At 60.2% G+C, this 45,610-nt stretch carries 39 protein-coding genes and 1 pseudogene; 22 read left to right on the top strand and 18 right to left on the bottom strand.

Features of this window, described 5'->3' with window-relative positions:
* Window positions 1–55: 55 nt before the first annotated feature.
* On the bottom strand, window positions 56–922 hold the full coding sequence (gene hexR, locus HU811_RS06405; RefSeq protein ID WP_003187110.1) for a transcriptional regulator HexR: 867 nt from the start codon (window positions 920–922) through the stop codon (window positions 56–58).
* 140 nt (window positions 923–1,062) lie between these two features.
* Entirely contained in the window at window positions 1,063–3,936 is a 2,874-nt protein-coding gene (locus tag HU811_RS06410) for a putative bifunctional diguanylate cyclase/phosphodiesterase (RefSeq protein WP_186654733.1), read from the bottom strand.
* Window positions 3,937–4,197: 261 nt separating this feature from the next.
* On the opposite strand from HU811_RS06410, the gene uvrD reads away from it, so the two are divergent.
* The 3 genes from uvrD (at window position 4,198) to HU811_RS06425 (ending at window position 8,115) form a co-directional block, all read left to right on the top strand.
* On the top strand, window positions 4,198–6,381 hold the full coding sequence (gene uvrD, locus HU811_RS06415; protein ID WP_186654735.1) for a DNA helicase II: 2,184 nt from the start codon (window positions 4,198–4,200) through the stop codon (window positions 6,379–6,381).
* Window positions 6,382–6,693: 312 nt separating this feature from the next.
* Window positions 6,694–7,569: a Tim44 domain-containing protein gene (locus tag HU811_RS06420; RefSeq protein ID WP_092399531.1), complete on the top strand. Its 876-nt coding sequence runs from the start codon at window positions 6,694–6,696 to the stop codon at window positions 7,567–7,569.
* A 138-nt stretch (window positions 7,570–7,707) separates the two neighbouring features.
* On the top strand, window positions 7,708–8,115 hold the full coding sequence (locus HU811_RS06425; protein ID WP_003187120.1) for an SMI1/KNR4 family protein: 408 nt from the start codon (window positions 7,708–7,710) through the stop codon (window positions 8,113–8,115).
* 22 nt (window positions 8,116–8,137) lie between these two features.
* On the opposite strand, the gene HU811_RS06430 is transcribed toward HU811_RS06425, so the two are convergent.
* Window positions 8,138–9,901: a cation:proton antiporter gene (locus HU811_RS06430; RefSeq protein ID WP_092399533.1), complete on the bottom strand. Its 1,764-nt coding sequence runs from the start codon at window positions 9,899–9,901 to the stop codon at window positions 8,138–8,140.
* 255 nt (window positions 9,902–10,156) lie between these two features.
* Here HU811_RS06430 and HU811_RS06435 point away from each other — a divergent pair, with 255 nt between their 5' ends.
* Window positions 10,157–10,642, top strand: coding sequence for an acyl-CoA thioesterase (locus HU811_RS06435; RefSeq protein ID WP_047226692.1), 486 nt, complete (start codon window positions 10,157–10,159; stop codon window positions 10,640–10,642).
* A gap of 39 nt (window positions 10,643–10,681) precedes the next feature.
* Here HU811_RS06435 and pdxY read toward each other — a convergent pair whose 3' ends face one another.
* Complete coding sequence (gene pdxY, locus HU811_RS06440) at window positions 10,682–11,554, bottom strand: pyridoxal kinase PdxY (RefSeq protein ID WP_092399535.1); 873 nt, start codon at window positions 11,552–11,554, stop codon at window positions 10,682–10,684.
* A gap of 119 nt (window positions 11,555–11,673) precedes the next feature.
* Between pdxY and HU811_RS06445 the strand changes: the two genes are divergently transcribed.
* The gene (locus HU811_RS06445; protein ID WP_047226690.1) at window positions 11,674–12,096 is read left to right on the top strand and encodes a DUF3301 domain-containing protein; all 423 of its coding nucleotides are present in this window, start codon (window positions 11,674–11,676) and stop codon (window positions 12,094–12,096) included.
* Between the two features lie 12 nt (window positions 12,097–12,108).
* Here HU811_RS06445 and HU811_RS06450 read toward each other — a convergent pair whose 3' ends face one another.
* A complete protein-coding gene (locus tag HU811_RS06450) occupies window positions 12,109–13,074 on the bottom strand; it encodes a CobW family GTP-binding protein (RefSeq protein WP_186654737.1) in 966 nt (321 codons plus the stop codon).
* Window positions 13,075–13,101: 27 nt separating this feature from the next.
* Here HU811_RS06450 and HU811_RS06455 point away from each other — a divergent pair, with 27 nt between their 5' ends.
* Window positions 13,102–13,455, top strand: coding sequence for an NADH:ubiquinone oxidoreductase (locus HU811_RS06455; protein WP_092399539.1), 354 nt, complete (start codon window positions 13,102–13,104; stop codon window positions 13,453–13,455).
* On the opposite strand, the gene HU811_RS06460 is transcribed toward HU811_RS06455, so the two are convergent.
* Window positions 13,452–14,102, bottom strand: coding sequence for a DUF1826 domain-containing protein (locus HU811_RS06460; RefSeq protein WP_186654786.1), 651 nt, complete (start codon window positions 14,100–14,102; stop codon window positions 13,452–13,454). The genes HU811_RS06455 and HU811_RS06460 overlap by 4 nt on opposite strands.
* On the bottom strand, window positions 14,102–15,310 hold the full coding sequence (zigA, locus tag HU811_RS06465) for a zinc metallochaperone GTPase ZigA (RefSeq protein ID WP_186654740.1): 1,209 nt from the start codon (window positions 15,308–15,310) through the stop codon (window positions 14,102–14,104). Before zigA ends, HU811_RS06460 begins: the two co-directional genes overlap by 1 nt.
* 161 nt (window positions 15,311–15,471) lie before the next feature.
* Between zigA and HU811_RS27355 the strand changes: the two genes are divergently transcribed.
* From HU811_RS27355 to HU811_RS06485, 5 genes are all read left to right on the top strand, one after another.
* The gene (locus HU811_RS27355; protein WP_092457791.1) at window positions 15,472–15,864 is read left to right on the top strand and encodes a glutamine synthetase; all 393 of its coding nucleotides are present in this window, start codon (window positions 15,472–15,474) and stop codon (window positions 15,862–15,864) included.
* Between the two features lie 125 nt (window positions 15,865–15,989).
* On the top strand, window positions 15,990–16,886 hold the full coding sequence (folE2, locus tag HU811_RS06470) for a GTP cyclohydrolase FolE2 (protein ID WP_186654788.1): 897 nt from the start codon (window positions 15,990–15,992) through the stop codon (window positions 16,884–16,886).
* Window positions 16,883–17,551, top strand: coding sequence for a metal ABC transporter ATP-binding protein (locus HU811_RS06475; protein ID WP_186654742.1), 669 nt, complete (start codon window positions 16,883–16,885; stop codon window positions 17,549–17,551). The genes folE2 and HU811_RS06475 overlap by 4 nt, the downstream gene beginning before the upstream one ends.
* Window positions 17,551–18,417, top strand: coding sequence for a metal ABC transporter permease (locus HU811_RS06480; RefSeq protein ID WP_186654745.1), 867 nt, complete (start codon window positions 17,551–17,553; stop codon window positions 18,415–18,417). The genes HU811_RS06475 and HU811_RS06480 overlap by 1 nt, the downstream gene beginning before the upstream one ends.
* Window positions 18,418–18,428: 11 nt before the next feature.
* On the top strand, window positions 18,429–19,304 hold the full coding sequence (locus tag HU811_RS06485) for a metal ABC transporter substrate-binding protein (protein ID WP_186654747.1): 876 nt from the start codon (window positions 18,429–18,431) through the stop codon (window positions 19,302–19,304).
* 105 nt (window positions 19,305–19,409) lie between these two features.
* Here the strand turns inward: HU811_RS06485 and HU811_RS06490 are convergent, their stop codons facing one another.
* Window positions 19,410–19,931 carry a DUF3617 domain-containing protein gene (locus HU811_RS06490; RefSeq protein WP_092399555.1) on the bottom strand — a complete coding sequence of 174 codons (522 nt, stop codon included), beginning with the start codon at window positions 19,929–19,931 and terminating at the stop codon, window positions 19,410–19,412.
* Window positions 19,932–20,072: 141 nt separating this feature from the next.
* Here HU811_RS06490 and cls point away from each other — a divergent pair, with 141 nt between their 5' ends.
* Window positions 20,073–21,512 (top strand): cardiolipin synthase, encoded by a 1,440-nt coding sequence (gene cls, locus HU811_RS06495; RefSeq protein WP_186654749.1) that lies wholly within the window; start codon window positions 20,073–20,075, stop codon window positions 21,510–21,512.
* Window positions 21,513–21,527: 15 nt separating this feature from the next.
* Here the strand turns inward: cls and cfaB are convergent, their stop codons facing one another.
* Window positions 21,528–22,715, bottom strand: a complete 1,188-nt coding sequence (gene cfaB / locus HU811_RS06500) for a C17 cyclopropane fatty acid synthase CfaB (RefSeq protein ID WP_092399559.1) — start codon at window positions 22,713–22,715, stop codon at window positions 21,528–21,530.
* A 310-nt stretch (window positions 22,716–23,025) separates the two neighbouring features.
* Between cfaB and lpdA the strand changes: the two genes are divergently transcribed.
* Window positions 23,026–24,426: a dihydrolipoyl dehydrogenase gene (gene lpdA / locus HU811_RS06505; RefSeq protein WP_186654752.1), complete on the top strand. Its 1,401-nt coding sequence runs from the start codon at window positions 23,026–23,028 to the stop codon at window positions 24,424–24,426.
* A 70-nt stretch (window positions 24,427–24,496) separates the two neighbouring features.
* On the opposite strand, the gene HU811_RS06510 is transcribed toward lpdA, so the two are convergent.
* The 7 genes from HU811_RS06510 to HU811_RS06540 form a co-directional block, all read right to left on the bottom strand.
* Window positions 24,497–26,647, bottom strand: coding sequence for a hypothetical protein (locus tag HU811_RS06510; protein WP_186654754.1), 2,151 nt, complete (start codon window positions 26,645–26,647; stop codon window positions 24,497–24,499).
* Complete coding sequence (locus HU811_RS06515) at window positions 26,634–27,827, bottom strand: DUF3142 domain-containing protein (protein ID WP_186654756.1); 1,194 nt, start codon at window positions 27,825–27,827, stop codon at window positions 26,634–26,636. Before HU811_RS06515 ends, HU811_RS06510 begins: the two co-directional genes overlap by 14 nt.
* Before the next feature lie 79 nt (window positions 27,828–27,906).
* Window positions 27,907–28,722 carry a class I SAM-dependent methyltransferase gene (locus HU811_RS06520; protein WP_092457819.1) on the bottom strand — a complete coding sequence of 272 codons (816 nt, stop codon included), beginning with the start codon at window positions 28,720–28,722 and terminating at the stop codon, window positions 27,907–27,909.
* Window positions 28,716–29,870 carry an acyltransferase family protein gene (locus tag HU811_RS06525; protein WP_186654759.1) on the bottom strand — a complete coding sequence of 385 codons (1,155 nt, stop codon included), beginning with the start codon at window positions 29,868–29,870 and terminating at the stop codon, window positions 28,716–28,718. Before HU811_RS06525 ends, HU811_RS06520 begins: the two co-directional genes overlap by 7 nt.
* Window positions 29,867–30,742: a class I SAM-dependent methyltransferase gene (locus HU811_RS06530; protein ID WP_186654761.1), complete on the bottom strand. Its 876-nt coding sequence runs from the start codon at window positions 30,740–30,742 to the stop codon at window positions 29,867–29,869. The genes HU811_RS06525 and HU811_RS06530 overlap by 4 nt, the downstream gene beginning before the upstream one ends.
* A complete protein-coding gene (locus tag HU811_RS06535; RefSeq protein ID WP_186654764.1) occupies window positions 30,739–32,031 on the bottom strand; it encodes a glycosyltransferase in 1,293 nt (430 codons plus the stop codon). The genes HU811_RS06530 and HU811_RS06535 overlap by 4 nt, the downstream gene beginning before the upstream one ends.
* The gene (locus tag HU811_RS06540; protein ID WP_186654766.1) at window positions 32,025–33,635 is read right to left on the bottom strand and encodes a glycosyltransferase; all 1,611 of its coding nucleotides are present in this window, start codon (window positions 33,633–33,635) and stop codon (window positions 32,025–32,027) included. Before HU811_RS06540 ends, HU811_RS06535 begins: the two co-directional genes overlap by 7 nt.
* Window positions 33,636–34,061: 426 nt before the next feature.
* Between HU811_RS06540 and HU811_RS06545 the strand changes: the two genes are divergently transcribed.
* From HU811_RS06545 to HU811_RS06580, 8 genes are read left to right on the top strand one after another with little or no spacing between them, the layout of a single operon-like run.
* Window positions 34,062–34,976: a GDP-mannose 4,6-dehydratase gene (locus HU811_RS06545; protein WP_186654769.1), complete on the top strand. Its 915-nt coding sequence runs from the start codon at window positions 34,062–34,064 to the stop codon at window positions 34,974–34,976.
* Window positions 34,973–35,941: a GDP-mannose 4,6-dehydratase gene (gene gmd / locus HU811_RS06550; protein ID WP_186654770.1), complete on the top strand. Its 969-nt coding sequence runs from the start codon at window positions 34,973–34,975 to the stop codon at window positions 35,939–35,941. Before HU811_RS06545 ends, gmd begins: the two co-directional genes overlap by 4 nt.
* 3 nt (window positions 35,942–35,944) lie before the next feature.
* The gene (locus tag HU811_RS06555; protein WP_186654771.1) at window positions 35,945–37,387 is read left to right on the top strand and encodes a mannose-1-phosphate guanylyltransferase/mannose-6-phosphate isomerase; all 1,443 of its coding nucleotides are present in this window, start codon (window positions 35,945–35,947) and stop codon (window positions 37,385–37,387) included.
* On the top strand, window positions 37,387–38,184 hold the full coding sequence (locus HU811_RS06560; RefSeq protein WP_186654773.1) for an ABC transporter permease: 798 nt from the start codon (window positions 37,387–37,389) through the stop codon (window positions 38,182–38,184). The genes HU811_RS06555 and HU811_RS06560 overlap by 1 nt, the downstream gene beginning before the upstream one ends.
* Window positions 38,184–39,449: an ABC transporter ATP-binding protein gene (locus HU811_RS06565; RefSeq protein ID WP_186654775.1), complete on the top strand. Its 1,266-nt coding sequence runs from the start codon at window positions 38,184–38,186 to the stop codon at window positions 39,447–39,449. Before HU811_RS06560 ends, HU811_RS06565 begins: the two co-directional genes overlap by 1 nt.
* Window positions 39,446–40,813, top strand: a complete 1,368-nt coding sequence (locus HU811_RS06570; RefSeq protein ID WP_186654777.1) for a glycosyltransferase family 4 protein — start codon at window positions 39,446–39,448, stop codon at window positions 40,811–40,813. The genes HU811_RS06565 and HU811_RS06570 overlap by 4 nt, the downstream gene beginning before the upstream one ends.
* Entirely contained in the window at window positions 40,804–41,934 is a 1,131-nt protein-coding gene (locus HU811_RS06575) for a glycosyltransferase family 4 protein (RefSeq protein WP_186654779.1), read from the top strand. The genes HU811_RS06570 and HU811_RS06575 overlap by 10 nt, the downstream gene beginning before the upstream one ends.
* On the top strand, window positions 41,935–43,065 hold the full coding sequence (locus tag HU811_RS06580) for a glycosyltransferase family 4 protein (protein ID WP_186654780.1): 1,131 nt from the start codon (window positions 41,935–41,937) through the stop codon (window positions 43,063–43,065). It abuts the gene before it with no gap.
* A 58-nt stretch (window positions 43,066–43,123) separates the two neighbouring features.
* Here HU811_RS06580 and HU811_RS06585 read toward each other — a convergent pair whose 3' ends face one another.
* Window positions 43,124–43,750, bottom strand: coding sequence for a glutathione S-transferase family protein (locus HU811_RS06585; protein WP_186654782.1), 627 nt, complete (start codon window positions 43,748–43,750; stop codon window positions 43,124–43,126).
* Between the two features lie 125 nt (window positions 43,751–43,875).
* Window positions 43,876–44,778 (bottom strand): LysR family transcriptional regulator, encoded by a 903-nt coding sequence (locus HU811_RS06590; RefSeq protein WP_186654784.1) that lies wholly within the window; start codon window positions 44,776–44,778, stop codon window positions 43,876–43,878.
* Between the two features lie 280 nt (window positions 44,779–45,058).
* On the opposite strand from HU811_RS06590, the pseudogene HU811_RS06595 reads away from it, so the two are divergent.
* Window positions 45,059–45,610: pseudogene (locus HU811_RS06595) on the top strand (LTA synthase family protein); the annotation flags it as partial.

The raw sequence follows: 45,610 nt of genomic DNA on the forward strand, positions 1-45,610 counted from the left end.
GGGATAAATCCCCTCGCCACAAAAGCCTCCTCGACAAAGAATCGGAGAGACCCAATTAGTCATCCAGCGCCTTCACCGACTTGGGCGACAGCCGCAGGCTGCGAAGGCTGCGCTTCACGCTCTTGAGATGGTTGACCAGGCTCGGGCCGCGCGCCATGGCAACGCCCATCGCCAGCACGTCGATCACCACCAGGTGGGCAATGCGCGAGGTCAACGGCGTGTAGATCTCGGTGTCTTCATGCACATCGATGGCCAGGTTCACCGTCGAGAGCTCCGCCAGTGGCGTCTGGCTCGGGCACAAGGTGATCAGCGAGGCACCGCTTTCGCGCACCAGATTGGCAGTGATCAACAAGTCTTTGGAGCGCCCCGACTGGGAAATGCAGATCGCCACATCGGTGGGTTTCAACGTGACCGCCGACATCGCCTGCATGTGCGGGTCGGAATAAGCCGCTGCCGTCAGCAGTAGCCGGAAGAACTTGTGCTGGGCATCGGCCGCCACCGCACCCGAAGCACCGAAACCATAAAACTCGACACGCTGGGCCTGGGACATGGCTGTGACGGCTTTTTGCAAGGCCACCGGATCGAGTTTCTCGCGAACCTCCATCAGGGTATGCAGCGTGGTGTCGAAGATTTTCAGGCTGTAGTCGGCGACCGAATCGTCTTCGTGGATGGCAAACTGACCGAAGCTCGCACCCGCAGCCAAGCTTTGCGCCAGCTTGAGCTTCAGGTCCTGAAAACCCGAACAACCGATGGCTCGGCAGAAACGCACAATGGTCGGTTCGCTGATGCCGACGCTGTGGGCAAGATCGGCCATGGAGCTGTGCATCACGGCCGCAGGATCAAGCAATACGTGATCGGCGACTTTCAGCTCCGACTTGCGCAGCAGATGGCGTGACTGGGCGATGTGTTGCAACAGGTTCAAGGGACTGGACTCTTGTTATTGGCAGAAGCCGGGATGTAGCAAGCTTGTAGTTATACTACAAGAATCGGCTTTTTGCCCGCCCAATCCGTAACTCAATCTCCCGGTTTCATGCCGCATGCGCGCCATGTAGCAGCGGCGGGCTAGCAATCATCCCGGTTGGCCCATAACAGCGCGGCCAGCCCTTGGGCTTCAACCGGCCGGCTGATGAGATAGCCCTGAACCTCATCACAGTGTTCGGCTTTCAGAAATTCGAGTTGCTCTGGCCGCTCGACGCCTTCGGCCACCACTTTGAGCGACAACCCATGGGCCATTGCAATGATTGCCCGGGTAATGGCCGCGTCTTCGCTCCCCTCCGTCAACCCACGAATGAACGCCTGATCGATTTTCACGTAATCCACAGGGATGCGTTTGAGATAACTCAGAGACGAATAGCCGGTACCAAAGTCATCGATCGCCAGCTTGACGCCGAGGTCGCGCAGTTGCTGGAACGTCGCGATGATGTGCTCAACACTGTCGAGCAATTGGCTTTCAGTCAGCTCCAGTTCCAGGTATTGCGGCGCCAGACCGGTTTCCTCCAGCACTTGCCGAACCAGGCTGACCAGCTTGCCCTGGCGCAACTGATGCACCGACAGGTTGACCGACACCCTGATCGGCGCCAGGCCCTCACGCTGCCATTGGCACGCCTGCCAACAGGCCTGGCGCAACACGAACTCGCCGATCGGCCCGATCAGCCCGGTCTCTTCGGCCAGGCTGATGAAGTCTCCCGGCGGGACTCGGCCCATGAGCGGATGATCCCAGCGCACCAATGCCTCGGCGGCGTTCAGGCGGCCTGTCGCCAGGCACAATTTGGGTTGATAAAAAACCTTCAACTGCTGCTCTTCCAGGGCTTTACGCAGCTGGTTCTCCAGTTGCAGCCGCTCCAGCGTGCTGGCCTGAAGGCTGTCGGTATAGAACTGGAAATTGTTGCCGCCCAAATGCTTGGCATGTTGCATGGCCATGTTCGCCTGACTGACCAGCGTGGAAATCTCCCGCGCGTTGTCGGGCAACATGCTGATGCCGATCGAGGCACTGACCACCAGTTCATGGCCCTCGATGGTCAGCGGCAGGCGCAGCTTGGCGGACAGGCGGGTCGCCACCCGCGCCAGGCTGGAAAGGTTGCCGTAGGCATCGAACAGCACCCCGAACTCATCGCCGGATAAGCGGGCGATGGTGTCCGCTTCGGGCAATGCATTGATCAGGCGGCGGGCCATCTTCTGCAACAGCTGGTCAGCAACATCATGGCCGAGGCTATCGTTGAGGAGCTTGAAACGGTCCAGGTCGATATGCAGCAATGCCAGGCTGCGTCGTCCGCCCTGGCGCACCCGTTGGTGGGCTTCGTGCAGGCGCTCGCGAAACAGCGAGCGGTTCGCCAGCCCAGTGAGTTCGTCGTAATGGGTCAGGTAGCGCATTCGCTCTTCGGACTCACGCCTGGCTGAAAGATCGGCGAAGAAGCCCACGATATGGCTGACATTTCCCCGAGCATCGCGCACCACGTTCAGTTGCAGCCACTGCGGATACAGTTCGCCATTGGCCCGGGCCTCCACCAGCTCACCTTGCCAGGTGCCGTGCTGCTTGAGCGCCTGGCGAATGACCGGATAGTGCCGACGGGCATCACGACTGCATGGCAGATCGACCACATTGCGCCCGAGCATGTCATCGATATTAAAACCTGTGACCCGCGTGAAGGCCTGGTTGGCGGCCAGCAGCGCGTAATGCGGGTCAAAAATCACAATGCCTTCGCTGGCGGCCTCGAAAACCGTGGCTGCCAACTGGCGCTGTTGCTCAAGCTCTTTACGGGTGCTGATGTCTCGCCGGGTGCCGACCATGCGCAGCACTCGGCCACTCGGGCTGCGCTCCACGGCCCGACCGCGGTCTTCGATCCAGACCCAATGGCCGTCGCCGTGACGTACGCGGTATTCGATCTGGTAGTCCTCGCTACGGCCTTTGAGGTGCTCAATGAGGGCGCGTTTGAGGGCCGGCACGTCTTGAGGATGCAGGCGCGGGGTCAGGTGGCTGAGCATCGCTGTGATGTACTCGGGCTCCAAGCCGAACAGTTCCTTGAGCTGGGTGTGATGGACTTCGTCGGTTTGCAGGTTCCAGTCCCACAGCCCCAACTCACTGGCTTTGAGCGCCAGGTCAAGACGCGCTTCGCTCTTGCTCAGGGCCTGGCTGGTCGCCTCCAGCTCGAGACTGCGCTGTACCACGCGCGCCTCCAGTCCTACCTGGGCCGACCGCAGTTTTTCCTCGGCGCAGCGGCGTTGTTCGACTTCCCGACCGAGCGCCTCGTTGAGCTGTGCGCTACGGGCTTGCGCCTGCTGCAAATGCTCGATCAGCGCCTGGTTCTGGAACCTTCGCAGCATGCCACTTTGTATCAACCGGTTGACCTGCCAGGCAACCACGCTGAGCGAGACCAGCACGACCAGCCCGAGCCAGCCCCATCCGCGCTGCTGTTCATCACCGCCCCAAAATAGATAACCGATGGCCGGCAATAGGCACGGCAAGGTAAAGGACAAAAATGCCGGAAGGCTCACGGCATAGGCAACGCTGGCCGACAGGGTAGCTGCGCCTATCAGGCCGAATACCCAGGCTTGTTGCTGGAAACTGTCGGCCGGTACCAGTGCTATACCCGCTCCGGCCAATGTCAGCCCGGTCATTGCCGAGCCGAGCAAAAACATCCGCAACCAGACCGGGTGCGCCTGGCGGCTGGGTATCGCCGAATCGAAGGCCGCCACCTGGATGACCCGCAGCGCTACCAGCGAGAGCAACCAGACCAGCCAGACGCTGACCTGAAAATGACGCGAAGGCCCCCACAACAACGCGGCGCAAACCAGACCGTTGACCAGCATGAACAGCGTGGGCAGCAGCGAACCCTGATACAACAGCCTTGTGCGTTCGACCGCCATTTCCGTGGCGTACTGCTTGCAGATGATCCGTGGTTCCACACAGGGGCCCGCCAGATCGGAATTTAGGGTCATAGGCACTTGTTCTTGTTCTTATTCAGCGGAGCATGGAGAACCCGAAACATTCAGCGAGCATACACAAGGCAGCGGCCATCCCACACTGTCCAAGCTCATAAAAATGCTGAAAAAGTCGCTATTTCATTGGGTCGCGGGCCCTTCAAGCGAGTCCCGCCAATGCTTGTGGCCCATGACCAACCGGTCATCACCGACCGGTCTTTTATCGGCTGGCGCAAAGCTCGGTTTGCCCGGGCTGCTGCCGCACCCTAGAATGCCCCGATGCGCGATGATCTCTCCCTTCTGCTGAACTCCCTCAACGATGCCCAACGCCAGGCCGTAGCGGCCTCCGTGGGTCGTCAGTTAGTCCTGGCCGGTGCCGGCTCCGGTAAAACCCGGGTGCTGGTGCACCGTATCGCCTGGTTGATCCAGGTCGAGAACGCCTCGCCCCATTCGATCCTGTCGGTGACGTTCACCAACAAGGCCGCTGCCGAGATGCGCCATCGCATCGAGCAACTGATGGGCATCAACCCGGCCGGCATGTGGGTCGGCACCTTCCACGGCCTGGCGCACCGCTTGTTGCGGGCGCATTGGCAGGAAGCCGGCCTGAGCCAGACGTTCCAGATTCTCGACAGCGACGACCAGCAGCGGCTGGTCAAGCGGGTGATCCGTGAGCTGGGCCTGGATGAACAGCGCTGGCCGGCTCGTCAGGCCCAGTGGTTCATCAACGGCCAGAAAGACGAAGGCCTGCGCCCGCAACACATCCAGGCCAGCGGCGATCTGTTCCTGGCGACCATGCGCAGCATCTATGAAGCCTACGAGGCGGCGTGCCAGCGCGCTGGTGTGATCGACTTCTCCGAACTGCTTCTGCGCGCACTGGACCTGTGGCGCGATCACCCAGGCCTGCTGGCGCACTATCAGAAGCGCTTCCGGCATGTGTTGGTGGACGAGTTCCAGGACACCAACGCCGTGCAGTACGCGTGGTTGCGCCTGCTGGCCAAGGGCGGCGACAGCCTGATGGTGGTGGGTGATGACGATCAGTCGATCTACGGCTGGCGCGGCGCCAAAATCGAGAATATTCATCAATACTCGGCGGACTTTCCTGACGCCCAAGTGATCCGCCTGGAACAGAACTACCGCTCCACCGCCGGCATCCTCAAGGCCGCCAACGCCTTGATCGCCAACAATACCGGACGCCTGGGTAAAGAGCTGTGGACCGACGGTGGCGAAGGCGAAGCGATCAACCTCTATGCCGCCTTCAACGAACACGATGAAGCCCGCTACGTGGTGGAAACCATTGAGAGCGCGCTGAAAACCGGCCTGGCCCGCAGCGACATCGCCATCCTGTATCGCTCCAACGCCCAGTCCCGGGTATTGGAAGAAGCCTTGTTGCGCGAACGTATCCCGTACCGCATCTATGGTGGCCAGCGCTTCTTCGAACGCGCCGAAATCAAGAACGCCATGGCCTATCTGCGCCTGCTCGAAGGACGCGGCAATGACGCGGCCCTGGAGCGGGTGATCAACGTCCCGACCCGGGGCATTGGCGAGAAAACCGTCGAAGCGATTCGCGACCACGCGCGCCACAGCCATGTGTCCATGTGGGAAGCCATGCGCCAGCTGGTTACCAACAGAGGCATGACCGGTCGCGCCGCCGGTGCGCTGAAGGCCTTCATGGACCTGATCGAAGATCTGGCCACCAAGTGCACGGACATGCCGCTGCATTTGATGACCCAGACCGTTATCGAGCAGTCCGGCCTGATCGCCTACCACGAAGCGGAAAAGGGTGAGAAAGGCCAGGCCCGGGTGGAAAACCTTGAGGAGCTGGTCAGCGCCGCCCGAAACTTCGAGAACACCGAGGAAGACGAGGAGCTATCGCCACTGTCTGCCTTCCTGGGCCATGCCTCTCTGGAGGCCGGCGACACCCAGGCCGACGAGCATGAAGACAGCATCCAGTTGATGACCCTGCACAGTGCCAAGGGCCTGGAATTCCCCTACGTTTTCCTGGTGGGCATGGAAGAGGGCCTGTTCCCGCACAAGATGAGCCTGGAAGAGCCGGGACGCCTGGAAGAAGAGCGGCGCCTGGCCTACGTTGGCATTACCCGCGCCATGCAGAATCTGGTGCTGACGTACGCCGAGACCCGGCGCCTGTATGGCAGCGAAACCTACAACAAAGTGTCGCGCTTCGTACGTGAAGTGCCCAAAGGCCTGATTCAGGAGGTGCGGCTGTCCAACAGTGTCAGCCGTCCGTTCGGCGGCGGCCAGCAGCAAAGCACCAGCAGCCTGTTTGGCGGCAGCGACATCCCGGAAACCGGCTTCAGTCTCGGCCAGACCGTGCGTCATTCGGTGTTCGGCGATGGCGTGATCCTCAACTTCGAAGGCGCCGGCGCCCAGGCCCGGGTTCAGGTGAACTTCAGCGAAGGCAGCAAGTGGCTGATGCTGGGGTATGCCAAGTTGGAAGCGATCTAGAGATTTCGTAAGAAGCACCCTGCTGTGGGAGCAAGGCTTGCCCGCGAGGCGGTGGCACATTCGACACAGATGCGTCAGACCGATCGCTATCGCGGGCACGCCTTGCTCCCACAGGTATCTCTCCCCCTCCCACATTAGCTTCCGACCGAACTTATTTCCTTTTCCTACAGCCCAAAGCGAACAGACCCTCTTGCGCGACTGAAGCGGAACCTCACCTGTCACGCAAAAGCCCGAAACACTCTGCCGCTAGCCAGCAACAGTTCACCTGTGCAACATGGCGCGCGTGCTATCCACAAATGGGAATGCCCTTATATGAAACGTTTTCTTAGCATCGCCATGGCGTTGTGCATCGGCCTGACGATGGCCATCGACGCCAATGCCGCCAAGCGCTTTGGCGGTGGTAAAAGCTCGGGCGCTGCCCCGACCCACCAGACCAGCCAGATGGCGCCGTCCTCTGCGGCCGGCTCTACCGCGGCTACTGCGGGCGCGGCCGGTGCGGCTGGCGCCGCCACCAAGGCCAGCGGTGCTTCGCGCTGGCTCGGCCCCCTGGCCGGCATCGCCGCCGGTGGCCTGCTCGCCTCCATGTTCATGGGCGACGGCTTCCAGGGCATGCAGATCTTCGACATCCTGATCATGGCGGTCATCGCCTTCCTGGTCTTCCGCTTCATTGCCGCACGTCGTCGCAAGCAGCAGGAGCAACTGGCTCCGGCCGGTCATGCGCCGATGCAACGTGAGGTGTTCAACCAGCAACCGGCCAGTGGTTCGATCTTCGGTGGTTCGGCAGCACCCGTGGCTGCTCGTCCGGTGATCAACGCGCCAGCCTGGTTCAACGAAGAGCGCTTCATCGAAGCTGCGCGTAACCATTTCATGTCCCTGCAGCAACACTGGGATGCGAACGAAATGGACAAGATCTCTGAGTTCGTGACCCCGCAACTGCTGGAATTCCTCAAGCGCGAGCGAGCCGAACTGGGCGATGGCTTCCAGTCGACCTACATCGACAATCTGCAAGTACAGCTGGACGGTGTTGATGATCGCGCCGACAAGACCATCGCCACCCTGACCTTCAGCGGTGTGTCGAAGGACTCGCGCTTCGACAAGGGCGAAGCGTTCAGCGAAAGCTGGAACATGGAACGTGCCCTGGGCGATGACCAGCCTTGGCTGGTGGCCGGTATTCGCCAGAACGGTTGAACCTCTGCGCGTTTTGCATGTTGAAATAAAAGAACCCCGGCTCAGGCCGGGGTTTTCTATTTCACGGTTGCATCTATAGCGAGCTACTGTATAAACCGCTCCATATAAACCGCGCCATCGAGAAAGAGGATCCCGGACGTGGAAGAAATCATCGAACAATTGCGTGAAGCCAACGAACCCGTACCGGTTCCACTGGAGTTGCCTGACGAAGACTTGCTGGTGGAGATCGAAGAGCAGCTGTTCATCGATATTCCGTTCGTATTCAGAGAATTTTTGCTGACGGTCAGCGATGTTGTCTACGGCAGCCTGGAACCGGTGACCGTCACCGACCCACAGTCCCATACCTATCTGCCAGATGTGGCCGCCAATGCCTGGGATGCCGGTGTCGACCGTAGCCTGATCCCGATCTGCCAGGACGGCGACGACTATTACTGCGTCGAAGAAGACGGGACCGTGGTGCTGTGGCAGGCCGAAGAAGAGCTGATTGCCGAAGAAACCTGGGAATCCGTCTGGCACTGGGCCCGGGACGTCTGGCTGGAAAGCTGATCCGCCGCACACCCGCCGTCGGTCAATGCCCGGACGATTCCTTGTGATTGTCCAGGGTCTCCAGCAAGGCCACCTGCATCCGCGTATGCAGGCGGACGAACCAGCGCCAGAGCAATGCCGCCACGGCCGTGGCCACCACCGCGATCAGTACCAGCAACTTGTTGGTCGGTAGAATACTGGCCGACAAGGCTGCCAAGAGCAGGAAAATCATCAGCAGCGAGAGGATCGGGATCACTTCTGCGATCACTCGACGCACGCGCTGGGTGTGACGGCCGGCCATCTCCGGCTTCACGCCCATTTCCGCCAGCAGCATCGACAACGCCTTGAGCTTGCGATACGCGGCAATCAAAAACGGCAGCGACAACAACAACGCCCCGCCCCAGATCAGCGCTTTCTGCCAACTCGGGTCGCTGATCCAGGCTTGCAGATAGGCCGACATTTGTTCGGCAAAGTAGCCACCGGCGATAAAAATCGCGATGACCAGCGCCAGGTTGATGCCCACCTGCAGCAAAATCCGCCGGATCATGGCGGCTAACAGCGCGCCCTCCCCTTGGGGTTGAATGCTGCGAAGCCACTCGCCATACATTCCCAGTACCCTCGACAGCCGTTGTGGCATAACGGCAGCCAGCCTGACCGATAAAGGGTCGGCGGCCCGGATCAGGTAAGGCGTCAGCAGAGTGGTCAGTACCGAAACCGCGACCGCTACCGGATAAAGGAAATCGCTGGTGACCTGCAAGGTCATCCCCAGCGATGCGATGATGAAAGAAAATTCGCCGATCTGCGAAAGGCCCATCCCGACTCGCAGCGAGGTCCGCCCGTCGTTGCCGGCAATAAAAGCACCGAGGCCGCAGGACAGCACCTTGCCCAACACCACTGCGCCAGTGATTACGGCAATCGGCCAAGCGTATTGGAGCAATATGACCGGATCGAGCATCAGCCCGATGGCGACGAAGAAAATCGCGCTGAACAGGTCGCGCACCGGCTCCACCAGTCGCTCGATTTTCAGCAACTGCCGCGACTCGGCCATGATCGCGCCGATCAGAAACGCTCCCAGCACCATGCTGTATTCCAGCTTTACCACCAGTAGGCAAAAGCCGAAACACAGGCCCAGCACGGTGATCAGCAACATCTCGTCGCTGTCGAACTTCGCCACGTAAGCCAGCAGCCTGGGCACCAGCAAAATGCCGATCACCAGGGCGACGATCATGAATAACGACAATTTGCCGACCGTGGAGAACACTTCGCCGGAGCTGACCGTCCCGCTGACAGCGATGCTCGACAGCAAGGCGATAATGCCGATGCCCAGGATGTCTTCGACGATCAGGACCCCGAAGATCAACTGCGCAAAGCGCTCGTTCTTCATCTTCAGGTCATTGAGGGCTTTGACGATGATGGTGGTCGAAGAGATGGCCAGGATTGCCCCGAGGAACAACGAGTCCATGGTGTTCCATTCGAACCAGCGCCCGATTTCGTAGCCGATCCAGATCATCAACACAATTTCGAGGAACGCCGCGATGAACGCCGTGGCACCCACCTTGAACAGCTTGCGCAGGCTGAACTCCAGGCCCAGATAAAACATGAGGAAGATGACCCCCAATTCGGCCAGGGTCTTGATCGTCTCTTCGTCGTGAATAAAACCGAAAGGCGGGGTATGCGGACCAATGATGAAGCCAGCAACGATGTAACCCAGCACCACCGGTTGTTTGAAACGATGAAAGAGTACGGTGACCAGCCCCGCTGCCATCATGATGATCGCCAGGTCTTGAATAAAGCTGATGGCATGCATGGTGGGGCTCCCTGTTCAGATGACCTATCACAGAGCTGGATAAGGCCGTTTCCATTGTAGGAAATACCCTCGCAAGGGGCTTTTGAAGGGTACCACCGCGACTTCCGACAAAAAGACAGTGCAATATATGGAAACAGATCCACCGGGGCGTGACGGCTGCCACAGGCGCAGCGTCCCGATACTGGTAGTTTGAAAACCTTCCAGCACCCGCAGAGGTGCACTCCCGAAATTGCTGCCTTGAACCGTGAGTACGTTATGGAACCCGGAAACGCCCAGCTGTCGATGACGGTGCTGATGACCCCCGATATGGCCAACTTCTCTGGCAATGTCCATGGCGGCACCCTGCTCAAGTACCTCGACGAAGTCGCCTACGCCTGCGCCAGCCGCTACGCCGGGCGCTATGTAGTGACGCTGTCGGTTGACCAGGTGATTTTCCGCGAGCCGATTCATGTCGGCGAATTGGTGACGTTTCTGGCGTCGGTGAATTACACCGGGAACACCTCGATGGAAGTGGGCATCAAAGTCGTGACCGAAAACATTCGTGAACGCTCGGTGCGCCACACCAACAGCTGCTTCTTCACCATGGTCGCGGTGGACGACCAGCGCAAACCCGCCGCCGTCCCGCCATTGCAACCGCAGAACAGCGAAGAAAAACGCCGTTACGAACAAGCCCAGCAGCGTCGGCAGATTCGCCAGGAGCTGGAGAGGCGGTATCAGGAAATCAAGGCCGACGGGCCTTAACAGATCCGCCCGGCTCGCGCCCACAGGGATTGGCGTTGATCAGAGGCTGATCGGTACAGCTTCGAACCTTACCCTCGGATGGGTGATCCGGTCCTGGGCGCGTACCAGTTCCAACTCGTAACTGGCGCACGCCTGGGTTTCCAGCAGGACTTCGTGCACGGCTGCGGCCGTAAATTCGAGCGCCGCCACCAGGCTGTCACCCAGCAACACCCGCGCCAGGAACAGTCCCGAGGTCAAGTCACCCACCCCCACCGGCTGGCGAGGGAAAGCCAACAAAGGACGGCGCAGATGCCAGCTTCCATCAGCGGTCACGAGCAACATTTCGAAGCTGTCCTCGGGCTTACCCGGATAGGCCAGATGTTTGACGAGTATCGCTTTGGGTCCGCGGGCCAGGAGCACGCGAGCCATAGCCACGCAGTCCAGCAGCGACTGCGCCTTGCGTCCCGAAAAGCTGTCCAGCTCCAGCTGGTTTGGGCACATGATGTCCGCCACACTGGCAGCTTGCTCCAGAAGAAAATCGCTCACCTCGGGCGCCACGATGCAACCCTTCTCCGGATGCCCCATGACCGGATCACACAAATAAATTACCTTGGGATTGCACGCCTTGATTCGCGTCACGCCCGCCAGAATCGCCTGTCCTTGGGCGGCGCTGCCCAGGTAACCGGACAACACCGCGTCACAATTGCCCAGCTCGCCGATCGCCGCGATCCCCTCTACCAATGCCGGTATCTGATCAGAGGCAAGCACGTCGCCGGTCCACTGTCCGTACTGAGTGTGATTGGAAAATTGCACGGTGTTGAGCGGCCAGACATTCACCCCAACCCGCTGCATAGGAAAGACTGAAGCGCTGTTACCGGCGTGGCCGAAGACCACGTGAGACTGGATGGCAAGCAGATGAGGGGTACGTTTCATGCGGGATGTTTCCGTAAAACGAATGAAATTCAAGCCGCGCAGTATGCGACTAAACGCAGCCTGTACGACAGACCGGGGACACAGTTAAGCTGACAGCAACTTGTAGGAGCACTTCGTTCATGCTGACCCTTGGAAATATTTTCGTGCTGATGCTGCTGGCTACCGCCGGCGCCTGGCTGTGGCACAACCATGGTTTGCGCGAACGAGCGTTGGCGAGGGTCATGCAACATTGCGCCAACCTCAAGATCGAGCTGCTGGACGGCAACGTGGCGCTGAAAAAGATTGGGTTCGTCAAAGACGCCAGCGGACGCCGGCGCCTGGCCCGTATCTATAACTTCGAATTCACCGTCACGGGTGAATCGCGCCATTCGGGCACTATTACCCAGTTCGGGGCCCACAGCGCGCAAATCGAGCTGGCGCCCTACCCAATGCCGTTCGAAGAGTCAGCGCCGACACCGATCGAACCGGTCCAGACCAGACCCAGGGCCGAAGTCATCGAGTTGAGTCAGTGGCGCCAGGAACACAACAAGTGGAAGCCTTGAGGCAAGGCTGACTCACGGGCACCGACAGTTCGCCAGACCGGCTTGCAGCGCCGCCACGTCTTGAGGTCCATCAAAAATCAATTCGATTCGTGAGTCCTGGCGCCACTCGCTCGCCTGCCACCGCAGCGTCGCGCCCTCCAGCGCATTGGCTGAAACCCAGCCATCGGCGCTGTGGATAACCATCTTCGCCCGTTTCCAGCCGCGACCTTGCAGCCAGCGCGTCAGCGTCGCCGTGTCCAGTCGCTGACTCGGATGCCAACGCCAGCCAATACTCCAGCCGCCTTCCTGTTGCTGATACAGGCAGATGGGCGATGTCGGGTTGGTCCAGACGGCCGGCATCTGTCCCACCTCCTTGGGCAGACTCACGTTATCCACAGCCCCGCTTCCCTGAGCTGCAAGACCTGGTAGTCGATCGATCGGCATCACAGCCTGTTGGGTCCAGTACAAGGCAATCGCCGGCAGTTGCGCAGTGATGCCCAGGCGTTCGGTTTCGCTCAGGTGCTCGGATTTGTTCAGCACCACCAACCCTGCATCGGCCAGAGTTTGCCGTTGGGCGTCGAGCAACGGCGTGCCATCCGCCATCGCTCGGGCATCAAGCACCAACACGCAAGGCTGAACCGCCAGCACGCCGAGCCATGGCCTTTCGTTCAGTTGCCGCATCAACTGCGCCGGATGGCCCAGGCCGGAGGGCTCGATAAACAGTCGATCCGGGCGCGCCTTGCGCAGTAACCGAGCGAGGCCGATCTGAAAGGGCGCGCCGTTGACGCAACACAAACAGCCCCCGGCCACTTCGCCCAGTGCGATACCATCGGCAGTCTGGGTCAGCAACGCCGCGTCCAGGCCGATTTGACCAAACTCGTTGATCAGCACCGCCCAGCGCTCATTCGCCGGGCGCTGCGCCAGCAATTGCTTGATCAGGCTGGTCTTGCCAGCACCTAAGGGGCCTGCGATGACGTGGGTGGGAATGTTCTGCAACATAATCGGCGGCTTTCGATGGAGGTGAACATGCGGTTGATCGGCTGTTTTTTATTGGCGCTGACGTCGAGCCAGGCGCTGGCCCAGGCTTGTGTCGTGCATAGCCAGGCAGAACGGCTCGATGTGAAAGTCTGCCAGCAGAACCGCAATATTCCACAGAAACTGTTCGCCGACGGCTTCTGCCAGCCAAACCTTGCCGGACAAAAAGTCGAGGTGCAGTACGTCGATCAATGCCCTGGCGGCGCGTTTGGCATCTGCAGCAATGCCCAGGTCGCCAATATGCCCTACCGCCAGGATATTCACTATTACGGCGTGGCCAGCGATGCGGCCTATCTGCAGCCGTTCTGTGAAGGACAAAGTCAGGGCAACTGGCTCAAACCTTAAGCGAGCCAGTCCAGAGTAAGGATCAATCGACGCTCCCCCGGCGCCAGCTGCGGCGAACGATGGATCAGGCCCATGCCCTCGTTTCCATGCCACTTCTCGCCTTTGAGCAGCGCCACATCGCCACAGGCAAGCTGCTGAACCGCATGCGGGTCACCCGGTTCAGCTTCAGGCTGCCCCAGACATCGACGATCCATCACACCCTCCTTTAGCCACTGGCTACCCACGCCGGCGTACGTGGTGATCAGTCGTACCGGCACATGGTCGACGTGAAAACGCGGGCACATGGCCTTGTCCAGCGTTCGCAGGCGCAGGCCGACACGTCTGGCGCCCAGCAGGCAGGCAAACGCACTGACCAGCCAGGAGACATCGGTGATGAAGCCTTCATAGCCATGCAGATCGCCAAAGCCTGCGGCGAGACCGTCCAGTGCCGGTTGCGCGTCCTCCTGCGGCAGGTCGAGCACCCGCGATTCGGCCAGAGGCTGACCCATGGAAAGCACCATGGCCGCAAAATCGCTGATGTGCACCGGCAGTTGACGTTGCCAGACCGTCAGGTTGGCATCGTCGTCCAGAATTTGCGTCAGGATCCGCGGAGTGTCGCCCTGAACCTGGCGTACCTGCTCTTCCCGCTTCGCACTGGGCGCCAGCATCACGCTGCGGCCTCGTCATGCCAGGGGCCGAACGGGTCCGGCAGCAAACGCCAACTGTCGACACCCAGGGCCATTTCCGCGTCACTGAGCAGGCAAGCGTCCAGCTCGGCAGTCAGTTGCGTGAAGTCGATATTCTGACCGATGAATACCAGCTCCTGCCGGCAATCACCGGTGGCGGGAAGCCAGTTTTTCAGGATGGCTGCGGTACTTTCCCCATCTTGCGGCCATTGGCTTTTCGGCACAAACCGCCACCAGCGCCCGGCGAATCCATGTCGCATCAAGCCGCCGGCCTGGGACCAACTGCCCGCTTCCTCATGTTTGCTGGCCAACCAGAAGAAGCCCTTGGAGCGCAGGAGCTTGCCATTGGTCCACGGACGGTCGATAAAGCTGAAAAACCGCTGGGGATGAAACGGCCGGCGCGCCCGGTAAGCTGCCGAAGCGATACCGTATTCTTCGGTTTCGGGCACGTGCTCACCGCGTAGTTCCTGTAGCCAGCCCGGTGCTTGAGCCGCGCGCTCGAAGTCGAAAAGGCCTGTGTCGAGAATCTTTTCCAGCGGTACTTGGCCCATGACCATGGGAATGATCTGCGCCTGGGCGTTGAGCCGTTCCAGAATCGCGATCAACTCCTCCCGTTCGTGACGGCCGACCAAATCGATTTTGCTGATCAGAATCACATCGGCGAACTCGATCTGCTCAATCAGCAGATCAGTAATGGAACGCTCGTCCTCCTCCCCCAGGGTTTCGCCTCGTGAAGCGAGGCTTTCGGCCGCCTGGAAATCCAGCAGGAAATTTACGCCATCGACCACCGTCACCATCGTGTCGAGCCGTGCCACATCGGCCAGGCTGCGGCCCTGCTCATCACGAAAAGTAAAGGTTTCCGCCACCGGCAAGGGTTCGGAAATCCCCGTGGACTCGATCAGCAGATAGTCGAAGCGGCCTTCCCTGGCGAGCTGGCCGACTTCTTCCAGCAAGTCTTCACGCAATGTGCAGCAAATGCAGCCGTTACTCATCTCCACCAGTTTCTCTTCAGACCGGCTTAGGGTGACATCTCGCTGGACTTCGCTGCCATCGATGTTGATCTCGCTCATATCGTTGACGATCACAGCGACACGCAGGTTGTCGCGATTGCGCAGGACGTAATTGAGCAGTGTGCTTTTACCGGCGCCGAGAAATCCGGACAGCACGGTGACGGGAAGACGATTGGGCACAGGTATATCCTCATCGGGCGGGCGGCGCTGACGCGGTTGAACGCAGGTCGCGGCTCTTTTCTTCAGGCTTGGGTTCGGTTCAAGGTCTAAGACTTTTTAATGTTATAGTATAACAACAACATTTAACCAGCACCGCTGTTCAACCGGTCTGAAGTAAAAACATGCGCAATTTTCTGAAATTTGTATTCGCAAGCCCGATGCTGCTGTTGGCGCTGGATGTCTCAGCCCAAAGTCCTGTGTTGGCAAACTGCACTCGCAGCGCGAATTTACTGGCTTGTGTGGATGGGCAAGGCAATGCCTACAGTGTCATGACGGCCGGAAACACCCTTTATCTGCGCGGATTTGAAGTGACTGGCCGGCGCTATTGGGCCCAAACCACTAGCCGTTACGGCCAACTGACGTTCTTTACCGGAATAGCTTCTGACGGAGAGAGCTGGGTGGGATACAGCCGGCGCGTAGGCTGGACGACAATCAATCGTTTCTCGAGCTCGGGTGGAAGCACTGGGAAGTTCCTATGTGGACGCATAAGTGGGTGTCAGGACGCACCCCGCTGATGTTTCACGTGGAACGGTTCGTAAGCCATCCCCCTGAGTAAAATGAAACTGCGTTCATGAATAGTGTTCGTCGCGCACATTGTTATAGTATAACATCTATTGTGTGCCTATGACGGACCTTGAATATGAATGCGTTAACTCTGCCGGACATTGCTGCGCAGGCTTCGCGCCAGTCCCTGCCCCTCGATTGGGTAGGCATGTGCGGCATCGCGGTACCCGTATTGATCGACGGTCAACGTCTCACCGCGATCGCCGATGCCGGCGTCAGCCTTGACGATGGTGAGGCCCGTGGCATCCATATGTCACGCTTGTATCTGGCGCTGGAGCTGCTCGAAAACGCAGCGCTGTCTCCTATGCTGTTACGCCGAATTCTCCAGCAATTCCTCGACAGTCACGTAGGTCTATCCGACGCCGCCTCGCTGAGCGTTCGCACCGATCTGCTGTTTAAGCGCCCAGCGCTCGTCAGCCCACTGGCTGGCTGGAAGCGCTATCCGATCAACATCGAAGCCCACCTGAAAAATGATGTGTTCCACGTGGAACTGAACATTCAGATTGCCTATTCGTCCACCTGCCCTTGCTCGGCCGCGCTCGCTCGTCAGTTAATCCAGCAGCAATTTGTAGACGACTTTGCCAATCAGGCACTCGAGCACGCCAGCGTCCTGGCTTGGCTTGGCTCATCAAAAGGCATCGTCGCCACGCCGCACAGTCAGCGCAGCACGGCCACCTTGAATCTGCGGCTGAACCCGGGCGTCGACGAGCTGCCGCTGCTGTCCATCATTAACGAAGCTGAAGCGGCCCTCGGCACGGCTGTACAAACCGCAGTGAAACGGGCCGATGAGCAAGCCTTCGCGCTCGCCAACGGTCAAAACTTGATGTTCTGTGAAGACGCCGCGCGGCGGCTGAGCATGGCTTTGCGGCGATCCCCCGATATCGCCAGCCTCAATGTGCGAGTGGTGCACGCCGAAAGTCTGCATGCCCATGACGCTGTGGCACAAAGCCGTTGGGTCAGGGAGGCACTGTGATTCGTTGCCAGTCATTGCGCTGGGGCGCCCCGGGCCACCCCCTCACACCACCGCTGAACATAGAACGGCCGGCGGGGAGCCTGACGGCCATCGTCGGTGCCAACGGTGCGGGCAAAAGCAGCCTGCTGAAAGTGCTGGCGGGCCTGCAAAAACCTCTATCCGGCAAAGTCGAACTGGATGTTCCACGTCGCGGCAGCGTCTCGTTTCTGGCGCAACAGCAACATCTGGACCGGCAATTTCCAATCAGCTTGCAAGAGCTGGTGGCGGCGGGATCCTGGGGTAGCAGACACACGCCGGCGATGCGCCGCCATCGATTGAAAGCCGTACTGCAAGACTGGGCGTTGGATGGCCTGGAGCATCGCTCGTTGATGGCGTTGTCGGGAGGCGAGCTGCAACGCGCCCTTCTCGCCCGTTTGAGTCTGGCCGAAGCGCCTCTGCTGTTGCTCGACGAACCCCACGCCGCCCTCGACGAACAAGGCCAGGCGCTATTGTGGAAGCACATTCACGGCTGGCATGCCGAAGGCCGTACCCTGGTGGTGGTGTGTCATGATCTCGCCGCGGTGCGCCAACATATTCCGCATACATTACGGGTCAGCCAAGCCGGCTGCACGCTGGGCCGCAGTGTCGATTTGATTACCCAACAACCCTTCACGCAGGTGGCCTGATGCTCGCGGCCACCCACCTCTGGCAACCCTTTCAGGAATTTGTCTTCATGCGCCGGGCACTGCTGGGCGGCCTGGTACTGGCGTGTAGCACGGCACCGCTTGGCGTGTTTTTGATTCTGCGACGCATGAGCTTGATAGGCGATGCCGTCGCTCACGGCATCTTGCCCGGAGCAGCACTGGGTTTCTGGTTCGCTGGGCTGAGCCTGCCAGCCCTGACGCTGGGTGGACTCGGCGCAGGCTTGAGCATGGCCGGGCTGGCGGCCTGGATTACCCGTCGCACCGGTCTGCGGGAAGACGCCAGCCTTGCGGCGATTTATCCCATTTCCCTGGCCGCCGGTGTGTTGATTCTCGGTATGGCCGGCAAACGCCTGGACTTGCTGCACCTGTTGTTCGGCTCGGCGCTGGCGGTAGATGGCCCGACACTTACCGGCATGCTCTGGGTTTCGGGGATCAGCCTGCTCGCGATGACGCTGATTTACCGACCGCTGTTGCTGGACACCCTGGACCCTCTTTTCCTGCAAACCGTCAGCCGTCTGGGCCCTCTGGCCCATGGCGTGTTTCTGACCTTGGTCGTGTTGAACCTGGTCATCGGCTTCCAGGCCATCGGCGCACTGATGGTGGTCGGCCTGATGATGTTGCCTGCTGCCGCTTCACGATTCTGGAGCCGCCGATTGCCGGTTCTGATGGGAGTCGCGGCGCTGTTTGGATGTCTGTCGGTGTGGCTCGGGCTGCTGTTGTCATTCCACTTCTCGCTACCCAGCGGGCCGGCCATCGTACTGGTGGCGGGCGCGCTGTATCTGCTGTCCGTAGTGTTCGGTCCGGTGCACGGTTTGCTGCGTCGCCCGCCTTTACTCACATCCCAATGAGGTGTTTCCCGATGCGCGTTCTGCTCGTGCTGTTCAGTCTGATGCTGTCCTTGTCGACGTCTGCCGCCGAAAAGCTCCAAGTGGTGACCAGCTTCAGCATCCTTGCCGACATGACCCAAGAGGTCGGCGGCGAGCATATCCAGATCACCAACCTGGTGGGGCCGGACGCAGATGCACACACCTACGAACCTACGCCAGACGACGCCAAGGCGTTGCTCAGGGCCAAACTGATCATCAAGAATGGCCTGGGTTTTGAACCCTGGCTGGATCGCCTGATCACCAGTACCGAAACCAGCGCAGCGGTGATCAGCGCCAGCCGCGGCGTTATTCCTCGTTCACTGGATGAAGACGGCGAGACCGTTCCCGACCCGCATGCCTGGCATAACCTGGCAAACGCCGAGCTGTACATCAGGAACATCACCAAGGCGCTGGAAACCGCCGACCCGGCCCACAAGGCCGACTACGAACGTAACAGCCAGGCTTATCTGAAAAAGATCTACGCGCTGCTCGCCGATGCCAAGGCCAAGCTTGGCGCCTTGCCACCGGGCAATCGCAGGATCGTGACGTCCCACGATGCCTTCGGCTATATGGGACAGGCCTATGGCATCGAGTTTATCGCGCCACAGGGGCTGTCCACTGAACGGGAGCCCTCGGCCGCCGATGTCGCGGCGCTGATAACCCAGATACGCAAAGCGAAAGTAAAAGCCGTGTTCATGGAGAACATCAAAGACGCGCGCCTGCTCAAGCAGATAGCGGCTGAAAGCGGTGCGCACATCGGCGGCACGCTGTACTCCGATGCGCTGGCGGCCAGCGGACCGGCCAGTACCTTCATCGGGTTGTTCGACTACAACCTGAATATGTTGTACGAAGCGTTGAGCCGGCCATGATTTGCAAGTGCTCTTGAAAGAACTTCTGTGGGAGCAGAGCTTGCTCGCGATGCGCATGCGCCTTGCTGCCACAGATCAACCAGGTCATGTACGCCAGAGCGGGACTCAAGCCCTCGGCTTGACCGTCCCGCAATCCTGCCCCAACCACACGGCGCGGGTATCCAGGCTGCCGTTCTGCTGGATGCCGGTGGCGTTGAACGTGCCGTTCACCGTCGTAGTGAATTCCCGGTCACTCTGGAATGTCGCGACCCCATTGCCTTGGGCTTTCGGACAACTGAAACGAAACTTCCACTGATTGCCGGTGCGCTCGGTGATCTGTTGTTTGCACCCCGATTGCGGGTCTTGCAACGGAATGTCATTGGTCTGGACCTGTTCCGGGGTCAGGCATACGCGAATGCCCTTTCCGCCCATGGTGATGCCCTGCTTTTCCAGCATCGCCCGTTGCTCTGGGGTTATCTGGTTTTGCAGTTGGCCAAGAATCAGTTGCAGATCTGGCAGATTCTGGTTGTCGACCTTCATATTGCTTGTAGTCAGCTCCCACAAACCGGGTTGAAGCATCTGCGCCTGAGCCACCACAGAAACCGACAAACCAACCGTCAGGGCCAAACCCAGCAGACAAACTTTCATCACAAGCACTCCAGAGGACAGGTGGCCGTTAGACGTCTCCCACAGGCTTCGGTTCAGGCTCGACAGGAGTGAATTAATTAGCGACATCCGCCGTGGAACATGGTCTGTTAAGCATTGAAACTTCAGGAGCAAGGCTGCCCCATGGATTATTTCGGCCCGCATGTTTTCGGTTACCTGATCGCATTGCTTCACACTTTGGGTTCTATCGCCGCCGTTCACGCGGTGCTGACGGTACGCACCGCTCAGGGTTCGATCGCCTGGGCCCTGTCGTTGGTATTTATCCCCTATTTGACGTTGATTCCCTATCTGGTTTTCGGCCGGAGCACGTTCGACGGTTATATCAAGGCGCGCCGGCAAGCCAACGAAGAAATGCGCAAAGCCGTCTCCGAGCTCAACTGGCGGCCATGGGTCGAAGAAGCTCTCACCGCCCGCGCCTCTCAAGCCTACGCCTCATTACGGGCGATGCCCAAGCTGGGGCGCACGCCGTGCCTGGCGAACAACCAGGTGCGCTTGCTCATCAATGGCTTCGCCACATTCGAGGCAATTTTCGAGGCCATTGAGGGTGCCCGAGAAGCCGTGCTCATTCAGTTTTTCATCATCCACGACGACCGCCTCGGCCAACGTCTGAAAACGCTGCTCTTGAAGAAAGCCGCAGAAGGCGTCGCGGTGTATCTCCTGTATGACCGCATTGGCAGCCATTCCCTGCCCCACAGCTACGTCCAGGCATTGCGCGACGGCGGTGTCCATGTCAAAGCTTTCGCCACCCGTAGCGGCTGGCTCAACCGATTCCAGGTCAATTTTCGCAACCATCGCAAGATCGTCGCGGTGGACGGCGTCCTGGGCTTCGTCGGCGGACATAACGTGGGCGATGAGTACATGGGGGAAAAGCCGCCCTTGGCGCCATGGCGCGATACCCACGTCGAAGTACGCGGGCCCGTCGTGGCGAGCATGCAGGAGTCGTTTGCCGAAGACTGGTTCTGGGCGGCCCGCTCATTGCCACCGCTCATCCTGCCGGACGCCTACCCGGATGACGGCGTGCTCTGCCAATTGCTGGCCAGCGGCCCGGCCGACGCGTACGAAACCTGTTCACTATTTTTTGTCGAAGCGATCCATGCGGCTAGCGAGCGTGTCTGGATCACCACGCCGTACTTCATTCCTGATGAAGCGGTATTCGCTGCGTTGCGCCTGGCGGCATTGCGCGGGGTAGACGTGCGCATCTTGCTGCCATCACGCCCAGACCATAAGGTCGTCTACGCGGCGTCGAGCCTGTACGCGTTCGAAGCAGTACGGGCCGGCGTGCGGGTATTTCGTTATGAGCCGGGCTTCCTGCACCAGAAAGTTGTGCTGATTGACCGTGAAATCAGCGCCATCGGCAGCGCCAACCTGGACAATCGCTCGTTCCGGCTCAACTTCGAGGTGATGCTACTGACCGTGGATATTTCGTTCGCCACTCAGGTCGAGCAGATGCTCGAGGACGACTTCGCCCAAGCGCTGGAAATAGACAAACAGGAAGGCCGGGAGACCCACCGCCTGCAGAAGATCGGCATGCGGATCGCCCGGCTTATTTCCCCGATACTCTAAGTGGCACACATCTGATCAAGGGGTATAGATGTCGTCGCGAGTCCAGGGCAACTCATGGCTGCCATCGGCGTGCGTCTTCACCGCCAGGATCTGGTGCAGGTTGATCCAGCCCTTGGCGAATGCGTAGGCGCATCCGGCCAGATAAAGGCGCCAGATCCGCAGCGCTTGCTCTGGCACTTCTTTGGCGGCGGCCGCGAGGTTGTCTTCCAGCCGCTCACTCCAATGATCGAGCGTGCGGGCGTAATGCATGCGCAGGCTTTCCACATCGACAATCTCCAACCCCGCTTCGCTGATCTGGGCGGAAATCATCGACAGGTGCGGCAGCTCGCCATTGGGGAACACATACTTCTCAATGAATTCACCCGCACCACGTCCGACCGGGCGACCGTCCGTGTGCTTGGCGGTGATGCCATGGTTCATCACCAAGCCACCCTCGCGAACCGCGCCGAAAAGGGTTTTGCAGTACTGCTGAAGATTGGCATGGCCAACGTGCTCGAACATGCCGACGCTCACCACTTTGTCGAAGCGACCGTCCTGGGGCAGGTCCCGATAGTCGAGCAACTGCAACTCCACCTGACCATCCAGGCCGTCAGCCGTGACCCGCTCCCGAGCCAGGGCCAGTTGCGCCTTGCTCAGGGTAATGCCAAAGACCCTAGCGCCGAACTCCCGCGCCGCGTAACGCGCCAACCCGCCCCAGCCGCAGCCCACATCCAGCAAGTAATCTCCCGGTTGCAGGCGCAGCTTGCGGCACAAATGGCGGAATTTGGCTTGTTGAGCCTGCTCAAGGGTTTCGCTACCGGTCTCAAAGTAAGCACAGGAATAGGCCATGTCGCTATCGAGCCAGAGCTGATAAAAGGCGTTGGAAAGGTCATAGTGGTAGGAAATCGCCTTGGCGTCGGCTTCCTTGTCATGAACCGAGCGTACCGGCAGGTAATCAACGTTTTCGGCCAGCAGGGCTTGGCTCCATTCATCGCAGACGCGGATGACTTCGTGGATCGATCCTTCGAGTTCCAGCTTGCCTTCTACAAACGCCGCTCCCAGTGAATTAAGGCTGGGATGGGTGAGTTGTGCGACCATCTGTGGGTCCTTGACCACGATCGTGACGCTGGGATCGGCACCCAGCGTAAATTCATGGCCGTCCCAAAGCCGCAGCCGAAGCGGTAAATGCAGATTCTGTAAGGCCGGTGGAAGTTGCGCGAGCATGAGATAGCCCCCCTTGTTTCAGACGTCTGAAATGAGGGTAGACCATCCTAGAAAAGTAGCAGCCTATGGAATTTATAGCCTTTTTCTATCGCGCCCTCCTCCCTCCCTTCTGAGGGTCATTTTCAGATCCCGGGGCGCGTTGACTGACTAAGGCCTAGCCACCAAAGACTGGCACCCTGAGCAACCCATTTGTTCCACGTGGAACTAAACTCAGCAAACCAACCCATCTCAATCCTGGCCCTTGACCGAGGTATTCGATAACGGACACATTACGCTCATAATTTTTCTCAAGCCGAGCGGGAGAAGAGCCATGAGCAACTACGACGTGATCATTCTGGGCGGTGGCCCCGGTGGGTATAACGCGGCGATTCGCGCCGGACAGTTGGGCTTGAAGGCCGCCTGTGTCGAGGGGCGCGCCACCTTGGGCGGCACCTGCCTGAACGTCGGTTGCATGCCTTCCAAAGCCTTACTCCACGCCTCGGAGCTCTACGAAGCAGCCATGGGAAAAGAGTTCGCCAGTCTGGGCATCGAAGTCAGCCCCACCCTCAACCTCGCTCAAATGATGAAGCAGAAGGACGAGAGCGTGGCGGGACTGACCAAGGGTATCGAATTCCTGTTTCGCAAAAACAAGGTCGAATGGGTCAAGGGCTGGGGCCACATCGACGGGCCCGGCAAAGTGACGGTCACCGGTGAAGACGGCGGCAAGACCACACTGAGCGCCAAGGACATCGTCATCGCCACCGGTTCCGAGCCCACTCCCCTGCCGGGTGTGGCGATCGATAACCAGCGCATCCTCGACTCCACCGGTGCATTGTCCTTGAGTGAAGTGCCGCGTCATCTGGTGGTGATCGGCGCGGGCGTCATCGGCCTCGAATTGGGTTCGGTCTGGCGGCGCCTGGGCGCTCAGGTCACGGTGGTGGAGTACCTCGATCGCGTCTGTCCTGGCGTGGATGGCGAGGCCGGCAAGACCTTGCAAAGGGCCCTGGCCAAACAAGGCATCCAGTTCAAACTGAGTTCCAAAGTCACAGGCGCCACTTCTTCGGCCAACGGCGTGCAATTGCAGGTTGAGCCCGCCACGGGTGGCGAGGCGCAGACCCTCGACGCGGATTATGTGCTGGTCGCCATTGGTCGTCGGCCGTACACCCAGGGGCTGGGGCTTGAGAACGTCGGCCTCAGCACCGACAAACGCGGCCTGCTCGCCAACAAGGGCCACCGCACCGAAGCGCCCGGCGTGTGGGTGATCGGCGACGTGACATCCGGCCCGATGCTGGCCCACAAGGCAGAAGACGAGGCCATGGCCTGCATCGAACAGATCGTCGGCAAGGCCGGCGAGGTCAACTATGACCTGATCCCCAACGTCATCTACACCCGCCCAGAACTGGCCAGCGTCGGCAAGACCGAGGAACAGCTCAAGGCTGAAGGCCGTGCCTACAAGGTCGGGAAGTTTCCGTTCACGGCCAACAGCCGGGCGAAGATCAATCACGAGACCGAAGGTTTCGCCAAAATACTGGCCGACGAACGGACCGATGAAATCCTCGGCGTACACCTGGTGGGGCCGAGCGTCAGCGAGATGATCGGGGAATACTGCGTCGCCATGGAGTTCAGTGCCTCAGCCCAGGACATCGCGCTGACCTGCCATCCGCACCCTACCCGCTCGGAAGCCTTGCGCCAGGCGGCGATGAATGTGGAAGGCATGGCGACACAGATGTAATGCGTGAGTTTATCCACAACACGCTGGGAGCAAGACTTGCTCCCAGCGTGCCTGGATGTACACACAAAGCTTAGCGAGCCGAAATTCGGGCCTTGCGCTGGCGAAGGTTGATCAATCCCAGCCCCAGCGCCACCACCAGCAGGACACCGGCTATTTGCAGCCAAACTTTGTAGGGCCGCAACGCCGAACGAATCGGCTCCAGGGCCTGGGTCACGTAGCGTTTGTCCGCGTTGCGAAAATCAGGATAAGGGCAGTGCCGGCCAAAATCCCACGCCCACTCCACGTAAGGGCCGTGCTGCACATAACGTTGATACAACGCGCGTTGCTCCGCCAAGCTGGAGTTGTAGCCCACCGCGGCACACAGTACCGCCGCAAACGCATGGCTGGTATGGGGCAGGTTATCGGCCGCCTGGCTCGCCAACGCCGTGGCGACAAAACGATAGTGATAACGCGCGTCCGGTTGCGCGGCGCTGGCCTGCTGGCGTTGCAACTCGCCTTCGCTGATCAGCGGTCCAACCTTCAGTTCAGCTGGCTCAAGGCTATAGTTGCCGCCAAAGATGGCGTAGTCCGGCGCCATCTCGTAACCGAGCAGTTCCATACCCTGGGTACGCGCGAACCAGGACGCATTGAAATACGCCTCGGCCCGTCGAGTGGGCCACCACTTGGACTCGGCCTCCTGACGCAACTGCCCATAAGCTCGAGCCTGGTTCTGTAGCTCGACGTTGTCGAAGTAGTCCGGCGCCTCATCGTAGCGTCCTTCTCGCAGCAGGCGACGCCCCAGCAGATTGCGCAGGTTCGCGGCCACCGGCAGTTGCACGTAATTGTCGCGATCCTGCTGGCTCAACGGCGGCACCGCCGGGACTTGAGCGTCGACGTATTGCTTGAGCTCGTCGACTGTCAGCACCCGCTCAGCGACCGTAGCGGCGTCATACCAATAAATGCTCTGGCTGCGGTAGAGCTGATCGAAGGCTTGAAGGTAATCGCCCCGTTGCAAGGCCAGGATCGCGCTTTCGCCTTCGACCCGACACTTGGGTTGCACCGACTCGTAATTCCAATCCGGAGTGCGTCGCTCGCCCCACGACTCGTCTTTGGGAAACGCCTGGGCAGCTTTGGCATAGGCCGCCGCAGCGGCGCCTTTGTCACCCTCGCGCACCGCCAGTTTGGCCCGCAGCCACCAAGCCAGGCCGCTATCCCCGGCCTTTTCCAGGAACGCCTTGGCGGCGGCATAATCGCCTTGCTGATAATTCACCGCCGCCAGACGGTCGGCATTATCGAGGCTGTCCCGGGTGCTGGCTTGCAGCAACATGACCAGCCGCTTCTCGCCGGCCGGTTGCTCACCGAATGACCAACCGATGCGGCTGAGCAACGAAGCGGTAAGCAGTTGCTGCACTGCTTTGCCTTTGAGCAGGCGCATCAACTGCTCGTCCGGCAGCTCGCTCAGGTCACCGACCAATTGTTTCAACGAACTGTAGCCGACCTCGGAGCCCAGCAGGTTCTGGCTGGCGTAGAGTTCAATGGCACTGTTCCAGTCATCACGGGTGTAGGCAACCCGGGCTTCTTCGCCGAGGCTGGCGACACCCAGCTCCAACGGGTCGCTGAAGCCACTGATGCTCAACTGACGAGCCTGACGGAACGCCTCTTGAGCCTGGTCCAGCAATACTGCCGGTTCACCGCTGCCCGCCTCGCTACTCATGGCGAACAAGGCTCGCCCCAGGGAATACGCAGCCCATGTGCTGCGCAACCGGCGCTCGTTCGCCGGCAACGCGAGTAACTGACGGAACGAATCGACCGCCAGCGCATGCTCGCCGGCGTTGAAGGCTGTCGCGCCGATCGCGTACAAGCGCAGTTCGGCAGGCAGATTTGCCGCTTCGGTGGTGACCTGTTGAACGTCGGTCAGCGCCCGCACACGCTCCACGACCGCTTGCTGCGGCGGGGTCAGGCCGAGCCGTTCGGCCTTGTTGCGCTGCTCGACGTAGGCAGGTAAATCACCGTAGCGCTGATCCGGGTTGGCCGTCGCATCGGTGGCTGGCTTGAGCCCGGCTATGGCGTGGCCGAGGCGACTGATCTCGAAACGAAAGCTGCCTTCGGGCAAATCCGCCAGCGATTGGCTGCGGTTATCCAGCAGGCGCATCGGGAAATCCGGTCCGCAGGCCAGCGCCTGACCCAACGGCAGGCTGAGGCTCAGGCAGAGCAGACGACTGGGCCACTTACGGGTGAACATTGAAACCTCCTTGGTCAATTTTCGTACAGCGCGCCCAGCCAATGGCACGCTGGGCGCCAGCGGCCAGGCGGCCTTCCTGAATGCGGGTGAAGGTAAGCAGTCCGGGCGTTTGTTGCAACGTGTACCCCGCCAGCGCATCAGCACCGTCGCACGCGCCAACCACCAGGGTCAGACGCTGGGGCCAGGGACTGTCGAGGTTGCCCTGATTAACCAACTCAATATCGTAAAGCCCGCCCTGTTCATGCACTCGCAAGGACAACCGACTGTCCAGGCGGTCTCCCCGCGCAACGGCACCGAGGGTGGTCAAACTCCAGGCGCGTCGGTCATCCGCCAGCGGCAGGCGAAACCAGATCAACCCGGCCAGATGTGTCGGTGGTTCGGCCCGCAGTTCTGCCACCAGCCCGGCCACTTGCTGCGGGTCGGCCAGCAGCTCACGACTCTCGCCGCCTTGATCGATCGGCACTTCACTTTCAACCACCGGCACACCACTCTCCTGAGCCAACAGCGCCATGCCGTAGGCTGGCAGGGCCAGATAGAACGGTCGCGTGGTGACACCACTCCAGCGTTCGGCCCAGTGCAGCGCCTGTTTCGGGTCGAACAGCCCCTGACGGGGATCACTCACCGCGTGGACCTGCAACACGCTGCTGTCCACCGTCCGCAGCAGCCCTGGCAACGCAGGGCTGTCGAGCCACGCCGGCAGTGCCGTGATGCTCAGCCCCAGCGTGGCGGGCAGGGTTTGCCGCAAACGGTTCAAAAATGCGCCATAGGCAGGCAGTCGTGCATTGCCGGCGTCGTGGTCGATCTCGATCCCTACTGGGGCCAGGCCTTGCGCTTGCCAGTCGCTCAGCAGTTGCTGGATCTGCGCGATCACATCGTCCTGATCCAGAAATCTGAGCTGACCGTCCAGGCGTATCACTGCGATCAGCGGTCGACCGTCAGCCTTGAGCAGTTGCGCATCGATCCGTGCGCGGCTCCAGCCGGCCTGGGGGAAGGCCTGCAAGGCAAGAATGCGCAGGCTGGAAAAATCCTTATGGCTTTGCCGCAGCGCCGGCGCGTGGGCCGGCGTCCACTGGCGCTGCCAGACATAGAGTTGGTAATCGAGAGCCGGGGGCGGGGACTGTTCACAGCCGATTAAAAGCAACGCGGCAAGGGTCAGCGATAGCCGGAAAAGAAACGCCATGGAATTTCAGCACCCAAAAAAGGCTGGCAGATTAACCCCTCCCGCGCCAGCCACAAATGAATTCATCCTCAGCACCTTGTCATTCAGGCTTACGCGCAATAATCACCTGACTCTTGGCCACCACCGCATCCAGCGCCTGCTTGATCTGCGCGCCGCGGGGCGAATTGAGCACCGCTTGCCAGGTGTCTGCCCAATGGTTGAGCAGCGGGTGATCGGCGTTGCTGAAATCGACTTTCGCTTCCCAGAACAACAGCATCCACATCGACCAGTAGAAACCGTACTGGCTGTGACTCAACACTTCCAGCCCGGCCTCGCTGACCATGGCCTTGAACTGCTCTTCGCTGATGATGCGAATGTGGTTGGGCTTCTGGAAATACTCCGGTGCGGCGATGTCCTTTTGCAGGTCTTCGGAGCTGGGGTGCGGCACGCTCAACAGGTACAGCGCGCCGGGCCGGCCGACCCGGACCAGCTCGGCGAGAAACTGCGCCGGGTCGTCGACATGCTCAATGACTTCCGTGGACACCACCCGGGTGACCGTCCCATCGGCAATGGGCAGCGGGTTGCAATCGGTCACATGGCATTCGACGTCACGTGCCGGAGTGTCGCTCAAGCGCTGGCGGGTGGCCTCGACCTTGGCCGCGTCGATATCGGCGATGATGATCTTCGCCCCGCGCATGCCACAAAAATGCACGTTGCCACCGTCGCCGCAACCAACGTCCAGCAATGTGTCCTCAGGCGCAACCGGGAAACCGCTGAACAGTTCTCCGGTTTGCTGATTGAACCAGCCGCTGAGCATCGCATCGTGCAGCCCGAGCATATAGGGATCGACCTTGTCGGCCGCTGGCGTTGCGGGCGCGGGCGTACCCGTGGTGAGTTTCTTCAAAAGGCTCAGCATGAAGGGGCTCCAGAGACGGGAAGGACGGGACGGGCGGCACGCAGGCGTTCAACCAGTTGAGCGCCGCGCTGGCGCATGGGCATTTCAATCATCCGGTAGTTGAGTTCGCTCAACAGCCCGATCAGCGTCAAGGCACAGGCAAGGGCCAACCAGGGATCACTCGCCACGTCCGGCGACCCCAGCGGGGCGAAACGAAACCACAGTTCGCGCAGCAGGAAAAACACCGGGATGTGGATCAGATAGATCCCGTAGGAGCGGCTGCCAACCCAGGTCAGCGCAGTTTTCAACGGGCTGCGGGGCAGCAGATAGTCCCGGTCATAGGAGGCCACCCAGACCAGCACGGCACTGAGCAGTGCGATGACTCCGAGACGGTAGAATGACAGATTGAAATGCTCGGTCGCGATCCAGGCCATCACGCTGCCTAGGCCTGCCATCAGCAACACACCCAGCCCGGGCCAACGTAGCCACTTGGGTTCGAACCGCCAATAATCGGGGCGCAAACTCCAGATCGACAGCAGCACGCCGAGGGCCAGGGCGTCTGTGCGGATGACCGAAAGCCATACCGCGCGCCAGGTGAAAAACTGCACCAGCACCACCGCCAGCAGCACCCAGACCAGATACCGGCGGGAGACGAACACCAGCAGCGGCAGAATCAAATAGAACTGCTCTTCCAGCGAGAGCGTCCAGTACACAAAGCTCGCACCATATTCATAGCGCATGAATGCATCGGCAAAACGCAGATTGGCGAATTGCAGAAAACCGGCCAGGGTCGCCTGTACATTCGCTTGCACACTGCCGAACGCGCCGGAGCGATTGAAAAACAACGCAGCCAGCAGCATCAGCAGCAACCAGAGCCACGCCGACGGCAGCAGGCGAAACGCCCGGCGAATCCAGAATTCCCGGACAGTGGCCCAGAACTGCCGAGAAGTGTCACAACCGCGCAGTTGCGGGATCAGACTGCGGCCAATGACAAAGCCCGATATTGCGAAGAACAGATCCACGCCCCACCACAGCTGGAAGCTACCGGAAAGAGCCGCCAGGCGCGGCCACCCACCGGGAAACGGCATGCCTTGTACGTGATGAAACAGCACACCCATCACCGCAACGGCGCGCAACAACTCGATGTCCATGATTCGCTTGCTGCTCATGCCGAACTCCGGGTCGCAGGATCGGGTTTGCGGGCAATGATGACCTGACTCTTGGGCATGAATTGATCAAGGACCTGCTTGATCGCCAAGCCATCGGGTTGTGTCAGCACGCCCTGCCAGAGGCTAGCCCAGCTCTCCATCAGTGGCGGATAAGGCGCCTGGATCCGGTCACGCACCGCCCCCTCGAGGGCTCGTCCGGCCGCGCGTTCGCTGGCCCAGAAAAAAATCATGCCCATGACCCAGAAAAAGCCGCTGGCCTGGCGATGCTCGATGACCAGCCCCGCGTCCTCCACCAATGCAGCGAATCGTTCGGCACTGAAAATCTGCACGTGGTTGGGAGACTGGAAGTAACCCGGCGGTGCGATGCCCTGCTGTAAATGCTCGCCCACCGGGGCCGGCACGCTGAGCAGGTACTGCGCCCCTGGCCGGCCCATGCGCACCAGTTCGGCCATGAACGGCTCGGGTTGGTCGACGTGCTCGAGCACTTCCATGCACACAATTTTGCTCGCGCAGCCATCGGCCAGCGGCAACGGCAGGCTGTTGCTGACCAGGCTCAGAAACGGCGCGCGGGTCTGGGCCTCGACCTGGCGGGCCAGGTTTCGCACCTTGTCGTATTCGCTGTCGGTAAAAATCACTGAAGCGCCTTGGCGCACTGCAAACAAGGTCGCCACGCCCTCCCCGCAACCAACATCCAACAAGGTGTCCTGGGCGGTGATAGCGAAGCCTTTGAGCAACTCGCCGCTGTCGTTGAGAAACCAGCCGTCGAGCATTGCGTCGTAGAGGCCCACGTCACGGGGCGACACGGCGCCAGTCGATGGCGGCGCCTCGGGCACGGCGGGCGGCCTGAGCCACGCCAGCAACCGCCCGATCATGGCTGCTGCGCGTTCCGGCGACGCTCCAATACCTGTTCAAAAAACACCCGCAGACGCTGCTCGGCCATGGCCTGGCTGCAGAACGTTTCCAGACTGCTCACGGCATGGGCCGACATGCAGCGATAACGCTCGGGGTCGTTTTTGGCCACGTCATAGCTGGCGCGATAGGCCGAGCACAGCGAGTCCCAATCGGTGACATAACGCAGGGTACGAAACGCTGCACGGGGGTCATGGGGCCAGGCAGTCAGCTCCTCGGTGCACTCGACGACAAAGGCATTGTCGTGGTCGATGTAATCGGCCATCGCCGTGTTCAAGGGTGCAATCGCCGGCCGGCCGCAGGACATGAACTCCATCAGCGGCAAACACTGGCCTTCGCCGTAGGAGCTGTTGACCACGTAGCGAGTGGCCTCCACCAACCGCTCGTAGTCCGCATCCGCCAGATAACCGTGAATCAGCACGATGCGGCAGCGGTATGACTGGTTCTTGTAGACATGGTGCAGCATGTCGTTGAGTGCAGCGGTGACGTCGTGGTGGGTCAGCTTGAGTACCAGCGTTGCGTCAGGAACGTCGCGGAACGTCGCGCAAAATGCGCTGATCATGTCCTTCCAGTTCTTGCGTCCATCGTAAGGGTTGAAGACCGACGTATACACCACTCCGTCCAGAAGCAGCTCGCAATCCTGGGCCGGAGCATCAAAAACCAGCGCCGTACCGGCCTGGTGCGCTGGCGGGCCGTAGGGCCGCAGGTCGACGGTGCGGCTGTCGATCAACAGCCCGCGCAACTGCAGTCGCATGTGATCGACCGTAGGTCTCTGGGCCAGCATCGCACCGCGCGCGTAAAACCGGTCCCATACCGGAGCTGCAATGGCGACGATGGGGAAGTCCGCCCCCATTACCTCGCGCACGGCGTGGACGGTGAAGCTGGAATGGGTAATCGCCATACCGGTCGCGCCAAGGACCACCCGCCAGTCGTGCCGCGGCTCACCCTGCCAGCTTTCGGTCGGGATGGTGCTGAACTCCCAGGCGAAGACGGGAATCGTCGGGCAGGCGTAGTGGGCATCTGTGCGATGGGGCGGGGAAAAGGACAGGAAGACACAATCCTCGCCGCGCCCAAGGCAATCGGCATATAGCTGATCGACTTCTTCTTCCGGCCGGGTCACTTCAACGACCTGCCCCAGCCGCTCCAGCACCGGGCGAAACTCCTTGAGCACGAAGTAATAGCTGTATTCGGGTTTGCCGAGGTTCGCCAGAATATTGCTCTGATTGGTTTCCGAATAGACGATGATCAGCATGATGTGGAACCCACCTGGGCCAGCAGCGGCGCTTTCTCGGCACGGCCTTGCGGGGCCAGGAAATCCACCAGGCGCTGCTGCACGGGGGCAAAACCGCAATAGCGACGCATGCGCTCATTCGCCGCCACCGCCATGGCCTGGTAGGCCTGCGGCTGATGCTGGGCCATGGCGTAGCTCTGCTGGTAAGCCAGTTTCAGCGAGCCCCAGTCGGGTCGATGGCGCAGGGTGCGGTACAAAATGCGCGAATCTTCCGGCCAGATGGTGGGTTCATGGCTGGATTTGACGATAAAGGCCACCTCGGTATCGATGTAGTCACGCATCGCCGTGTGGTCCGGCGCGATGACCGGGCGCGCGCAAGACATGAACTCCATCAGCGGCAGGCACAAACCTTCACAACGGGAAACATTGACGTAAAAACTCGCCGCGCCATACAAGCGGGCGAATTGTTCGTCTTCCAGATAGCCATGCATCACCACTACCCGACAGCTGAACGGCGATAGCTGAGACAGCAGCGTGAGCAACTCGACGTAGTAGGTCGACAGATCGTTCTGGGTCATTTTCAGCACCAGCGTGGCGTCCTCGACGTCCCGCAGCGCCCAACAAAATGCCGTGATCAAGTGATGCCAGTTCTTGCGACCGTCATCGGGATTGAACACGCTGACATACACCACCCCGCTGACTTCGGTTTCCACCACCTGATGGGTATCGGGCAGAACCGCCTGGGGATGTTCCGGTGGTGCAGGCTCTGGAGCGGGCTCGACAACATCGGGCAACGGCGGCGCCGGCCCTCTCAAAACCCTGCTCATCGACACGCGCACTGGCACAGGCACCAGGTCGCGGACCGCTTCTCGATACCAGCTCAGCAGGTTGTGCCTGGACAGCCACAGAGCACCCTGCTCGGGCTTACCGGTGAAAGCACGGAGGATTTCACGCAGATAATGACGGGAAATGAATGCGCGCCGTCGCCAGGTCAGGGGCGGCGGCTCGATGATCGGTTCCGGTTCCGGTAGTGGCTCGGGTTTTTCTTCCAGGAGTGGTGCAATCAAGCCATCGGCCGAAAGGCCAAGGGGGCGGCTGTCAATGATGCAGCCTTTGATCTGCAAGACGGTACCCGGGTTGACCGGTGCAATGGGGTATTGCTCACGGACTGCGGCGAAGCGTTCCCACAGTGGAGTGGGCAAGACCAGCACCGGGAAGTCTTCGCCCAACGTACGACGGATCGCCTCGGCCGTGTGGCTGGACAGGGTAATCACCCGGCCATGGCGCGCCAGCGTGCGGCTCCAGTCATGGCGCAGGTCGTCATCCCAGTGCTCGGCCGGGATCGAGTCGAACTCCCAGGCCACCACGCAGACCATGGGGCACGACAGATCGACGGGCGTCTTGTGGGGGGGTGAAAACGAGAGGAACAGACAGTCCTGCCCCGCCTGCTGCAACGTTTGATAGAGCGGATCGACCTCGGCGACCGATGACACCACATGCACCCGGCCCAGGCTTTCCAGCACGGGGCGATAAGCCTTGAGCACGAAGTAATAACTGTACTCAGGGCGGCCGAGGCTCTGGCTGATGGAGTGGTCGTTTACGTCCGAGTAAAGAATGAAATTCATGGCATCCCATCATGGAGCGGCCATCCCGGCGACTCCACCTCATGACGGTCGACTCACGAACCGGCCCGGCCAGGAGGCCGTTGCTCATCGATTGTCTGCGTACCCGTCTCGTTCTTGTTTTTAGTGGCCCTTGCCCCGTGGCTCGAATTGAAATCGACATCGCTAGGGATCGTGACAAGGGGCATTCTAACCACATCCGCCAAGGGTTCGTGAACAGCCGGATGAGAATAAACCGTCTATAAATATGAGAACTGGCCGGTCACGATTTACATGGTTGAAATTGCTTCGAAATTGGCACAGATTGGCAACCAAACAACTACAACAAACGCTTCATCTGGGCTGACTTTCAATTGGGTTTCTCCGAACTTACGGAAATATCCTACTCAGATCCGCACCAGACGAAGTTTGCATCGAGAGGGCTGGTGCTTGAAAAAACGTCTGTTCGTTACAGGCCTTAGCGGTTTCGTAGGACGCCACATCAAATCTCGCCTGGATGCCCCCGATTCCACTTGGCAGGTGATGCCCGTCCCTACCCGTTATGACCTGACAGACGGTAGATCCCTGGAAGGTCTCTGGCCGCAGATCCCCGATGCCGTGATTCACCTGGCGGGCCAGACATTCGTTCCCGAAGCCTTTCGCGATCCGGCCCGCACCCTGCAAATCAACCTGCTTGGCACCTTGAATCTTCTCCAGGCCCTCAAGGCCCGAGGGTTCACCGGAACATTTCTGTATGTCAGCTCCGGTGATGTGTATGGCCAGGTCAACGAAACCCAGCTCCCCATTACCGAATTGCACCCCCCTGCTCCGCGCAACCCCTATGCCGTAAGCAAGCTGTCAGCCGAACTGCTGAGCCTGCAATGGGGCATGAGCGAAGGCTGGTCGGTGCTGGTGGCCCGCCCTTTCAACCATATCGGCACCGGTCAGAAAGACAGCTTCGTCATTGCCAGCGCGGCCCGGCAGATCAGCCGCATCAAGCTGGGCCTGCAATCGGCCCAACTGCAAGTGGGCGATATCGATGTCACCCGCGACTTTCTTGACGTAGGCGATGTGATTGCAGCCTACCTGGCACTGCTGGACCACGGCGTGCCGGGGCAGACCTACAACATCTGCTCGGGTCACGAGCAAAGCATTCGCAGCCTGATCGAACAATTGGGCGACATCGCCCAGGTCGATGTGCAACTGATCCAGGACCCCGCGCGTCTTCGCCGCGCAGAACAGCGTCGCGTCTGCGGTAGCCCTGCCAAGCTACGCCAGGCCACAGGATGGACGCCTGAAACAACAACACAACAATCCTTGCGGGCGATCCTGTCCGACTGGGAGATACGGGTACAACAAGAATGAAAAGTGCATTGATCACAGGGATCACCGGCCAGGACGGCGCGTATCTGGCCAAGTTACTGCTCGACAAGGGTTATAAAGTCCATGGTCTGGTAGCCCGGCGAAGCAGCGATTCGCGCTGGCGGCTACGCGAGACCGGGATCGAAAACGACATCGTATACCTGGACGGCGACATGGCCGACGCCTGCTCGGTACAGCGGGCCGTGATCAAGTCAGCGCCAGACGAGGTGTACAACCTGGCTGCGCAGAGTTTCGTCGCCGCTTCCTGGGACCAACCGGTGACCACTGGCATCGTCGATGGCCTCGGGGTGACCCACCTGCTTGAAGGCATTCGCCAGTTCAGCCCTCAAACCCGTTTCTACCAGGCGTCCACCAGCGAAATGTTTGGCCTTATCCAGGCCGAGCAGCAGGATGAGCACACGCCGTTCTACCCACGCAGCCCCTATGGCGTGGCGAAACTGTACGGCCACTGGATCACCGTCAACTACCGCGAAAGCTTCGGCCTACACGCCAGCAGCGGCATTCTTTTCAACCACGAATCGCCCCTGCGCGGCATCGAATTCGTGACGCGCAAGGTCACCGACGCCGCTGCCCGCATCAAGCAAGGCAAACAGCAGGAGTTACGCCTGGGTAATATCGACACCAAGCGCGACTGGGGCTTTGCCGGCGATTATGTCGAAGCCATGTGGCTGATGTTGCAACAGGACAAACCCGACGACTACGTGGTTGCAACAGGCGTGACCACCACTGTGCGCGAGATGTGCAGGATAGCCTTCGAGCATGTGGGCCTGGACTACCGTGACTTCGTGAAGATCGACCCGGCGTTTTTCCGCCCGGCTGAGGTGGACGTGTTGCTCGGCAACCCAGCCAAGGCCCAACGGGTTCTTGGTTGGAAACCCAGGACCGACCTCGACACCCTGATCCGCATGATGATGGATGCGGACATGAAGCGCGTCGCCAAGGAGTAGGCCATGCTGATTCCCATGATTCTCTCCGGCGGTGCCGGAACGAGGTTGTGGCCGATGTCCCGCGAGGGCCATCCCAAACCCTTCATGATCCTGCCCGACGGCCAGTCGCTGCTGGGCAAGACCTACCGGCGCGCCGCCGGGTTGTTCGACGGTCGCGGTGACATCGTTACCGTGACCAATCGCGAATACTATTTCCAGAGCCGCGACCACTACCAAAGCGCCCATCTGGCACGCCATCGCGGCCATTTCGTACTTGAACCGACAGGCCGCAACACCGCGCCGGCCATCGCCACGGCGACGCTCGCGGTGCAAGCCCTGCACGGTGACGACGCCATCCTGATGGTGATGCCCGCAGACCACCTGATCCAGAATGAGGCGGCCTTCAAGGCTAGCGTGGAGCATGCCACGCAACTGGCCAAAAGCGGTTACCTGGTGACCTTCGGTGTACTGCCCACGACACCGGAAACCGGCTTCGGCTATATAGAACGGGGCAAACCCCTGGATACCCAAGGCGCTGCCAAGGTCGTGCGCTTCGTCGAAAAACCCGACCTGCAAACCGCAACACACTATCTGGAAAGCGGCCGTTTCCTGTGGAACTCGGGCATGTTCTGTTTTTCAGTCAAAACCCTGTTGGCGGAATTGCAGAACCACGCCCCGGCGTTGCTGGAACAGGCTCGCGCCTGCATAGCCGCGAGCACGGCCGTAGAGACATCAGGTTGCGTGCAACAGGAACTGTCCGCCGCGCATTTTTCCGAAATGCCGGACATCTCCATCGACTACGCCTTGATGGAGCGCTCCAGCAATGTGGTGGTGGTCCCTGCCGCATTCGACTGGAGCGACATCGGCTCATGGAGTGCCGTCGCCGATCTGGTGCCCGCCGATGCACAGAACAACCGCGTCAGTGGTGAGGCGTTGTTCATCGACAGCCAGAACAACTATGTCCAGAGTGAGGGACGGTTGGTGGCCGCGCTGGGTGTGGAAAACCTGATCATCATCGACACCCCCGACGCCATCCTGGTCGCCCATTCCGACCGAGCCCAGGATGTACGCCGCGTCGCGCGCCAGCTCAAGGACAAGGAACACGAATCCTATCGCCTGCACCGCACGGTCAGCCGTCCATGGGGCAGCTACACCGTGCTGGAACAAGGCCCGCGCTTCAAGATCAAGCGCATCGTGGTCAAGCCAGGTGCGGCGCTGTCCCTGCAAATGCATCATCACCGCAACGAACATTGGGTGGTCGTGGAAGGCATGGCCAAGGTCACCAACAATGGCTCTGAAGCTCATCTGGTGGCCAAGAACGAATCGACATTCATCCCCGCAGGGCACCGCCATCGGCTGGAGAACCCCGGCGTCATCGATCTGGTGATCATCGAAGTCCAGAGTGGTGAGTACCTGGGTGAAGATGACATCGTGCGCTTCGAGGATCACTACGGCAGGGCCGTCTGATGTTGCTGACCTTGCACCGTGCGCTGTGGAGCTACCGCGGTTTTGTCCTCGGCAGCGTCAAGCGCGAATTCCAGGCGCGCTATCGCAATTCTTTGTTCGGCGCGTTGTGGACCGTGCTCAACCCGCTGTCGATGATCCTCGTCTACACCGTGATTTTTTCCCACATCATGCGTGCCCGCCTGCCGGGGGTGGACGATGGCATGGCCTACAGCGTCTACCTCTGCGCCGGGCTGCTGACTTGGGGGCTGTTCGCCGAGATCACCACACGCAGCCAGGGCATGTTCCTGGAAAATGCCAATCTGCTGAAGAAAATCAGCTTTCCCAGGATCTGTCTGCCGGTGATTGTGCTGTTCAACGCCGGGATCAACTTCGCGATCATCCTCGGGCTGTTTCTCGGTTTCCTGTTGATCACCGGCCGCTGGCCGGGGATGACGTTACTGGCGCTGGTGCCCTTGCTGGCCCTGCAAGTGATGTTCGCCGCCGGGCTGGGCATGTTGCTGGGGATTCTCAATGTGTTCTTTCGCGATGTTGGGCAACTGTTCGGCATTTGCCTGCAATTCTGGTTCTGGCTAACGCCCATTGTTTACCCGATGACCATCCTTCCACCGTCGATCCAGCAACTACTGGCCCTCAACCCCATGACAGCGCTGATGCAGAGTTACCAGAATCTGTTTCTGTACAACCAGTGGCCGGTCTGGAGTTCGCTGACACCGCTGTTGGTCATCGGCCTACTGATGTGCGTCACCGGTTTGCGGATGTTTCGACGCCGCGGCGGTGAAATGGTGGATGAACTCTGATGGGGCATTTACGCGTCAGTGGCCTGGGCAAGGCCTACAAGCAGTATCCAAACCGCTGGAGCCGGTTGTTCGAATGGCTGATTCCTTTTTCCCGCCCGCGTCACCAATTGCACTGGGTCCTGCAGGGCGTCGACTTCGAGATCCAGCCCGGTGAAGCCGTCGGCATCGTCGGGGTCAACGGCGCGGGCAAAAGCACCTTGCTCAAAATGATCACCGGCACCACCCAACCCACCTGCGGCCACATTCAATTGCGTGGCCGCGTCGCGGCGTTGCTGGAGCTGGGCATGGGGTTCCACCCGGACTTCACCGGCCGCCAGAACGCTTTCATGGCCGGGCAGTTGCTGGGCATGCAAGTGGAGGAAATCGAAGCTTTGATGCCGCAGATCGAAGGTTTTGCCGAAATCGGCGCGGCCATCGACCAGCCAGTACGCACCTATTCCAGTGGCATGCAAATGCGCCTGGCCTTCAGCGTCGCCACGGCCCGCCGCCCGGATATCCTGATCGTCGATGAAGCTCTCTCTGTGGGTGACGCCTACTTCCAGCATAAAAGCTTTGAGCGCATCCGCAGTTTTCGCAAGGCCGGTACGACGCTGCTGATCGTGTCCCACGATCGCTCGGCGATTCAGTCGATCTGCGACACCGCCATCCTGCTGGAGCACGGGCGCATGGCCATGCGCGGCAAGCCGGAAGAGGTGATGGATTATTACAACGCGATGCTGGCCCAGCGCGAGGGTCAGATCGTCCGCCAGGAAATGCTCGCCAACGGCCAGGTACGTACCATCTCCGGCACCGGGGAGGCCGGCATTGTTGATGTTCAGCTGTTGAACAGTCAGGGCCAGCCGGTGGAAGTGGCTGAAATCGGCCAACCGATGGTCTTGCAGGTCCGGGTCGAGATCCGCCAGGACATCGAGCGGCTGGTGCTGGGCTTCCTGATCAAGGACCGCCTCGGTCAGCCCATGTACGGCATCAACACCCATCGCCAGGATAAAGCCGTGACGGACCTCAAGGCCGGCGAACTCATCACCTTCCGTTTCAGTTTTGACATGCGCCTGGGCAAGGGCAATTACTCCGTCGCGCTGAGCCTGTCCCGACTGGATTCGCATCTGGACCGCAACTTCGAATGGCGCGACTACGGGCTGGTGTTTCACGTCATCAACAATCGCCAGGAAGATTTCGTCGGCTGTTCGTGGCTCCAGGCCCGCACCAGCATCCAGCGCGCGGCTTTACCCACGGCCGAAGCACTGACGCAAAAGGAACTGCCATGACTCGCCTACTAGTGGAATGCACCTACGTGTATGAACACCCGCAAGCCAACTCCGGGATTCAGCGGGTCGTGCGCAACGTCATCCGTGAATTGCCGGCCAAAGACCGGGACCGCGAGTGCATTCCGGTGGTGATGCTGCAAGGTAAGCTGTACGAAGTAAAAAGTCTGGCGCCACTGCCCTCCAAGGGGTTGGACCTGGCCAGCTTGCGCGTGCGCCTGGAGCAATTTGCCAACCTGTTCTGGCTCAGGCACCGCACCCTGGAGCGGCGGCGCCCTTTCAGCCAGTCACGGTGGGCCCGTCTCATGCTCTACCTCGGTTGTCGGCTATTCGCCTTGGGCTTTCTGAGCATTCCGATTCGCGTGCTCGATCGTCTCCTCAAGCATCAGCACCTCCCGGCGCGCAGCGTGCCTCTGCAACACCGCCCCGGCGACCAACTGGTGCTGCTGGACTCTTCCTGGCACGCCGATTTCTTTCCTTTGGCCGAACAGCTCAAGCGCGATGGCGTCGGGATCGTCTCGGTGATCTACGACCTGATCCCCCTGACCCACCCGCAGTTCTGCGACGCCGGCCTGGTCAAGGTGTTCAATCATTGGTTCGACTGGATTGCCCGCACCGCGGACGGCTACATCGCGATCTCCAGCACCATCCGCGACCAGGTTCGCCAGGAGATGGAACGACGCGTGGGCCAACAGCAGGTGAGTGAACGCTGGTTCGACTATTTCCACCTGGGCAGCGAACTGGATTTGGTGGACACCTCCAGCGCTATCAACAGCAAACTGCTGCAATTATTCACGCAGCCTGACCCGGTGTTCCTGATGGTCAGCACCATCGAGCCGCGAAAAAACCATGCCTACCTGCTGGATGCGTTCGAACGCGCCTGGGCCGCCGGCTCCCAGGCGCGGTTGTGCATCGTCGGGAAAATCGGCTGGAAATGCGAGGCTCTGATCGAACGTATCCGGCGCCACCCGCAACTCAACAGCCGCCTGTTCATGTTCAATGATCTCTCGGACCACAGCCTGGAACACGCCTACCAGAACGCTACAGCGCTGGTATTCCCGTCCTACGTGGAAGGCTTCGGCCTGCCTTTGGTGGAGGCCATGCAACGCGGCTTACCAGCGATGGGCAGTGACATCGAAGTGTTTCGGGAAATCGGTGGAGAATTCATGGCTTATTTCGACCTGTATGACCCCCAGAGCCTGGCGGACCTGGTCATGGACATGGAACACAGCGGCGTGTTTCCGGCCAGTCGCCACTTGGATCAATGGCAATGGCTGAGCTGGCGACAGGCCAGCGCGCAACTGGTGGAGCGCATCGAACGCCATCGGGATGCCGCGCTCATCGACAGAGAAGCAGCATGCGGATAGCGCTGAACGCCCGAATTCTCCAGGCGCCACGTACTGGCATCGGCCACTACGTGGCGGAACTGGCCACTGCCCTGGCCGAGGAGCCGGACGTGCACCTATCGCTGTTCCACGGTTGGGGCTGGAGCGCCCAGTTACCGCAAGCAGCCACACCAGGTTATTCGAGGCTTTCACCTTTGCTGCGACAAGTACCGGGGGCCTATCGGGCGCGGCGCTGGCTGGAGCAGAAACGCTTCGACCAGGGCCGTTCACGCGCCATCGACCTGTATCACGAACCGAGTTTGTGGCCCCTGGCCTTCGAAGGGCCGACGGTGATGACGCTGCATGACCTGACGCACCTGCGCTACCCCGAGACGCAACCACCGGCACGACTGAGGGAAATCGAGCGTCGGCTCAGCCGTGCGGTAGAGCAGTCGCAGCTGATTCTGACGGACTCGCAGTTCATCGCCGATGAAGCCCGAGAACATTTCGGCCTTTGCGCGGAACGCTTGAGAGTCGCCCCGCTGGGGGCTGCGGCACGTTTCCATCCGCGCGAACCCGAAGCCATCGATGGGGTCCTCAAAGCCCATGGGTTGGAAGCAGGCCGATATTTTCTATGTGTCGGCACCCTGGAGCCACGCAAGAACCTGTCGCTGGCTCTGCGCGCCCACGCCAGGCTGCCCGAATCCGTCCGTCAGACTTTCCCTTTGCTCATCGTAGGAATGAGCGGATGGCAGCGTGCACAACTCAGCGACGAGTTGAAAAATGCCCTGGCCGGAGGTCATGTTTGTCTCGCGGGCTACTTGCCCGACGAACAGGTAGCCCAGCTATTGGCAGGGGCACGTGCACTGATCTTTCCGTCGCTCTATGAAGGTTTTGGCCTGCCGGTACTCGAAGCCATGGCCAGCGGCACCCCGGTGATCACCACGCGCTGCTCGGCGATGCCGGAAGTGGCCGGGGCGGCCGGCAACTATTGCGAGCCCGACGATCCCCAAGGCATGCGCGAAGCCATGGACCGGTTGATCGAAGATCGCCTGCATTGGCAGGCATGTCGTGAAGCAGGGTTGCAACAAGCGGCGCTTTTTTCCTGGCAACGGTGCGCCAAGGTGACGGCCCAAACGTATCGCCAGGTTCTGGGAGGTTGAATGCGAGTCCTGCACTTTTACAAAACCTATCTGCCGGACTCCATGGGCGGCATTGAACAGGTTATTTTCCAGCTGTGCGACAGCAGTGACCGATTGGGTATCGATAACACCGTGCTGACGCTGAGCAACGATCCGGCGCCGGGTCCGATCACCATCCGACAGCATAAGGTTCATCAGGCCCGGATGGACTTCCAACTGGCCTCCACCGGATTTTCCTACAGCGTTTTCAAGAAATTCCGCGAGCTGGCGGCCGAAGCGGACGTGATCAATTACCACTTCCCCTGGCCATTCATGGACCTGGTGCATTTTTGCAGCGCGGTGAAAAAACCCTACGTCGTCACTTATCATTCGGACATTATTCGCCAACGGCATCTGCTGAAGCTGTATCGCCCGCTGATGCGACGCTTCTTGAACGGCGCGGATCGTATCGTCGCAGCGTCGCCTAACTATGTGCACACCAGCGATGTGCTCAAGGAGTACCGCGATAAAACCCAGGTCATCACCTACGGTTTGAACAAAGCCAGTTATCCACAGCCTGACGCGGAGCGCATCGCGCAGTGGAAGGCGAAACTGGGCGAGCGCTTCTTTCTGTTCGTGGGGGTGATGCGTTACTACAAGGGCCTGCACATTCTCCTCGACGCCCTTAAAGGTGTGGATTATCCAGTGGTCATCGTCGGTGCCGGCCCGCTGGAGAAAGAACTGCATGCCCAGGCTCAGGCGCTGGGCCTGCGCAACCTGCATTTCCTTGGACGTCTGGGAGATGAAGACAAAGTCGCGTTACTGGAACTGAGCTACGCCATCGTGTTCCCTTCGCACCTGCGCTCCGAAGCCTTCGGCATTTCTCTGCTCGAAGGCGCGATGTTCGGCAAACCGATGATCTCCAGCGAAATCGGCACCGGCACCAGCTACATCAATATCCACAATGAAACCGGCCTGGTGGTGCCACCGAGCAATCCCGAAGCTTTCCGGGAGGCAATGCGCACCCTGTGGGAAAACCCGACACAAGCCCGTGAAATGGGCATCAGGGCCGAAGAACGTTACCGGCAGTTGTTCACCTCTGAGGAGATGGGCCGAAAATGGCTGCAACTGTACGAGACGTTGCTGGAGCAAAGGGCGCTTTCCTTCGCGTAACACCCGTCAATGAGGCGAGCGGATAAATCCCCTCGCCTCAAGGTTGCTTAACGCATTTTCAGGCCTGCTTTTGCAAACCGGCAGCCGTACGCGGCATGCCGACGAACCCGGGCAAGGCCTCGATCCGCCCCAGCCATGCACGTACGTGGGGGTAGTCCTCCAGCGACACGTTGCCCTCCGGGGCATGGGCGATGTAACTGTAGCCGGCGACATCGGCAATCGTCGCAGCGTCACCCACCAGAAACCTGCTGTCGCTCAAATGTTGATCAATGACTTTCAGCAAGCTATGGGAGCGGGTGATCGCATCTTCTGCGTTGTAGGGCGCGCCGAATACCGTGATCAGCCGAGCAGTGGCCGGCCCCGCATGGAGCGGCCCCGCTGCCACCGACAACCAGCGCTGCACCCGGGCGGCGCCGACCGGATCCGTTGGCAGCCAGCGGCCCTTGCCATATTTGTGCGCCAGGTACACCAGGATGGCGTTGGAATCGGCCAGCACCATACCGTCATCGTCAATGACCGGCACTTGGCCAAAGGCATTAATTGCCAGGAAATCTGCCTGTTTGTGGGCGCCTTTAGCCAGGTCGACGAAAATCACCTCGACGGGCAGCTCAAGCAAGGAAAGCATTAGTTGTACGCGATGTGCGTGGCCGGAAAGCGGGAAGTGATAAAGCTTGATGGGATTCATGGTCGACTCCGCTGCAAATGACGCCATCAGCAGAACGGCGTCGATGGGGTCATCTTCCGCTTGAACTCAGGACTAGAGAATCCCCCGAATATGCAATCCATTGTTTCAAGTGGCGAAACAATGTCTCAGCCTTTCAACGCCGGATGCTCGCGCAATGCACGGACGGTAAAGTCAACAAAACTGCGTACTCGCGCTGGCGCTTTGCGTCCACCTTGGTACACCACATGGATCGGCAGGGGCGGCAGTTCGAAGTCAGCCAGAACGATCTCCAGTTCACCGTTGGCAACGTTGCCCATCACCTGATAAGACAAGACCCGAGTCAACCCCAACCCCTGACAGGCCGCCGTGATTGCAGCCTGGTTGGCCGTGACTACCAGTCTCGGCGCGGGCCGCACAGAGAGCGGTTGCCCTGCGTCGATGAACGTCCAGTTTCTGATCTGACCGGTGGCCGATGAGGCGACCACCGGCATGTGCTCCAGGTCCTGCGGGTGTGCGGGTCGGCCATGGCGAGCGAAGAGCTCAGGGGAACCGCAAACCACCCGTCGCACTTCACCCACACGCACGGCGTGCTGGCTGCTGTCGGGCAACTCGCCAATGCGTATGGCAATGTCTATGCCCTCCTCGACCATGCTGACGATACGGTCCAGCAATAAGGCATTGATGCCCACCTCGGGGAATTGCTGCAGGTAATCGACCAGCACCGGCGTGACAAACAACTGACCAAACAGCACCGGAGCGGTAATCGTCAATTGCCCGCGGGGCTGGGCGTGACTGCCGACCGCTGAATCCTCGGCTTCCTGCAAGTCAGCCAGAATTCGGCGGCAGTCCTCAAGAAAGCGCTGGCCCGCTTCGCTCAGGTAGACGTTGCGGGTGGTGCGCACCAACAAAGGCGTACCGATGCGCTGCTCCAACGCCGCCACGGCGCGTGTGACGCTGGCCGCCGACAGGCCCAGGCGTCGCGCAGCCGCCGAGAAACCGGAGTCTTGGGCAACGGCGACAAAAACCTGCATTTCCTGAAACCTGTCCATTCATCCCCCAACGAAAAGCCTTGATACAAGTTGGCTGCGCACCTCAAATCAGCGCCGTATCGCCATTGTAGGGGTCCGTGCCAGCGAACCACAGCGCAACGCGATCGGGCATCGGCACATCGACCCGGTCAATTGCGACTATGCTTGGTACCATCGAGCATACTTTCATGACAACTTAATGACTCGAACCATGACGTAGGTCTTGTGGACGCGGGCTTACTCGCAAGCCCGTGTCCACAAGTTGCGTGCCTCACTGGCGTCCATCGGAAGGCCCCTTTTTGTGAATGTTTTTTACCGCGGCTTCACCCACCCCCTCGCCCCGCTCATCGCCCTGGCCGGATGCGCATTAATCATCCCCATGAGCCTGCGCCTCTCGCTAGGATGGTCCGATCCGCTGGGCTATCTGTCTGACCTGGGCATGGGCGGGTTGCTGATCGTGCTGCTTTACCGTCGTCCCTGGTGGGTGGCATTACCCATTTTGCTGGTCTGGAGCATGCTGACGCTGGCCAGCATCGAACTGGTCAGTGCTGTCGGGCGCATGCCCACCCCATCGGACCTGCATTACCTGACCGACCCGCAATTCGTCGAAAACTCCACCAGCGGCGGCTTCGCCCATCCCTGGCTCGCAGCGATTCAGTTGGCAGCGGTGGCGGTCTGGCTGATTGTCCAATGGCCCCGCCGGTTGTATATGGCACCTCGCTTGCCGCGCCACGCCTGGGCGCTGCCGATAGTGCTCTTACTGAGCCACAGTCTGGTGCAATCCTGGCGACCCAGTGAGGCAGACCAATGGAACCTGTTCAATCTTCCCCACCAACTCGTCACGGCGGCCCGT

It is taken from the genome of Pseudomonas tehranensis, assembly GCF_014268615.1.
Taxonomy (GTDB): Bacteria; Pseudomonadota; Gammaproteobacteria; order Pseudomonadales; family Pseudomonadaceae; genus Aquipseudomonas; species Aquipseudomonas tehranensis.

What these genes read in the sequence shown, in the direction of transcription:
- HU811_RS27355 (WP_092457791.1), top strand. Translation starts at nt 15,472, where the DNA reads ATGCGCAATTTTCTGAAATTTGTATTCGCAAGCCCGATGCTGCTGTTG.
- HU811_RS06560 (WP_186654773.1), top strand. Translation starts at nt 37,387, where the DNA reads ATGTTGCTGACCTTGCACCGTGCGCTGTGGAGCTACCGCGGTTTTGTC.
- HU811_RS06455 (WP_092399539.1), top strand. Translation starts at nt 13,102, where the DNA reads ATGCGGTTGATCGGCTGTTTTTTATTGGCGCTGACGTCGAGCCAGGCG.
- HU811_RS06530 (WP_186654761.1), bottom strand. Translation starts at nt 30,742, where the DNA reads ATGATCGGGCGGTTGCTGGCGTGGCTCAGGCCGCCCGCCGTGCCCGAG.
- pdxY (WP_092399535.1), bottom strand. Translation starts at nt 11,554, where the DNA reads ATGAAACGTACCCCTCATCTGCTTGCCATCCAGTCTCACGTGGTCTTC.
- HU811_RS06485 (WP_186654747.1), top strand. Translation starts at nt 18,429, where the DNA reads ATGCGCGTTCTGCTCGTGCTGTTCAGTCTGATGCTGTCCTTGTCGACG.
- cls (WP_186654749.1), top strand. Translation starts at nt 20,073, where the DNA reads ATGGATTATTTCGGCCCGCATGTTTTCGGTTACCTGATCGCATTGCTT.
- HU811_RS06480 (WP_186654745.1), top strand. Translation starts at nt 17,551, where the DNA reads ATGCTCGCGGCCACCCACCTCTGGCAACCCTTTCAGGAATTTGTCTTC.
- HU811_RS06575 (WP_186654779.1), top strand. Translation starts at nt 40,804, where the DNA reads ATGCGGATAGCGCTGAACGCCCGAATTCTCCAGGCGCCACGTACTGGC.
- folE2 (WP_186654788.1), top strand. Translation starts at nt 15,990, where the DNA reads ATGAATGCGTTAACTCTGCCGGACATTGCTGCGCAGGCTTCGCGCCAG.
- HU811_RS06555 (WP_186654771.1), top strand. Translation starts at nt 35,945, where the DNA reads ATGCTGATTCCCATGATTCTCTCCGGCGGTGCCGGAACGAGGTTGTGG.
- HU811_RS06445 (WP_047226690.1), top strand. Translation starts at nt 11,674, where the DNA reads ATGCTGACCCTTGGAAATATTTTCGTGCTGATGCTGCTGGCTACCGCC.
- gmd (WP_186654770.1), top strand. Translation starts at nt 34,973, where the DNA reads ATGAAAAGTGCATTGATCACAGGGATCACCGGCCAGGACGGCGCGTAT.
- HU811_RS06525 (WP_186654759.1), bottom strand. Translation starts at nt 29,870, where the DNA reads ATGAGCAGCAAGCGAATCATGGACATCGAGTTGTTGCGCGCCGTTGCG.
- uvrD (WP_186654735.1), top strand. Translation starts at nt 4,198, where the DNA reads ATGCGCGATGATCTCTCCCTTCTGCTGAACTCCCTCAACGATGCCCAA.
- HU811_RS06450 (WP_186654737.1), bottom strand. Translation starts at nt 13,074, where the DNA reads ATGTTGCAGAACATTCCCACCCACGTCATCGCAGGCCCCTTAGGTGCT.
- HU811_RS06420 (WP_092399531.1), top strand. Translation starts at nt 6,694, where the DNA reads ATGAAACGTTTTCTTAGCATCGCCATGGCGTTGTGCATCGGCCTGACG.
- HU811_RS06515 (WP_186654756.1), bottom strand. Translation starts at nt 27,827, where the DNA reads ATGGCGTTTCTTTTCCGGCTATCGCTGACCCTTGCCGCGTTGCTTTTA.
- HU811_RS06520 (WP_092457819.1), bottom strand. Translation starts at nt 28,722, where the DNA reads ATGCTGAGCCTTTTGAAGAAACTCACCACGGGTACGCCCGCGCCCGCA.
- HU811_RS06570 (WP_186654777.1), top strand. Translation starts at nt 39,446, where the DNA reads ATGACTCGCCTACTAGTGGAATGCACCTACGTGTATGAACACCCGCAA.
- HU811_RS06590 (WP_186654784.1), bottom strand. Translation starts at nt 44,778, where the DNA reads ATGGACAGGTTTCAGGAAATGCAGGTTTTTGTCGCCGTTGCCCAAGAC.
- HU811_RS06435 (WP_047226692.1), top strand. Translation starts at nt 10,157, where the DNA reads ATGGAACCCGGAAACGCCCAGCTGTCGATGACGGTGCTGATGACCCCC.
- HU811_RS06535 (WP_186654764.1), bottom strand. Translation starts at nt 32,031, where the DNA reads ATGCTGATCATCGTCTATTCGGAAACCAATCAGAGCAATATTCTGGCG.
- HU811_RS06585 (WP_186654782.1), bottom strand. Translation starts at nt 43,750, where the DNA reads ATGAATCCCATCAAGCTTTATCACTTCCCGCTTTCCGGCCACGCACAT.
- cfaB (WP_092399559.1), bottom strand. Translation starts at nt 22,715, where the DNA reads ATGCTCGCGCAACTTCCACCGGCCTTACAGAATCTGCATTTACCGCTT.
- HU811_RS06580 (WP_186654780.1), top strand. Translation starts at nt 41,935, where the DNA reads ATGCGAGTCCTGCACTTTTACAAAACCTATCTGCCGGACTCCATGGGC.
- HU811_RS06460 (WP_186654786.1), bottom strand. Translation starts at nt 14,102, where the DNA reads ATGCTGGCGCCCAGTGCGAAGCGGGAAGAGCAGGTACGCCAGGTTCAG.
- HU811_RS06510 (WP_186654754.1), bottom strand. Translation starts at nt 26,647, where the DNA reads ATGTTCACCCGTAAGTGGCCCAGTCGTCTGCTCTGCCTGAGCCTCAGC.
- HU811_RS06540 (WP_186654766.1), bottom strand. Translation starts at nt 33,635, where the DNA reads ATGAATTTCATTCTTTACTCGGACGTAAACGACCACTCCATCAGCCAG.
- HU811_RS06565 (WP_186654775.1), top strand. Translation starts at nt 38,184, where the DNA reads ATGGGGCATTTACGCGTCAGTGGCCTGGGCAAGGCCTACAAGCAGTAT.
- lpdA (WP_186654752.1), top strand. Translation starts at nt 23,026, where the DNA reads ATGAGCAACTACGACGTGATCATTCTGGGCGGTGGCCCCGGTGGGTAT.
- HU811_RS06430 (WP_092399533.1), bottom strand. Translation starts at nt 9,901, where the DNA reads ATGCATGCCATCAGCTTTATTCAAGACCTGGCGATCATCATGATGGCA.
- HU811_RS06410 (WP_186654733.1), bottom strand. Translation starts at nt 3,936, where the DNA reads ATGACCCTAAATTCCGATCTGGCGGGCCCCTGTGTGGAACCACGGATC.
- HU811_RS06490 (WP_092399555.1), bottom strand. Translation starts at nt 19,931, where the DNA reads ATGAAAGTTTGTCTGCTGGGTTTGGCCCTGACGGTTGGTTTGTCGGTT.